The 54,944-nt window shown below is 66.8% G+C and carries 56 protein-coding genes and 1 pseudogene (1 of these 57 running past the window's edge); 20 read left to right on the forward strand and 37 right to left on the reverse strand.

Going from position 1 to position 54,944, the window contains the following annotated elements; translation table 11 throughout:
• The 3 genes from OJI97_RS02520 to sdhC form a co-directional block, all read right to left on the reverse strand.
• On the reverse strand, positions 1-698 hold a 698-nt coding region (locus OJI97_RS02520; RefSeq protein ID WP_297660841.1), incomplete at its 3' end, for an FAD-binding protein.
• Between the two features lies 1 nt (position 699).
• Positions 700-1,107, reverse strand: coding sequence for a succinate dehydrogenase, hydrophobic membrane anchor protein (sdhD, locus tag OJI97_RS02525; protein WP_297660843.1), 408 nt, complete (start codon positions 1,105-1,107; stop codon positions 700-702).
• Positions 1,100-1,549 carry a succinate dehydrogenase, cytochrome b556 subunit gene (sdhC, locus tag OJI97_RS02530; RefSeq protein WP_297660845.1) on the reverse strand — a complete coding sequence of 150 codons (450 nt, stop codon included), beginning with the start codon at positions 1,547-1,549 and terminating at the stop codon, positions 1,100-1,102. Before sdhC ends, sdhD begins: the two co-directional genes overlap by 8 nt.
• Before the next feature lie 306 nt (positions 1,550-1,855).
• Between sdhC and OJI97_RS02535 the strand changes: the two genes are divergently transcribed.
• On the forward strand, positions 1,856-2,062 hold the full coding sequence (locus tag OJI97_RS02535; protein ID WP_297660847.1) for a ParD-like family protein: 207 nt from the start codon (positions 1,856-1,858) through the stop codon (positions 2,060-2,062).
• A 1-nt stretch (position 2,063) separates the two neighbouring features.
• Complete coding sequence (gene map, locus OJI97_RS02540; RefSeq protein WP_297660849.1) at positions 2,064-2,837, forward strand: type I methionyl aminopeptidase; 774 nt, start codon at positions 2,064-2,066, stop codon at positions 2,835-2,837.
• Positions 2,838-2,876: 39 nt separating this feature from the next.
• Here map and OJI97_RS02545 read toward each other — a convergent pair whose 3' ends face one another.
• The 3 genes from OJI97_RS02545 to ald all read right to left on the reverse strand — a co-directional run bounded on the left by OJI97_RS02545 (position 2,877) and on the right by ald (position 5,621).
• The gene (locus OJI97_RS02545; RefSeq protein WP_297660850.1) at positions 2,877-4,046 is read right to left on the reverse strand and encodes a hypothetical protein; all 1,170 of its coding nucleotides are present in this window, start codon (positions 4,044-4,046) and stop codon (positions 2,877-2,879) included.
• Between the two features lie 209 nt (positions 4,047-4,255).
• Positions 4,256-4,486, reverse strand: coding sequence for a hypothetical protein (locus OJI97_RS02550; protein ID WP_297660853.1), 231 nt, complete (start codon positions 4,484-4,486; stop codon positions 4,256-4,258).
• Between the two features lie 19 nt (positions 4,487-4,505).
• Complete coding sequence (gene ald / locus OJI97_RS02555; RefSeq protein ID WP_297660855.1) at positions 4,506-5,621, reverse strand: alanine dehydrogenase; 1,116 nt, start codon at positions 5,619-5,621, stop codon at positions 4,506-4,508.
• A 292-nt stretch (positions 5,622-5,913) separates the two neighbouring features.
• Between ald and OJI97_RS02560 the strand changes: the two genes are divergently transcribed.
• From OJI97_RS02560 to OJI97_RS02575, 4 genes are all read left to right on the forward strand, one after another.
• On the forward strand, positions 5,914-7,266 hold the full coding sequence (locus OJI97_RS02560) for a methyl-accepting chemotaxis protein (RefSeq protein ID WP_297660857.1): 1,353 nt from the start codon (positions 5,914-5,916) through the stop codon (positions 7,264-7,266).
• A 38-nt stretch (positions 7,267-7,304) separates the two neighbouring features.
• The gene (bla, locus tag OJI97_RS02565; RefSeq protein ID WP_297660858.1) at positions 7,305-8,225 is read left to right on the forward strand and encodes a subclass B3 metallo-beta-lactamase; all 921 of its coding nucleotides are present in this window, start codon (positions 7,305-7,307) and stop codon (positions 8,223-8,225) included.
• On the forward strand, positions 8,222-9,193 hold the full coding sequence (locus tag OJI97_RS02570; protein ID WP_297660860.1) for a 50S ribosomal protein L11 methyltransferase: 972 nt from the start codon (positions 8,222-8,224) through the stop codon (positions 9,191-9,193). The genes bla and OJI97_RS02570 overlap by 4 nt, the downstream gene beginning before the upstream one ends.
• Positions 9,194-9,256: 63 nt before the next feature.
• Positions 9,257-10,135, forward strand: a complete 879-nt coding sequence (locus OJI97_RS02575; RefSeq protein ID WP_297660861.1) for a hypothetical protein — start codon at positions 9,257-9,259, stop codon at positions 10,133-10,135.
• Between the two features lie 3 nt (positions 10,136-10,138).
• On the opposite strand, the gene phhA is transcribed toward OJI97_RS02575, so the two are convergent.
• Entirely contained in the window at positions 10,139-11,011 is an 873-nt protein-coding gene (gene phhA / locus OJI97_RS02580; protein WP_297660863.1) for a phenylalanine 4-monooxygenase, read from the reverse strand.
• Between the two features lie 211 nt (positions 11,012-11,222).
• Positions 11,223-11,855, reverse strand: a complete 633-nt coding sequence (locus tag OJI97_RS02585; RefSeq protein ID WP_297660864.1) for a Crp/Fnr family transcriptional regulator — start codon at positions 11,853-11,855, stop codon at positions 11,223-11,225.
• Positions 11,856-11,924: 69 nt separating this feature from the next.
• Here OJI97_RS02585 and OJI97_RS02590 point away from each other — a divergent pair, with 69 nt between their 5' ends.
• Positions 11,925-12,806: a sterol desaturase family protein gene (locus OJI97_RS02590; RefSeq protein ID WP_297660865.1), complete on the forward strand. Its 882-nt coding sequence runs from the start codon at positions 11,925-11,927 to the stop codon at positions 12,804-12,806.
• Positions 12,807-12,819: 13 nt separating this feature from the next.
• Here the strand turns inward: OJI97_RS02590 and OJI97_RS02595 are convergent, their stop codons facing one another.
• From OJI97_RS02595 to OJI97_RS02635, 9 genes are all read right to left on the reverse strand, one after another.
• Complete coding sequence (locus OJI97_RS02595) at positions 12,820-14,811, reverse strand: TonB-dependent receptor (RefSeq protein WP_297660866.1); 1,992 nt, start codon at positions 14,809-14,811, stop codon at positions 12,820-12,822.
• A gap of 70 nt (positions 14,812-14,881) precedes the next feature.
• Complete coding sequence (locus tag OJI97_RS02600) at positions 14,882-15,271, reverse strand: hypothetical protein (RefSeq protein ID WP_297660867.1); 390 nt, start codon at positions 15,269-15,271, stop codon at positions 14,882-14,884.
• 79 nt (positions 15,272-15,350) lie between these two features.
• Entirely contained in the window at positions 15,351-16,520 is a 1,170-nt protein-coding gene (locus tag OJI97_RS02605; protein WP_297660869.1) for a sterol desaturase family protein, read from the reverse strand.
• Positions 16,521-16,651: 131 nt separating this feature from the next.
• Positions 16,652-18,826: an NAD-dependent DNA ligase LigA gene (gene ligA, locus OJI97_RS02610; RefSeq protein WP_297660871.1), complete on the reverse strand. Its 2,175-nt coding sequence runs from the start codon at positions 18,824-18,826 to the stop codon at positions 16,652-16,654.
• A 39-nt stretch (positions 18,827-18,865) separates the two neighbouring features.
• Positions 18,866-19,552: a GNAT family N-acetyltransferase gene (locus OJI97_RS02615; RefSeq protein ID WP_297660872.1), complete on the reverse strand. Its 687-nt coding sequence runs from the start codon at positions 19,550-19,552 to the stop codon at positions 18,866-18,868.
• Positions 19,549-20,019 carry an endonuclease domain-containing protein gene (locus OJI97_RS02620; protein WP_297660874.1) on the reverse strand — a complete coding sequence of 157 codons (471 nt, stop codon included), beginning with the start codon at positions 20,017-20,019 and terminating at the stop codon, positions 19,549-19,551. The genes OJI97_RS02615 and OJI97_RS02620 overlap by 4 nt, the downstream gene beginning before the upstream one ends.
• A 79-nt stretch (positions 20,020-20,098) precedes the next feature.
• Positions 20,099-21,766 carry a DNA repair protein RecN gene (recN, locus tag OJI97_RS02625; protein WP_297660876.1) on the reverse strand — a complete coding sequence of 556 codons (1,668 nt, stop codon included), beginning with the start codon at positions 21,764-21,766 and terminating at the stop codon, positions 20,099-20,101.
• A 359-nt stretch (positions 21,767-22,125) separates the two neighbouring features.
• Positions 22,126-22,920 carry an outer membrane protein assembly factor BamD gene (locus tag OJI97_RS02630; protein ID WP_297660878.1) on the reverse strand — a complete coding sequence of 265 codons (795 nt, stop codon included), beginning with the start codon at positions 22,918-22,920 and terminating at the stop codon, positions 22,126-22,128.
• A gap of 84 nt (positions 22,921-23,004) precedes the next feature.
• On the reverse strand, positions 23,005-23,703 hold the full coding sequence (locus OJI97_RS02635) for a peptidylprolyl isomerase (protein WP_297660880.1): 699 nt from the start codon (positions 23,701-23,703) through the stop codon (positions 23,005-23,007).
• 171 nt (positions 23,704-23,874) lie between these two features.
• On the opposite strand from OJI97_RS02635, the gene OJI97_RS02640 reads away from it, so the two are divergent.
• Positions 23,875-24,327, forward strand: a complete 453-nt coding sequence (locus OJI97_RS02640; protein ID WP_297660882.1) for a hypothetical protein — start codon at positions 23,875-23,877, stop codon at positions 24,325-24,327.
• A 315-nt stretch (positions 24,328-24,642) separates the two neighbouring features.
• Here the strand turns inward: OJI97_RS02640 and pnp are convergent, their stop codons facing one another.
• The 7 genes and pseudogenes from pnp to OJI97_RS02675 form a co-directional block, all read right to left on the reverse strand.
• Positions 24,643-26,928 carry a polyribonucleotide nucleotidyltransferase gene (gene pnp, locus OJI97_RS02645; RefSeq protein ID WP_297660884.1) on the reverse strand — a complete coding sequence of 762 codons (2,286 nt, stop codon included), beginning with the start codon at positions 26,926-26,928 and terminating at the stop codon, positions 24,643-24,645.
• A 255-nt stretch (positions 26,929-27,183) separates the two neighbouring features.
• Complete coding sequence (gene rpsO / locus OJI97_RS02650; protein ID WP_297660886.1) at positions 27,184-27,453, reverse strand: 30S ribosomal protein S15; 270 nt, start codon at positions 27,451-27,453, stop codon at positions 27,184-27,186.
• A gap of 25 nt (positions 27,454-27,478) precedes the next feature.
• Positions 27,479-28,350, reverse strand: a pseudogene (gene truB / locus OJI97_RS02655) (tRNA pseudouridine(55) synthase TruB).
• A gap of 31 nt (positions 28,351-28,381) precedes the next feature.
• Positions 28,382-28,795, reverse strand: a complete 414-nt coding sequence (locus OJI97_RS02660; RefSeq protein WP_297660888.1) for a DUF6491 family protein — start codon at positions 28,793-28,795, stop codon at positions 28,382-28,384.
• A 73-nt stretch (positions 28,796-28,868) separates the two neighbouring features.
• Complete coding sequence (locus OJI97_RS02665) at positions 28,869-29,405, reverse strand: GNAT family protein (RefSeq protein WP_297660889.1); 537 nt, start codon at positions 29,403-29,405, stop codon at positions 28,869-28,871.
• Positions 29,398-30,000 carry a thymidine kinase gene (locus OJI97_RS02670; protein WP_297660891.1) on the reverse strand — a complete coding sequence of 201 codons (603 nt, stop codon included), beginning with the start codon at positions 29,998-30,000 and terminating at the stop codon, positions 29,398-29,400. Before OJI97_RS02670 ends, OJI97_RS02665 begins: the two co-directional genes overlap by 8 nt.
• Positions 30,001-30,055: 55 nt before the next feature.
• Positions 30,056-30,487 (reverse strand): Rrf2 family transcriptional regulator, encoded by a 432-nt coding sequence (locus OJI97_RS02675; RefSeq protein ID WP_297660892.1) that lies wholly within the window; start codon positions 30,485-30,487, stop codon positions 30,056-30,058.
• Positions 30,488-30,569: 82 nt separating this feature from the next.
• On the opposite strand from OJI97_RS02675, the gene OJI97_RS02680 reads away from it, so the two are divergent.
• The 4 genes from OJI97_RS02680 (at position 30,570) to OJI97_RS02695 (ending at position 33,427) form a co-directional block, all read left to right on the forward strand.
• Positions 30,570-31,049, forward strand: coding sequence for a group III truncated hemoglobin (locus OJI97_RS02680; protein ID WP_297660894.1), 480 nt, complete (start codon positions 30,570-30,572; stop codon positions 31,047-31,049).
• Positions 31,042-31,455: a hypothetical protein gene (locus OJI97_RS02685; RefSeq protein ID WP_297660896.1), complete on the forward strand. Its 414-nt coding sequence runs from the start codon at positions 31,042-31,044 to the stop codon at positions 31,453-31,455. Before OJI97_RS02680 ends, OJI97_RS02685 begins: the two co-directional genes overlap by 8 nt.
• Positions 31,456-31,458: 3 nt before the next feature.
• The gene (locus tag OJI97_RS02690; RefSeq protein ID WP_297660898.1) at positions 31,459-31,761 is read left to right on the forward strand and encodes a DUF1971 domain-containing protein; all 303 of its coding nucleotides are present in this window, start codon (positions 31,459-31,461) and stop codon (positions 31,759-31,761) included.
• Between the two features lie 241 nt (positions 31,762-32,002).
• Positions 32,003-33,427 carry a wax ester/triacylglycerol synthase family O-acyltransferase gene (locus OJI97_RS02695; protein ID WP_297660900.1) on the forward strand — a complete coding sequence of 475 codons (1,425 nt, stop codon included), beginning with the start codon at positions 32,003-32,005 and terminating at the stop codon, positions 33,425-33,427.
• A 12-nt stretch (positions 33,428-33,439) separates the two neighbouring features.
• On the opposite strand, the gene OJI97_RS02700 is transcribed toward OJI97_RS02695, so the two are convergent.
• The 8 genes from OJI97_RS02700 to rimP form a co-directional block, all read right to left on the reverse strand.
• Complete coding sequence (locus OJI97_RS02700) at positions 33,440-34,213, reverse strand: hypothetical protein (protein ID WP_297660902.1); 774 nt, start codon at positions 34,211-34,213, stop codon at positions 33,440-33,442.
• A complete protein-coding gene (rbfA, locus tag OJI97_RS02705) occupies positions 34,200-34,601 on the reverse strand; it encodes a 30S ribosome-binding factor RbfA (protein WP_297660904.1) in 402 nt (133 codons plus the stop codon). The genes OJI97_RS02700 and rbfA overlap by 14 nt, the downstream gene beginning before the upstream one ends.
• A 1-nt stretch (position 34,602) precedes the next feature.
• Positions 34,603-34,977: a helix-turn-helix transcriptional regulator gene (locus OJI97_RS02710; RefSeq protein ID WP_297660906.1), complete on the reverse strand. Its 375-nt coding sequence runs from the start codon at positions 34,975-34,977 to the stop codon at positions 34,603-34,605.
• A gap of 11 nt (positions 34,978-34,988) precedes the next feature.
• Positions 34,989-35,228, reverse strand: a complete 240-nt coding sequence (locus tag OJI97_RS02715) for a type II toxin-antitoxin system RelE/ParE family toxin (protein ID WP_297660908.1) — start codon at positions 35,226-35,228, stop codon at positions 34,989-34,991.
• A gap of 69 nt (positions 35,229-35,297) precedes the next feature.
• Positions 35,298-37,841 (reverse strand): translation initiation factor IF-2, encoded by a 2,544-nt coding sequence (infB, locus tag OJI97_RS02720; RefSeq protein ID WP_297660910.1) that lies wholly within the window; start codon positions 37,839-37,841, stop codon positions 35,298-35,300.
• Positions 37,842-37,858: 17 nt separating this feature from the next.
• Positions 37,859-38,629 carry a DUF448 domain-containing protein gene (locus tag OJI97_RS02725; RefSeq protein WP_297660912.1) on the reverse strand — a complete coding sequence of 257 codons (771 nt, stop codon included), beginning with the start codon at positions 38,627-38,629 and terminating at the stop codon, positions 37,859-37,861.
• Entirely contained in the window at positions 38,610-40,259 is a 1,650-nt protein-coding gene (gene nusA, locus OJI97_RS02730) for a transcription termination factor NusA (RefSeq protein ID WP_297660914.1), read from the reverse strand. Before nusA ends, OJI97_RS02725 begins: the two co-directional genes overlap by 20 nt.
• Positions 40,259-40,804: a ribosome maturation protein RimP gene (rimP, locus tag OJI97_RS02735; RefSeq protein ID WP_297660916.1), complete on the reverse strand. Its 546-nt coding sequence runs from the start codon at positions 40,802-40,804 to the stop codon at positions 40,259-40,261. The genes nusA and rimP overlap by 1 nt, the downstream gene beginning before the upstream one ends.
• Positions 40,805-41,373: 569 nt before the next feature.
• Here rimP and OJI97_RS02740 point away from each other — a divergent pair.
• The 5 genes from OJI97_RS02740 to OJI97_RS02760 all read left to right on the forward strand — a co-directional run bounded on the left by OJI97_RS02740 (position 41,374) and on the right by OJI97_RS02760 (position 45,113).
• Complete coding sequence (locus OJI97_RS02740) at positions 41,374-42,168, forward strand: ABC transporter ATP-binding protein (RefSeq protein WP_297660918.1); 795 nt, start codon at positions 41,374-41,376, stop codon at positions 42,166-42,168.
• Between the two features lie 42 nt (positions 42,169-42,210).
• Positions 42,211-42,486, forward strand: coding sequence for a metal/formaldehyde-sensitive transcriptional repressor (locus OJI97_RS02745; protein ID WP_297660920.1), 276 nt, complete (start codon positions 42,211-42,213; stop codon positions 42,484-42,486).
• 11 nt (positions 42,487-42,497) lie between these two features.
• The gene (gene dmeF, locus OJI97_RS02750; RefSeq protein WP_297660922.1) at positions 42,498-43,430 is read left to right on the forward strand and encodes a CDF family Co(II)/Ni(II) efflux transporter DmeF; all 933 of its coding nucleotides are present in this window, start codon (positions 42,498-42,500) and stop codon (positions 43,428-43,430) included.
• A 121-nt stretch (positions 43,431-43,551) separates the two neighbouring features.
• Positions 43,552-44,682 carry a cell wall hydrolase gene (locus tag OJI97_RS02755; RefSeq protein WP_297660925.1) on the forward strand — a complete coding sequence of 377 codons (1,131 nt, stop codon included), beginning with the start codon at positions 43,552-43,554 and terminating at the stop codon, positions 44,680-44,682.
• Positions 44,683-44,726: 44 nt separating this feature from the next.
• Positions 44,727-45,113, forward strand: a complete 387-nt coding sequence (locus tag OJI97_RS02760) for a VOC family protein (protein WP_297660927.1) — start codon at positions 44,727-44,729, stop codon at positions 45,111-45,113.
• A gap of 123 nt (positions 45,114-45,236) precedes the next feature.
• Here OJI97_RS02760 and OJI97_RS02765 read toward each other — a convergent pair whose 3' ends face one another.
• From OJI97_RS02765 to OJI97_RS02785, 5 genes are all read right to left on the reverse strand, one after another.
• Positions 45,237-46,949: a DUF87 domain-containing protein gene (locus tag OJI97_RS02765; protein ID WP_297660929.1), complete on the reverse strand. Its 1,713-nt coding sequence runs from the start codon at positions 46,947-46,949 to the stop codon at positions 45,237-45,239.
• Positions 46,950-47,036: 87 nt separating this feature from the next.
• A complete protein-coding gene (locus OJI97_RS02770; protein ID WP_297660931.1) occupies positions 47,037-47,807 on the reverse strand; it encodes a TIGR02186 family protein in 771 nt (256 codons plus the stop codon).
• Positions 47,804-48,712, reverse strand: a complete 909-nt coding sequence (locus OJI97_RS02775; protein WP_297660933.1) for a sulfite exporter TauE/SafE family protein — start codon at positions 48,710-48,712, stop codon at positions 47,804-47,806. The genes OJI97_RS02770 and OJI97_RS02775 overlap by 4 nt, the downstream gene beginning before the upstream one ends.
• Positions 48,713-48,818: 106 nt before the next feature.
• Entirely contained in the window at positions 48,819-49,952 is a 1,134-nt protein-coding gene (locus tag OJI97_RS02780; RefSeq protein ID WP_297660934.1) for a hypothetical protein, read from the reverse strand.
• Positions 49,949-51,412 carry a glycosyl transferase family protein gene (locus OJI97_RS02785; RefSeq protein WP_297660937.1) on the reverse strand — a complete coding sequence of 488 codons (1,464 nt, stop codon included), beginning with the start codon at positions 51,410-51,412 and terminating at the stop codon, positions 49,949-49,951. The genes OJI97_RS02780 and OJI97_RS02785 overlap by 4 nt, the downstream gene beginning before the upstream one ends.
• Before the next feature lie 100 nt (positions 51,413-51,512).
• Between OJI97_RS02785 and nhaA the strand changes: the two genes are divergently transcribed.
• The 3 genes from nhaA to OJI97_RS02800 all read left to right on the forward strand — a co-directional run.
• On the forward strand, positions 51,513-52,787 hold the full coding sequence (gene nhaA, locus OJI97_RS02790) for a Na+/H+ antiporter NhaA (protein WP_297660939.1): 1,275 nt from the start codon (positions 51,513-51,515) through the stop codon (positions 52,785-52,787).
• Positions 52,784-54,127, forward strand: a complete 1,344-nt coding sequence (locus OJI97_RS02795; protein WP_297660941.1) for a hypothetical protein — start codon at positions 52,784-52,786, stop codon at positions 54,125-54,127. Before nhaA ends, OJI97_RS02795 begins: the two co-directional genes overlap by 4 nt.
• 151 nt (positions 54,128-54,278) lie before the next feature.
• Positions 54,279-54,944 carry the 5' portion of a tryptophan 2,3-dioxygenase family protein gene (locus tag OJI97_RS02800; RefSeq protein ID WP_297660943.1) on the forward strand. The gene runs 102 nt beyond the window's last position, so 666 of the gene's 768 nt are visible here — the first part of the coding sequence; its start codon is at positions 54,279-54,281; the stop codon falls past the right edge of the window.

The following is a 54,944-nucleotide window of genomic DNA, read 5'->3' on the forward strand; positions in this document are numbered from 1 at the left end:
GCGCGCAGCACCATGCCGCCGCCGTCGCCGGTGCAGGTATGCGCCGAGGTGGCGGTGAAATAGCAGCGGCCATAGCCGCCGGTCGCCAGCACGACCGCCTGCGAACGGAAGCGGTGGATGCTGCCGTCCTCCAGGCACAGCGCGATCACGCCGCGGCACGCGCCATTTTCCATGATCAGGTCGAGCGCGAAATATTCGACGAAGAAGTCCGCGTCATATTTCAGCGACTGCTGATAGAGCGCATGGAGCATCGCGTGGCCGGTGCGGTCGGCCGCGGCGCAGGTGCGCTGCACCGGCGGACCGGCGCCCATATTCTGCATATGGCCGCCGAACGGACGCTGGTAGATGGTGCCGTTGGCGTTGCGGCTGAACGGCACGCCCGCATGTTCGAGCTCGTAGACCGCCGCGGGCGCCTCGCGCACCATATATTCGATCGCGTCCTGGTCGCCGAGCCAGTCGGACCCCTTGACGGTGTCGTACATATGCCATTGCCAATGGTCGGGTGTATTGTTGCCGAGGCTGGCGGCGATGCCGCCCTGCGCCGCGACGGTGTGGCTGCGCGTCGGGAACACCTTGGTGATGCAGGCGGTCTTGAGCCCCGCCTCGGCGCTGCCCATGGTGGCGCGGAGACCCGAGCCGCCGGCACCGACGACGACGGTGTCATAGATATGGTCGATGATCTTATAGGCTTCGGTCATGTCACATGCCCCCCGGAGCAAGCCCGGCGGCGGGCGCAAGCACGATGCGGACAATGGCGAAGATACCGAAAGCGGCGCCGCCAATCGCGTAGAAATTCAGGATGACGAGCGACAGCAGCTTGGTCGCTTCGCCGTGGACATAATCCTCGATCATCACCTGCAGGCCGAGGCGGAAATGCCAGAAGACGCTGATGACGAGCAGGATCAGCGCGAGCGCGACGGTGGGGTTCGACGCCCAGCGATGGACCGCGCCATGATCGCCGAGCGGCAGGCGGATCAGCGAGACGAAGAACCAGGTGACGAGCAGGACATTGCCGAGCGCGGTCAGGCGCTGCTGAAGCCAGTGGCCGGTGCCGTGATGCGACGGGCCGAGCCCGCGCACGCGGCCGAGGCGCGTTCCGTTACCCATGGAGCGCCTCCTGCGCGATAGTGAGCCAGACGGCGGCGGTCGCGAGGATCGCGCCGGCGAAAACGAGGATCGACCAGAGCCGGTTGGTCCTAAGCTCATAACCCGCGCCGGTGTCGAGCACGAAGTGGCGGAGGCCCGAGAAGAGATGCTGGAAAAAGGCCCAGGTCAGGCCGACCAGCACCACCTTGCCGAGGATGTTGGTCACCTGATGCAGCGCGCTGATTTCGGGGCTCGGATCTTTCCAGACGCAGGCGACGAAGGCCGCATAGGCCTCCGGCCCCGCGGCGATCGCGCCGAGCCACCAGAGGAACATCAGGGCGCCGACGATCGCGAGGCCGTCGCCCGTGATGCGGTGGAAAATCGACACCGCCATCGAGGGCGCCCATTTATACACCTGCAGATGCGGTGAAAGCGGTCGCCCGCTCGTTTCCTTGCCAGCCATATCAGCCCCGTTTCCTGACTCTGTCGGTCGATGGCCGCCGGTTAAGCCTTCCTGCCGCGATATGCAATTGCTTAGCGCATGATGATGTCGGTTTAGGCCGCTGCAGGCGGCGGAACGTCTGCGAGCAGGTAGTGAGCCTGCCCTCTTTCGTCACCCCGGACTTGATCCGGGGTCCCGCTGAGCAACGGTGAAAAGCGGGACCCCGGATCAAGTCCGGGGTGACGAGGAAGGGCTATAACAGCGATTGACGCCCCGATATACGAATCATATATGATCCATATATCATCTATCTACCAAGGACCGATCATGGGCATCGTGAAAATCGACGACGAACTGCACGAGGAAGCGCGCCGCGCCAGCACCGTGATGTGCCGGTCGATCAATGCGCAGGCCGAATATTGGATGAAGATCGGCATGATGGCCGAGGCCAATCCGGCGCTGTCGTTCAACGAAATCGTCCGGATGCAGCTCGCCGCCGCGAACGTCCGCCTCGCCGGCCGGGCGGCGGCCTGAGATGGTCAAGACCCCCGGCGAAATCGCCCTGATGCGCCAGTCGGGCCGCCTCCTGGCGTCGGTGTTCGAGATGCTCGACGGGCTCGATCTTGCCGGCCGCTCGACGATGGAGGTCAACGATCTGGTCGAGCGCTTCATCACCGTCGACCTGGCCGCGCGGCCGGCGAGCAAGGGGCAGTACGGCTTTAAATATGTCCTCAACTGCTCGATCAATCATGTCGTCTGCCACGGCGTCCCCGACGCGGGCGAGATCATCCAGGGCGGCGACATCATCAACCTCGACATCACGCTCGAAAAGAACGGCTTCATCGCCGATTCGAGCAAGACCTATCTCGTCGGCGCGGTCGCGCCCGCCGCGCGGCGGCTCGTCAAGGTGACCGAGGAGGCGATGTGGCAGGGAATCGCGCAGGTGCGCCCCGGCGCGCAGCTCGGCGACATCGGCTTCGCGATCGAGCGCCACGCGAAGCGGAACGGCTATTCGGTCGTGCGCGACTATTGCGGGCACGGCATCGGCCGCGAGATGCACGAGGAGCCGTCGGTGCTCCATTTCGGGCGCCGCGGGACCGGGATGCGGCTGCGCGAGGGGATGGTCTTCACAATCGAGCCGATGATCAATCAGGGCAGCCGCAAGGTTTCGACCGAAGAGGACGGGTGGACGGTGGTGACCGACGACCGCAAACTATCGGCCCAGTTCGAGCATACGGTCGCGGTGACCGGCACCGGCGTCGAAGTCCTGACCCTGCGTCGCGACGAGAGGAATCGCATCGCGGCGTGACGTCCAGCGCATGCCATGACGGCGACGCCGAACGAGCATTCAGCGCCTTCGAGGCTTTTTCGCGATTTTGCGAAGCTCGACAATATTCTGCTGGATGCCGCTGCTGTAGAGGTCGGTTCCGGTGCCGGTCCGGGTCAGGATTTCATCGATCAGCCAACTTCCGCCGCTGCGCTGGAAGCGGAGGGTCTGGCTCCACCCCCAATATTCACGGTCGGCAGGCGGGACAACGATTTCCACCTCGATCGTATCGGCGCCGATGCGCCGCAGCAGAGGGCGCGATTTCGGAATGAAGGGCGCGGGATCGCCGCCGACGGGTTCGAGCAGGAACGGGGCGCCGACGCACCCCTGATCCCCCAGCACCGTATAGGCCCCTTCGCCTTCATTGGCGCGGGGATCGGCATTGTCCTGCGCAGCCCCGCATTGCGCGAGCAGGCTCTCGATCCGCGGGCTGAACAGGATGCGCCACTCGTCGAGGAATTCGACCCTGCGCCCATCGCGCCAGCCGTAGATGCTGCCGACAAGGGCGCGCACCGCCTCCTCGTCCGACGCTCCCGGTGCCTGCGGGACTCTCGCACTCGCCATTTGCGGCTGCTCGGCGCGGACAGCGCCCTGCATCTTCAGCGAAAGCTGCCCAAATGAGCATTTCATATAAGAGCTCTGCCCGAAGGAGCCCATGCTGAGGTGCGTAAACCGGCCCGGGCCCGTCGCTTTCAGCGCCAGCGAGGGAATGCCCTTTCGCTCACCCGCCGCATCCCAGACCAGCGTGAAACCGCGCGACGCCCTGGCAAGATCGGCGGCGAGCGGCTTGCGCGCGGGGCCGACGCGCGAAATGCTGACAGCGGCATTCGTCCAATGACCGAACTCATCCGAACCGATTTCGCCGGTATGGGCGCCGTCATAAAAGAACAGGTCCGTGGCGCCCTTGCAGGCGCTTGCCGCATCGGGGCTGTCGTCTGCGGTGAAATAGATGCCGTCCGGCGTCCGATAGCCGGAGATGTAGAGTCCCTGTTCGATGGGCAAGACTGTCGGCGACGCGGCAACGGCTTGCGCCGAAGCGAGGACGGGCGTCGCCGCGCCGTTCGCCGGTGCCGCCGCGGCGACGCTGTCGCTGGCGGCGGTCGATTGCGAGCCGCATCCGGCAAGCAACGCTGCCATGGCAAGCAAGGATGCGCGGCGGCGGCTCCCGCACTGGCCCGTATCATGATGCATGCTTCTCTCCCCCTTTTCCTGTTCGACCGATGATCGCGATCGATAGGCCGGGGGCGCAGCCCAAGTCCTGATGCCGTTCTCAAGATTTTCTAAAGTCGCAAGACAGCGGATGCTTTCCCAACGCTTGCCCCGAAACAGGAAAGGGCGGCTCAAGGCCGCCCCGAGTCCCGCATTTTCAACCCGCGCGGCCTTGCCGCGCGGGCTATGCCTCACTTGATCTTGTCGCGGTTCGCGTAGAGCAAGGCCGCGATCACCGCGGCCGATCCGATGCCGAGGCTTGCGGCGGCCGCGGTCTTCCAGCCGGGACGCTTGGCCTTTCCGGCCTCCTTGTCGGCCGCTTCGGTCGCTTCGGCGGCTTCCTTCTGCGCCTGAAGCTCGCGCGCGGCGCGCAGCACTTCATTCTCTTCCTCTTCTTGCGGCGTCGGGTCCTGGTCGGTCATCGTCTCTCTTCTTCGTTCCTCAGGCAAGCGCCTGCTCGACAGGCACATAGTCGGTTCCGGTCGCTTCGGCTACGGCCTCGAACGTCACCTTACCATTCCAAACGTTCAAACCCTGCGCAAGATGCACGTCGCGTCGCAAAGCCTCTTTCCAGCCCAGATCGGCGATGCGCAGCGCGTGCGGCAGGGTGACGTTGTTGAGCGCATAGGTGCTGGTGCGCGCGACCGCGCCCGGCATGTTGGCGACCGCATAATGGACGATGCCGTCGACCACATAGGTCGGATCGGCGTGGGTCGTCGCATGGCTGGTCTCGAAACAGCCGCCCTGGTCGATCGCGACGTCGACGAGCACCGAGCCGGGACGCATCGTCCCCAGCATGGCGCGCGTCACCAGCTTCGGTGCTTCGGCGCCGGGGATCAGCACCGCGCCGATGACGAGATCGGCCTCGGCCACGCATTCGGCAAGGTTGGCACGGTTCGAGAAGCGCGTCTTCGCCCGCGCCTCGAAGAAGGTGCCGACGCGCTCCAGCACTTCGGGATCGCGGTCGAGGATGGTGACGTCGGCGCCGAGCCCCGCCGCCATCTGCGCCGCGTTGAAGCCGACGACGCCGCCGCCGATGATGCAGATCTTGCCCGGCGCCACTCCCGGCACCCCGCCGAGCAGCACCCCGCGGCCGCCGTGCGCCTTTTCGAGCGCGGTCGCGCCGGCCTGGATCGACATGCGCCCCGCGACCTGGCTCATCGGCTTCAGCAGCGGCAGGCCGCCGTGCGGGCTGGTGACGGTCTCATAGGCGATGCACACCGCGCCCGATTTCATCAGGCTCAGCGTCTGCTCGGGATCGGGCGCGAGATGGAGATAGGTGTAGAGGATCTGGCCGGGGCGCAGCATCGCGCGTTCGGCCGGCTGCGGTTCCTTGACCTTCACCACCATCTCGCAGGTCGCGAAGATGTCCGCGGGCGTCCCGACGATCTCGGCCCCCGCCTGCTCATAGAAGCGGTCATGCGCCCCGATCCCCTCGCCCGCGCCGGTCTCGACGAGGACGCGGTGCCCGTGCGCGACGAGCTCGCGCGCGCTTTCGGGGGTCAGGCCGACGCGATATTCGTGATTTTTGATTTCCCGGGGGGTGCCGATGATCATGGTCGCTCTCCATATCGGGCGCGCGGAGACGCGGACTCGCCTGTGCGTTCCAGCTTTCTTTGTGTCGCCCTGCGATTGTTTTGTTTTCGCACAAAGACACGAAGCCACAAAGAAGAGAGTTTCGGACGACGACCCGGTTCAGGTCCGCGCCTTTCCGGCAAAATCGGCGCGGCTGGTTAACGGCGCTTTTACCAATTTTCTTCCATATCTGGCCCGCACGTTTCCAGAGCACGGGCGGGGCGGACCCGCCTGCTTGGAAAGGCGCGGTTTTTGGGGATCGGGGAAACGGATCATGGTGAAGGAAAATCCCATTCATAAGCAGCAGATCGATCCCGTTCTGATGGCGGATCGCTTTCCCTATTACGATCTCGACGGGCAGCTTGCCGCGCACTCGGCCGAAATCCAGGCGATGATCGCCGGGCACGAGGAGGAAATTGCGCGCGCCTATTGGGACGCCTTCAACGCGCTTCCCTCGGTCGACCGCCCGGTCGAGGGCGAGCTTTACGAATCCTATGTCCGCGGCAGCGCGCGGCACACCGCGCTCAAATATAGCGACCCCGCGGGACAGGAGGTCGCGACGATCGCCTGCAAGAACACGCATATGGCGCGCCGCGTCAAGCTGCCGCTCGCGTCGGTGATGTCGTGCATGGCCGAAAGCCAGCGGCTGACGATCGAATATGTCGTCGCGGCGTGCGGGGACGATGCGAACCGCATCGTCCGGCTGACCGGCGCGATCAACCGGCTCGGGCTGCTCGAGTTCGACATCATGCAGCGCTATGCCGAAAAGCTGGACCGCGCGGTGATCTCGGGCGAGCGGCAGACGCTGGCGGGCGATTTCGACCGCTCGATCGCGTCGCTGGTGCAGGACACCGACACCGCGCGCCAGCAGCTCGCGAAACAGGCGGCCTCGGCCGACCAGGCGGCGAAGGGCATGATCGCCAAGACCAGCGAAGTCGCCGCCGCGTCCGAGCAATCGGCGATGGCGATGCGCGAGGCGGCATCGACCGCCGCCGGGCTGATCCGCGCGATCGAGGATGCGCGCAGCGAGGTCGAAGCCTCGGCGAGCGTCGCGACCCGCGCCTCCGAACAGGCGGGCGAAGCGGTCGCCATGTCCGAGGCGCTGTCGCGCCATGCCGAATCGATCGAGTCCATATTGGGGCTGATCCGCGAGATCGCGGGGCAGACCAACCTGCTCGCGCTCAACGCCACGATCGAGGCGGCGCGCGCGGGCGAATCGGGCCGCGGTTTCGCCGTGGTCGCGCAGGAGGTGAAGAGCCTCGCCAACGAAACCGCGCGCGCGACTGACGATATCGCGGGCAAGATCACCGCGATCCAGCAGGCGACGCGCGGATCGGTGTCGGCGAACCAGTCGATTCAGGCGACGATCGTCGAGGTCCAGACCTCGGCCCAGCGCATCCGCGACGCGATGGACGCGCAGGCGCAGACGGTCACCTCGATCACCGCCGCGGTCGACGAGACCGCGCTCGCCGCCGACTCGATGTCGTCGACGATCGCCAGCATCCGGGGCGATTCGGGGCTCGTCGCGGGCGAGATCAGCACGCTGAGCAGCGAGTTCGCGAAGATGGGCGACCGGCTCCAGTCGCTCGAAAAGGCCGCCAGCGAGTTCAGCCGCCGGGTGGCGTGAGCTTGGCAAGCGGCCGTCCCCTGCCTTAAGGCAGGGGGATGATATCCCTTCCCTCGATCGCCCGCTCGGCACGCCGCGTGACCGCCCCCGCCGCGCTGACGCTCGCCGCCTGCGCGCCGCAAACCTCGATTCCCGCAACCGCCGTCCCACCGACCGGCAAGGCGCTGGCAGCGGCTTGCGACGGGCGCACGGGGTGGAGCGACCCGGCACCGCCCGCAAAGATTTTCGGCAACAGCTATTATGTCGGCACCTGCGGAATCACCGTGATACTGATCGATGCGCCCGGCGGACTGGTGCTGATCGACGGCGCGACCGGGGAAGCAGTACCATCGATCCTCGCGAACATTCGCGCGCTCGGCTTCGATCCGAAAAATATCCGCACCCTGCTCGCGACCCACGAGCATTATGATCATGTCGGCGGGCTGAAGGCGCTGCAGGACGCGACCGGGGCCAAGGTCTTTGCGCGCCGCGAGGCGGTCGCGCCGCTGCGCAGCGGCGAGGCCGACGCGATCGATCCGCAGCGCGGCGCGATTCCGCCGTTCAAAGGCGTGACCGTGTCGGGCGAGTTGCACGACGGCGAGGCGTTGCCCATCGCCGACATCGACCTGACGCCCCACGCGACCCCGGGCCATACGCCGGGCAGCACGAGCTGGACGTGGAAAAGCTGCGAAGGCGCGGTTTGCCGCACCATCGCCTATGTGGACAGCCTGAGCGCGGTATCGGCGGACGACTATCGGTTCAGCGATCATCCCGACTATGTCGCCATGATGCGTGCGACCTTCACCAAGGTGGCGGCCTTGCCCTGCGACATATTGGTCACGCCGCACCCGTCCGCGAGCGACCTGTTCGCCCGGCTTGCGGACAGGCCGGAGGTCACGGTGAGCCAATGCCGGGAGTATGCCTTTGGCGCGGCGCGGCGTCTCGACGAGCGGCTGGCAAAGGAAAAGGCGGCGAAATGAGCTGGATCGTCTCCCTCCCCTGCACGCGCGCCGAGGCGGAAGCCCTATCGGGCGAAATTCCCGAGCTCGACGCGCTGGCCGACGCGCCCGTCGTCGTCACGCGCGAGATCGAGGAGGATAGCGGGCGCTGGCAGCTCGACGCCTATGTCGACACGCGGCCGGGGCCGGCGCTCCTCAAGCTGTTGCAAGACCTGATTCCGAGCGCCAGAGGCGCAAAGCCCCAGGTCGAGCTATTGCCCGAAGAGGATTGGGTCACGCTGTCGCAGCAGGGGCTCGAGCCCGTGCAGGCGGGCCGCTTCTTCGTCCATACCAGCAGCTATGCCGACCGGGTGCCGGCGGGCAGCACTCCCTTTCTGATCGACGCGAGCCAGGCGTTCGGCACCGGCGGGCACGACACGACCGCGGGCTGCCTCGCGATGCTCGACCGGCTGGCGCGCGCCGGGGCGAGCCCGCGCAACATCGCCGACATCGGCACCGGCACCGGCCTCCTCGCTTTCGCCGCGATGGCGCTTTGGCCGCGCGCGCGGGTGATCGCGTCCGACATCGACCCCGCGAGCATTTTCGTGACCAGAGACAATGCCGCGATCAATGGCGTGCCGCTCGGCCGCGGCGGCGGGCGGCTCGCGCTCGCGGTCGCGCCGGGGACCGATCATCCGGCGATCCGGCACCGGGCGCCTTATGATCTGGTCGTCGCGAATATTCTTGCGGGACCGCTGATCACCCTCGCCCCCGATATCGCCAGCATCACGGCGCCGGGCGGCCATGCGATCCTCGCGGGGCTGATCGCGCGGCAGATGGAGCCGGTGCTCGCCGCCTATCGCGCCCAGGGCTTTCGCCTTGCCGCGCGCGGCGGCAGCGCCGAATGGCCATGCCTGCTGCTGGTCAAGCGGCGGCGCTATGGCTGGCGCCGCAAGGAACGGGCGCTGCACCGCGCGAGCCCATCGGATGCGACCTTCGGGAGCTGGTAGCCAAATAGTTGAATTTTCACTGGTGACTGGCTAGCTTTTGGCCCGTCACCGGGAGGATCGGCCATGAGCCTGTTTGTCGCCCTCACCCTGCTCGCCGCAGCCCCGCCCCCCGGCGAAGATGCAGATTCGATCATCGTGACCGCCACCCCCGGCACCGAGCGGGAAAAGCGAAAGCGCGCCGTCGAATTCGTGCGCCGCGCGGGCGTCGCCGAATTGCGGCCGATCGCGCGCTGGATCGACCCCGTCTGTCCGCGTGCGATGGAGGTCGACGACGCGGTTGCCGGGATCGTCGAGGAGCGGGTACGCGCGGTCGCCGCCGCGGCGGGCGCGCGCGTCGCTGCGCCCGGCTGTACGACCAACATCGTGATCGTCTTTGCCGCCAACGGCGAGGGTCTGGCCCGTACGATGCTCGAGAAGTCGCCGCAGCGTTTTTCCGAATTGTCGCCCGCCGCGCGCGAGCGGGCGGTGGACGGCGACGATGCGATCCGCTGGTGGTACAGCACCCGGCTGCAGAGCCGCGATGCCGTGTCGGCAAGCACCGCGCCGATGCCGTGGATCGGCGGCCACAGCGAAGGCGGGGGCTCGCCATTGCGCAGCACTGGAGCGCCAATGCTCTCGCATACCGGGTCGAGCCTCGTTGGAACGCAGGCCGTGCGCGCGCTGAGCGCCGCCACCGTCATTATCGACGTGGAAAAGGCTCACGGCTATCCGCTCGACGCGGTCGCCGCCTTTGCCGCGATGGTGGCTATGGCCGAAATGGACAGCGACCCGCCGCCACCCGACGATTCGATCCTCGGCCTGTTCGATGGCGAGCCCGGTTTGCGCGAGCTCTCGAAGCAGGACACCGCGCTGCTGCGCGCGATTTACAGCGTGCCGCCCGACCGCGAAGCGCATCAGCATCGCCGCCAGCTCATATCGGCGGTACGCAAGGAAGGTGAGTAAAACTCAGCCGCTCTTGGCGAGCGCATAATCCTGCGTGCCGCGGGTGATCACCGCATCGCCTTCCAATATGTCGGCGATCGGGATCGGCGGCAGCGCGGCGTTGGCGGCGTAGAGCGGGGCGAAATCGGTGTTCACCGTCACGTCGAGCAATTGCCCCAGGCTGTCGATGACGAAATAATTCTGCTGGAAATCGTCGATCCGGTAATCGGTGCGCATCACGCGCGCGAGGTCGAAGCCGATGCGGTTCGGGCTGTCCGAATCGAGCGCGAAGACGCTTTCGGCAAAGGAAGAAACGATTCCCGCGCCATAGATGCGAAGCTCGCCCGCCTCGCGGATCAGGCCGAATTCGACCGTATACCAATAGAGGCGCGCAAGCTGCTTCAGCGCATCGAACTTGAGGCTGCGAAGCCCTCCCTCGCCATAGGCTACCATATAATCGGCGAACACCGGATCGGCGAGCATCGGGACGTGGCCGAAGACGTCGTGGAAGACGTCGGGTTCCTCGAGGTAGTCGAGCTGTTCGGGGGTGCGGATGAAATTGCCCGCGGGAAAGCGCCGGTTCGCGAGATGATCGAAAAAGACGTCGTCGGGCACCAGCCCCGGCACCGCGACCACCCGCCACCCGGTCGCAGCCATCAGCCGCGCGTTGAGTTCGCGATAGTCGGGGATACCCGGTTTTTCGAGCCGCAGCACGTCGATGCCGCGCAGAAAGGCCTCCGACGCGCGGCCGGGCAGCATGTCCGACTGGCGCGCGAACAGCCGGTCCCACATCGCATGTTCGTCGGCTGTGAAGGCATCCCAGTCCTGCGATATCGTCCAGTCGGCCGCGGCGCCCGGCGGCGGCGTGTCATGAACATGCGTATCGGGGTTCTTCATATCGTCATGCCTAGCATGAAATGGTTTCAGGTGAAACTTTATCGTCCGTTTCGGAGCACGGCGGCTATCATAGGAGCCGATTCCCCGAGCGAAGCCGAGGGGCTATGCCGAGCGAAGTCGAGGCTCGGACCATGGGTTCTCGCTCCGCTCGAACGAGCCCCTCGACTTCGCTCGGGGAATCGTGGGTGATTGAGCAATTTTCTTCATAAACCTATCCACGCAACTTGATCCGCCCATAGCCGGTTTCGACCAGCCCGCGCGCGGTCAGGTCCCGAAGCGCGGCGCCCAGCGTGACGCGCGACACGCCGAGCAGGTCGGCAAGCTGCTGCTGCGTCGCATGCACGGTCGTGCCGTCGCCGCCATCCGCCGCCATCATGCGGAGTAGCCGCAGCAGCCGGTCGGCGCTGCCGAGCCGCCGCTCGGCATCGATGATGTCGAGCGCGCCGGCAAGCTGGCGGCCGAGGCTGCGCAGCAGCAGCTCGGCCCAGCCGATGTCAGTCGCCATCAAGCGGCGGAGCAGCGGCCGGTCGATCGCGACGAGCCGCGCCGGCCCGCGCGCGATCACGTCGGCCTGCCGCGGCACGCCGGTAAAGAAGGCCAGTTCGCCGAACAGATCGCCCGGCCCGAGCACGGCAAAGGCGGTGAAGCCGCCATCCTCGGCAAAGCGGCCGCCGAGGACATGCCCCTCGACCACCGCCCAGAAGGCGTCGCCGGGATCGCCCTGCTGCTGCACGAACTGGCCGTCGGCGAACCGCCGCGCCGGGGCCATCGCCGTCAGCCGGTCGCGTTCGGCGGGCGACAGCCGCGTCCGCTCGGCCAGGTCGAAATGATAAGATCTTTGCATTTCTATCCGCCGATGTGTGGCAAGACTGCGCGAAAGGCAAGGCCGCGAAGGCCAATCGGGAGAATCGGGATGCAACTCACCTCCGCGCAATCGAGCCTGCTCGTCGCGCTCATCTTTCTGGGCTTCTGTCTGCTCGAACTCGCGCGCACCCGGCTTTTCGCCAAGAGCGAGCAGACGCGGCACGACGGCATTGTCGAGGTCGTCAGCTTCTTCACGCTGACCATCATCACCCAACCCGCGATCCTGCTTGCGACCGGGGCGATCGGGCACCGTTTCTTTCCCGAATATGCGGGCGCGCTCGCGAATATCCCGCTGCTTGCGGCGCTCGCACTGTTCCTCGTCTTCGAGGATATGTCACAATATTGGTGGCACCGCGCGTCGCACAGCACTGCCTGGCTCTACAACCTCCACCGCGCGCACCATAATGCCCGTTATATGAGCGTGCGGCTCGTCTACCGGAACAACCTCCTCTATTATGCGATGATGCCGAACATCTGGCTGGCGGGGGCGCTCGTCTATCTCGGGCTCGGCTGGTTCTATGCCGCCTATCTGGTCGTGAAGATGCTGGTGATCATCGGCGCGCACAGCGATGTCGCGTGGGACGCGCCGCTCTATCGCATCAAGGCGCTCGCCCCCGTCATGTGGGTGGTCGAACGGACGATCAGCACCCCGGCGACGCATCATGCTCATCATGGCCGCCACGCCGACGACCCGGCGGTCCATTACAAGGGCAATTTCGGCAATCTCCTGTTCTTCTGGGACGTGCTGTTCGGCACCGCGAAAATCACGCGCCATTTTCCGCAAAGCTATGGCGTCGAGAATCTGCCGCCCGCGACGCTGGGGCAGCAATTGCTCTGGCCGATCCTGCCCGAGAACAAGGATATGGACGCGGTGATCCCCGGCGCGACCCCCGCGCGCGCCGAGGCGCAGGCGGCGGTCGCGGCCGGGTGAGGTCTCGCGCGGATCAGAAGCGCGCGCGCAGCCCCATCGACACCGCGCGGCGCTCGGCCGGATAATAGATCGCCGAGCCGTCGGTGACGTCGATCGCGGCGCTGATGTCGCCGATCGCCTTCTTGCCGGTGATGTTGCGGACATCGACGAAGGCGTCGATGCCTTCGGCAATGCGCGCGCCGCCGGTGACGCCGATCAGCGCATAGCCGGGGGTGCGGACGCGGCTGCGGTAATCGGCGAACGGCCCCTGCGGCACCCATTCGAGGTTCGGCGCGACGTGCAGCGCGTCGGTGCCGATGCGCGCCTCGGCGCGATAGACGTGGCGCGGCACGACCGGCAGGCGATTGTCGCCGAACTGGACATCATCGCGGAACCGGAAATTGCTGTAGGTGTATACCTGCCGCAGCCGGAGCCAGTTCGCCGGCGCGATCTCCAGCGCCGCCTCGATCCCCTCATGCCGCGTCCTGCCTGCGTTGAAGGTCGACGCGGGAATGTCCGCGGTCACACTATATTGCAGCAACTCGCCCTTGATGTCGGCGCGATAGAGCGAGAGGTCCCAACTCAGCATCCCCGTCCGGCCGCGCGTGCCGACCTCGGCCGTCCACGCGCGCTGTGCATCGAGCGGAACGAAGGCCGACACCTGCGCCAGTTCGATGAAGCCCGGAAACTCGACCGAACGGCTGTAGTTGCCATAGAATTGCACGCCCGGCGCGGGCTCGAACAGCAGGCCGAATTTGGGCGAGAAGGCGTCGAAATCGGCACGGCCAAAATTGTCGACCGGGCCGTTGTTGAACGCCTCGTGCTGGCGCCGCATCCCGTCGGCGTAAATGCCGCCCGCGATCAGCGAGAGGCTTTCGACCGGCTTCAACCGCACCTCGCCATAAAGCGTCGCGGTGCGCGCGTCCTGCTGCGCGTCGAAGGTCTTCGCGCCGCGCCGCCCCGCCACATTGACGAAGCGCCGCGAATGGACGTCGCCGACGCGCAGCTCGCCGCCGAGCGTCGCCTCGACCGCTCCGGCGGCATAGTCGAGGCGGAAGAAGGTGCCGCGATCGACGCTCTTCTGATCGATGAGCTGATAGATGGGATGGTGCAGCGTCTTGGCGTTGACGAAGACGCCGAGGTCGAGCGTCGCGGCGCCGAGATCGATGCTCGTGCGGTTCTGGAGCCGCAGCGATTCGATGTCGCGCGCCTGATCGCCCGCGACGGCTCCCGCATTGGCGACGCGCGGCGTCGTGAGCGCCTCGGCGCGGGTCAGCGCGCCCGGCAGCTCCTGATCGATATGGTTGTAGCTCGCATAAAGACGCGTCGTGATGTTGCCGGTCAGCGCCAGCCCCACATTGCCGTGGAAGCGCAGGCTGCGCCGCTTCGCATGCTTGCGGTCGCCGTCCGACGTATCGGCGCTGACCGCGCCCCACGCATCGACGCGCTCGCCCGCGACGCCCGCCGACGCGAGGCCGCGCAGCATATCGAAGCTGCCCGCGTCGCCGCGCAGGTAAAGCCCCTCGGCGGTGCGCCCGGTCGGCGTCACGCCGTTGATCGCGCCGCCGAGCGTGCCCGAGCCGAAACGTAGCGCATTGGCGCCGCGATAGACCTCCAGATGGTCGAAGAAGATCGGCTCCAGTTCCTGGAAATCGCCATTATCGTCGGCGAGGTTGATCGGCACCCCGTCCTGCAGCAGCGTCAGCCCGCGCATATGATAGCCGCGCGACAGACCCGAACCGCGGATCGAAATCCGCACCTCCTGCCCGAAACGCGGCTGGAGATAGACGCCGGGCGAGAAAGCGAGCGTGTCGCGCAGCGAGACGACGCTCTTGTCGGCATAATCGCGATAGGAGACCACGTCGGCGCCGCCGGGCGTGCGCGCGGCGCGGTCCTCGGCGGCGTCGGTCGCGGCCGGCGCGGTGACGATGATGGTCGAATCGGCCTCGTCGGCATGGGCAGGCAACGCGGCAAGACAGATAGCGAGCGCCAGTAAGGGCGCCGCGCGATAGGCAATAGTGGTCATCGGAAAATCTTCCCCGGATACAGGCGTGGGGCCACACCGCGCTTGGGCGCGGGCGGCGGTTCAGGCTGGATCAGGCGAAGGCAGGAGGTCCGGTGCTCGGCGGGAGCGGCGAGGCAATGCCCGGCGCGAAACCGAGCGAAGGGGTCGCGACGGGCGCGGGTTCGGCCGAGGCGAGCTTTGCAGGCAGCGCCGGAGCGGCGGGCGTGATCGGCGCGACGGCGAGCGCGCCCCACGGGCAATGCTGCTGGCCCTCACCGGCTTTATGATCGCCGGTCTTTTCGAGCGCGATGGTCATCGTGCCGCCGGGATTGGCGGGGTCCGAACAGACGCGCACGGTGATCGTGCCGCCCGCGCTGTCGATCATCCAGCCCGGCGCGACGAGCACCCGCGCGGCAAGCGCGAGCAGCAGCGGCAGAAGCAGCAGGATGCCCGGACGGCGAAAGGCGGCGAGGATGCCCACGGCGGCGGCCTTATGGCGGGGAGAGCGGCGGGGCAAGCGGACAGTTTGTCCAATGGGCTCCGCTCGCAATGACGAAACATTATTCCGCCGCCGCCTCGTCGGTCTTCTTGCCGGTGCGCGTCCAGGGATAAAGGAATTGGTTCCAATAGGCCTTCGGCACCTCCTCGGGGATGCCGTAATTTTCGGGCCAGCGATCCTTCGGCAGGTGGAAGGTGCCGAACAATTTGTCGATCCACGGGAAATGGATCGCGAAATTGACGTCGAACGCCTCGCGCTCCAGCCCGTGATGCCAGTGATGGAAGCGCGGGGTCGCGATCCAGTGGCCGAGCCGGTTGAAATCGCCGCCGACATTGGCGTGGAGCAAGGACGACCAGACATAGATGAAGCCGATATAGGCCTGCATCACCGACGGACTGAAGCCGAGCGTGAACAGCGGCAACGAGGTCACCGACCGCAGCAGGACGACCTCGACCAGATGCATCCGCGACCCCGCCAGCCAGTCCATCGATGCCGCGCTGTGGTGGACCGCGTGAAAGCCCCACAGGAACGGCACTTTGTGAAATAGCCGGTGATACCAATATTGCGCGACGTCCGACGCGACCAGGACGATCAGGAACTGCACGATCCACGGCAGCGAAGCAACGCCCGCCCGGAAGGCGTCCCAGTTGTTCGTATGCGCGTTGACGAACTGCTGCGGCGCGAGCGCGAGAAAGCTCAATATCTGCACGAACATCGTGCTGACGAGAAAATAGAAGAGGTCCTCGCGCCATTCGGTGCGGAACAGCCGCTGCGCGCGGCGATGCGGGAAGGCGCGCTCCAGCGGTGCGAACATGAAGCCGGTGACGAGCAGGTTCACCGCGAAGAAATCGAGCCCGAAAAAGACGCCCCAGTCGCGCGTTTCCTGCGGCTGGACGTTCGCGCCGCCGAGCAGCGCCGCGGCGAGCCCGACCATCAGCGCGGTCAGCCCCAGCACCTTGCGCGGGCGCAGCAGCAGGCTGAGCAGCGACAGGCCATAGCCCGCGAGCAGGACCAGATGGACCGCGCCGCGAAAGCCGGCCCAATTCTTGACGATCGCCAGTTCGGGGGTCGCGAACCAGTCGGGAAAGCGCAGCGCGATCACCATGAAGAAACCGCTGATCGCGAAGAGCAGCCCGAAGAAGCCCGACAGCCAGCCGCTGCCGAAACGCCGCACCTCGGTATGCGATTCGAGATCGCGCATGAGGGTGTCCAGATAATCGCGTTTGGCCATGTCGCCCCACTCACCTCTTATATTCGTCATGCTGGACTTGATTCAGCATCCATTCGGCCCGTCGTCAGTGACAGCGAGCACTGAATGGACCCCGGATCAAGTCCGGGGTGACGAAGAAAGGAATGAATCCTTTACCCCGCCGCCGCGACGATCGCCGCCCATTCGGCTTCGTCGATCACGCGGATGCCGAGCGCGCTCGCCTGTTTGAGCTTCGATCCTGCGCCCGGCCCCGCGACGACGAGGTCGGTCTTGGCGCTCACGCTGCCCGCCGCCTTGGCGCCGAGCGCTTCGGCCTGCGCCTTCGCCTCGTCGCGGCTCATCGTCTCCAGCTTGCCGGTGAAGACGACGGTCATCCCCGACACCTCGCTGTCGCGCGTTTCGACCACATAGGGCGGCGGCGCGACCTCGGAGAGAAGGTCGTCCCACAATGCGCGATTGTGCGGTTCGTGGAAGAAATCGCCGAGCGCCTCCCCCACCGCGGCGCCGATGCCGTCGGCGCGCACCTCGAGGATCGCTTTGATCGCCTCGACCTTGCGCGTCATATATTTGCCGGCCGACTCTTCCTCGCCCTGCGGGTGCTCGTCGAGATAGGCATGGATTTCGGCCGCCTTGCCGGGGAGCCGCGCCATGTCGCCGAGCCCCTTGAGCAAATCGCGCGCGGTGACTGCGCCGACGTGGCGGATGCCGAGCCCGAACAGCAGCCGCGCCGCGTCAGGCGTGCGCTTGGCCTCGATCGCCGCGAACAGCTTGTCGACTGACGTCTCCTTCCACCCCTCGCGCCCGAGCAGGTCGTCGCGGTGGCCTTTCAGGCGGAAGATGTCGGCGGGCCCTTTGTCGAGCCAACCGAGCTCCAGAAACTCCGCGATGCTCTTTTCGCCGAGCCCCTCGATGTCGAGCGCGCCGCGGCTGACGAAATGGCGCAGGCGCTCGAACTTCTGGGCGTTGCAGATGAGACCGCCGGTGCAGCGCACGTCGACCTCGCCCTCCTCGGCGACCGCCTCGCTGCCGCACACCGGGCAATGGCCGGGGAAGGCATAAGCGGGGCGGTCTTCGTCGCGGGTCAGATTATCGACGACCTGCGGGATGACGTCGCCCGCGCGCTGGACGACGACGCGGTCGCCGGGGCGCACGCCGAGGCGGCCGATCTCGTCGCGGTTGTGGAGCGTAACGTTCGAGACGACGACGCCGCCGACCGTGACGGGGGTCAGGCGCCCGACCGGGGTCAGCTTGCCGGTGCGGCCGACCTGGATGTCGATGGCTTCGAGGGTCGTCTGCGCGCGCTCGGCGGGGAATTTATGCGCGATGGCCCAGCGCGGCGCCTTGGCGACGAAGCCGAGCCGCGCCTGCCAGTCGAGCCGGTCGACCTTGTAGACGACGCCGTCGATGTCATAGGGCATGTCGGCGCGGCGGCGCTCGATCTCGGCATAATGGACAAGCAGGTCGGCAACGCTGTCGCAGCGCGCGAGCAGCGGCGACACCGGAACGCCCCAGCCCGCGAGCGCCTGCATCACGCCGAACTGGGTATCGGCGGGAAGCGCGCTCACCTCGCCCCAGCCGTGCGCGAGGAAGCGCAGCGGGCGCGACGCGGTGACGCTCGCGTCCTTCTGGCGCAGCGATCCGGCGGCGGCGTTGCGCGGGTTGGCGAACTGGCGGACGGCGGCGGGATCGAACGCCTGTTCGCGCTGTTCGGCGAGCGCCCGCCCCTCCTCCATCAACCGTTCGTTGAGCGCCGAAAAATCGGATTTCGACATATAGACTTCGCCGCGGATCTCGAAGACGTCGGGGGCGTCCCCCGGCAATTCCTGGGGGATATCCGCGATATGCCGCACATTGGCGGTGACATCCTCGCCCACCGTGCCATCGCCGCGCGTCGCGGCCTGCACCAGCCTGCCCTTTTCGTAGCGCAGCGAGCAGGACAGGCCGTCGATCTTGTCCTCGGCGGTCATCGCGACCACGGCATCGCCCGGCAGGTTGAGGAAGCGCCGCACGCGCGCGGCAAACTCCTCGACATCCTCGGCCGCGAAGGCGTTGTCGAGGCTCATCATCCGCACCGCATGGGCGACCTTGGCGAGCGGCGACGCCTCGACCGCCGCGCCGACCAGCCGGTTCGGGCTGTCGGCGCGGATCAGGTTCGGAAAGGCCGCCTCGATCGCATTGTTGCGGCGGACGAGCGCGTCGTAATCCGCGTCCGAAATCTCGGGCGCATCCTCGGCATGGTAGCGCTTGTTGTGGTGGGCGATCTGCTTGGCGAGCCGCATCAGTTCGTTGGCGGCCTCGGCTTCGGAAAGCGATTCAATCTCAGTCATGCGCGCGCTTGTGCCACCGGCGGGCGCCCGGCGCGAGCCTCAATTCGCCGCGATCGCCAGCACATGCACCTCGCGCCGAATGCGAAAGCCAAGCGATTCATAGAGCGCGATCGCTCCCGCGTTGTCGGCATAGCTGTGGAGAAAGGGCGTTTCGCCGCGCGCGGCCATCGCGCGCATGACATGGCCGATCAGCGCGCGCGCCAGCCCGCGGCCGCGGCAATCTGCCCACGTCGCGACGCCGCTGACTTCGGCCATGCCCGGCATCAGCATTCTCTGCCCCGCCATCGCGAGCAGGCGGCCGTCCTCGCGAATCCCGAAGAAGGGACCGTAACGATGCGTCGTGCTGCTCCAGGGGCCGGGCCGGGCATGACCGGCAAGCGCCGCCATTTCGCCCGCGTCGGCCTCGCCGAGCGCGACGATCGCGGGCTCGCCCGGCCGCGCCTCGGGCGGCGAATCTTCAGCGACCATCTGCGCGAGCACCGCGCGCTTCACCTCGCGCATGCCGGGCGGCACGGGCCAGCGCTCGCCCTCGATGATCCACAATTCACCATCGGCCGGAACCAGCGCGGCGAGCGCCGCCTGCGCCGCATCGCTCCGGTCGGCGGCGGCGCCGAACGGCCCATAGCCGCGATCGATCCGCACCGCGCGCGCGTCGCCCTCGGCCAGATGCGCCTGCCGCCCGGTGAGCATCGACCAGACGGGGCGGTCGAGGGGGTGATCACTCAAAGCCCCTCCCCTTCAGGGGAGGGGTTGGGGTGGGGCCATCGGTCGGACATGCGGTGCGCGATATGGTCGATGTGCTGCAAAACGCCGTCCATATTGCCGAGTACATCCGCGTTGGTCACGCGGAGGGTTCGATAGCCATATTGCGCCGCTATCCGGCGATCTCGCGCCTCATCCCGTTCACGGTCGTGCGTGTTGCCGTCGATTTCGACGATGAGGCCCTTTGCCGGACAGAAGAAATCGGCAATCCGGTTGCCGATCACCGCCTGCCGCCGGAATTTCAATCCGCCCAGTTTTGCGCCGGACAGGTGGCGCCACAATCGCTTTTCCGCTTCGGTTGGTTCCCGTCGCATTTGGGCGGCGCGTTCGAGCATGATGCGACGGCCGACCATTATAAGCCCCTCCTCTTCAGAGGAGGGGTTGGGGTGGTGGACGCCGGTTTTGAGCGGCGTGCCGATACGGAACACCACCCCGCTGCGACTAAGGCGCAAGCGCCTAAGTCTCGCTGCCCCTCCTCTGAAGAGGAGGGGATTGCGTCCGTGACCGACTTCACACCATCTCCAACAGCCGCAGCGCCTGCGCCCGTGCCTCCTCGGTCACCTCCGCCCCCGACAACATGCGCGCGATTTCTTCGCGGCGGCCGGCGGGGTCGAGGGCGCGGACGCCGGTGCGGGTCACGGTTCCTTCGCTCGATTTGGCGATGACGAAATGCGACGCGCCCTTGGCGGCGACCTGCGGGCTGTGCGTCACCGCGAGCAATTGCTTTCCCGCGCCCGCCAGCCTTGCCAACCGTTCGCCGATCGCGCTCGCGACGGCGCCGCCGACGCCGCGGTCGATCTCGTCGAAGATGATCGTGTCGGCGCCGCCTTCCTCGGCCAGCGCGACCTTGAGCGCGAGGATGAAGCGCGACAGTTCGCCGCCCGACGCGATCTTCGCCAGCGGCGCGAACGGCGCGCCGGGATTGGTGGCGATGAGAAACTCGACGCGGTCCATCCCGTCGGCGCCCCAGCGTTCGGCAGGGAGGCGGTCGATGCGGGTCTGGAAGCGCGCCGCGTCGAGTTTCAGCGGCACCAATTCACCCGCGACCGCCGCGTCGAGCCGCGCTGCGGCCTTGGCACGCCGGTCGGAGAGCGCGGTCGCGGCGTGGGTATAGGCGGCCGCAGTTTCGGCAACCGCGGCTTCGAGCTTCGCCAGCCCCGCGCTGCCGCCCTCGATCGCGTCGAGCCGCGCCGCGAGTTCGCCCGCCAACTCGGCGAGTTCGTCGGGCTGGACCCCGTGCTTGCGCGCCATCGCGCGGAGTTCGAACAATCGCGTCTCGGCGGCTTCGAGGCGGTCGGGATCATATTCGAGCGCGCGCGCCGCTTCGTGCAATTTCGTCTCGGCCTCGTCGGCATCGATGATCGCGCGGTCGAGGCTGGCGAGCGCCTCGGCGAGCAAAGGATGATCGCCCGCAAGCCGGTCGAGCCGCCGCGCCGCGCCGCGCAGCAGCGCCGGGCCGCCCGCGCTGCCGTCGAACGCCTCGAGGATCGTGCCGAGATCGCCGGCGATCCGCTCCCCCTTCTGCATCGTCGCGCGCGCCTCGGCGAGTTCGGCATCCTCGCCCGGCCGCGGATCGAGCGCGCGCAGTTCGGCGACGCAATGTTCGAGCCATTCGCGGTCGCGCTCGGCCTCCGAAATCGCCGCCTTCGCCCCTTCCAGCCGCGCCTCTGCCGCGCGCCATGCGGCGTGAGCGGCCGCGACCCCCGCCGTGTCGGCGCGCGCATAGGCATCGAGCAGCGCGCGATGCCCAGCGGGCGCGAGCAGGCCGCGGTCGTCGTGCTGGCCGTGGATTTCGACCAGATAGCCGCCGACCTCGCGCAGCAGCGCCGCCGAGCAGGGCTGATCGTTCAGGAAAGCGCGGCTGCCGCCATCGGCCTTGAGCGCGCGGCGGATCAGCAAAGGCTCGCCCGGCTCCAGCGCGATCTCGTTGGCGGCGAGCAGCGCGGCGAGCGGCGTATCGGACGCAGGCGGCGTGAAGCTGGCGGTCACCTGCGCCTTGTCGGTGCCTTGCCGGACCAGCGCGCTGTCGGCGCGCATTCCGAGCACCAGCCCCAGCGCGTCGAGCAGGATCGACTTGCCCGCCCCCGTCTCGCCGGTGAGCACGCCGAGCCCGGCCTCGAAATCGAGGTCGAGCCGTTCGATCAGAACGATGTTCGCGATGGACAGCGCCGTCAGCATGGGCTGCTCTTAACGCAGAACAAAATGCGAATCTATTCGGGAGTGAGGCCGGTGCGAGCAGGAAGAAAGGAGATTCGCGCAGAGGCGCACAGATCGCAGGGGCTTTGGTTCACGCGGAGACGCGGAGAATCCGGCCGATAGGCCTCTCGATTTTTCCAGCTTCGATTGCATCGCAAAGGCGGATGGAGAACAGCCGCTTCGCGGCCAGGCACTTTCTCTCCGCGGCTCCGCGTCTCCGCGTGAACCCATCCAAGAACAACCATCGCCACCGCGCAGGCGGAGCGGCCGCCGGCATACGCCGCGATGAACAATAAGACCCATAGCGGCCCCCGCCTGCGCGGGGGCGACGAGCATAGGCCTCACGCGCTCGGCGCGTGCTTCTGCATCAGCTTGTAGGCGCGGTCATACCATTTGCTGCCGGGATAGTTGGCGCCGAGCACCGCGGCCGATTTCTTCGCTTCCTCGGGAATGCCGAGCGCCAGATAGCATTCGGTCAGGCGATAAAGCGCCTCGGGCGTGTGGCTCGTGGTCTGGAACTTCCGGGTCACTTCGCGGAAGCGGATCGACGCCGCGAGCCAGTTCGAGCTGCGTTCGTAGAAGCGGCCGATTTCCATCTCCTTGCCCGCGAGATGGTCCTGCACCAGATCGACCTTGAGCCGCGCGTCGGCGGCGTAGCGGCTGTCGGGATAGCGGCGGATCACCTCGCCGAGCGCGTTCTGCGCCTGCTGGGTGATCTTCTGGTCGCGGGTGACGTCGCTGATCTGCTCATAATAGCTGAGCGCGATCAGATAATAGGCATAGGGCGCGTCCTTGTTCCCCGGATGGATCGAGAGGAAGCGCTGCGCCGCCTCGATCGCGGGGGTATATTCGCGGTCCATATAATAGGAAAAGCTGCTCATCAGCTGCGCGCGGCGCGCCCAGGGCGAATAGGGATGCTGGCGCTCGACCTCGTCGAACAGCGCGGCGGCGAGCTTGTACTGCTTGCGGTCGAGGCGGTCCTGCGCGGCGCGATAGAGGGTGTTCACGTCGCGCGCGACGTAGCGCGTGTCCTTCTTGACGCCCGAGCCCCCGGCGCAGGCCGCCAGCAGCGGCGAAATCACGAGGGCGGCGGCGGCGAGGCGCGCGGCGGCGCGAAGGGAGATGCGCTGAGTCATGGGCGCGGTATAGCCACAGCGCGGATGAACGCAAAATAAATGATCATGCGCTTCGTCGGCTTCGGGCAACGGTCGGGAAGGCCGTTACGCGCCCTTCACCACGCAGCCCTTTGGCGCGTCGGCGGGCGCGGGGATGCGGCGCGCCGAGACGATCTTATACTCCGGATCGAGCATCTGGCCGACCATCACCCCCTCGCCCTTGGTCGGCGAGACCGGCGCGGCGTAGATTTTCTCGGCGACGTCGAAACCCGAAACCAGCTCGCCGAACACCGCGAAGCCGGCATTGTCGCCGCTCGCCGCGGGATCGGCGTCGAAGCCCGGGATGTCGGAGAGGAGGATGAAGAAATCGCTCGTCGCATCCCCCGGCGCGAGGCGCGCCATCGCGAGCGCCCCCTTGCAGTGCGTAAGGCCGGTGACGGTCGTCGGCTCGTGCGCGATCGGCGGATAGTTCAGCCGCGCGTCGCCGCGATTACCGCCCTGAACCAGCGCATTCCCCTCCCCCCAGCTTCGCGTCGTGCGATAGAATTTGAAGGTCGTCGCCATCCGCTTGCTGTCGACATAGCGCAGGAAGTTCGCGGTCGTGATCGGGGCGCGCCTGGTTTCGAGCCGCACCACCATCTTTCCCGCGTCGGTGACGAGTTCGACATAGGGCCGCGTGTCGACCTCGACCGGCGCGGTGACGGGCGCGGGCACCGCGGGCGGCGGCGGCGGCAATTGCGTCGCCTGCGGCGGAACGGCCTGCGCCGCGACGGCGAGGGACAGGAACAGGGTCTCGAACATCATGGGCTTCCTCTGGGCGGTCTGTGGTCGCGGTAAGGCTAGCCGCTGTCGGCGGCCGCGCCAAGCCGCCGCTTGCGAAGGGCACGCCATGCGCCCGGCCTGATGTCGGAAATCTACAATGCCGCGCCGCCGGGCGGTGGCAGGGCAGGCCTTTCTTCAGGGGAGTTTGATAGGATGGTTCGGACTGGAAATACGGCCTTGCGGGCGGCGATGCTGCTGATGCTGGCGGGGGCGGCGATGCCGGCGGCGGCCGCCGACAAGGCCGCGGGCTGGCACAATTGGGCCGACCGCGGCGAGCGGATCGTCGCGGCGATCGGCGCCGTGAACCCCGCGCAATTGGGCAGCGCGTGCGACGGGGTGACGGGAACGGTGGTCAGCCAGGGCTTTCAATTCCCCTATTGGGGGCAGCAGCTGATCGGCGTGTGCCACGTTTATCGCAGCCTGTTCAGCCACCTTAAGGATAACAGCACGACCCGCAGTGCCAAGAAAAGCGAGTGCAAGGAACTAAAGCAGATCGGCGGCCATCTGGCGAAGGCGACCGATATCGCCGAAGAACCCCGCGCGCTGTTCATCGCGCAGCAGCTCGTCGTGCATATCGACGCCATGCGCGAGGTCTACTGCAGCTGACCCGCGCAGGCGGTTTTGATACGGATTCGCACAGAGATCGCAGAGGTGAAGCGCGTTCTCCTCTGCGCCTCTGCACGAATCTGTGGAATGACGGGTTTCGACCGGCTGTTGACGTTTCTCTTTTCGTCACCCCGGACTTGATCCGGGGTCCCGCTTGAGATCGAAGGCCGCTCATTCGCAGGAAAAAGCGGGATCCCGGGTCAAGCCCGGGATGACGAACGGTGGGTAAGCCACCGTCCGCTCTCCACCCCAAAGCCGCCATAAAAAAGGGGCCGCCTTACGGCAGCCCCTTTCTTTTTCGATCGGTGAAGACGCTTAGTCCTTCAGGAAATCGGGCACATGGCCCTGATCTTCGGGACCGTCGTTGCGCTCGCGGCGCGGACCGCGATCGCCACCGTCGCGGCGGGGACCACGGTCGCGGCCGCCGCGGCCACGGTCGCCGCCATCGCGGCGCGGACCACGGTCACCGCGCGGCTCGCGCGGCGGGCGGGTGTCTTCGAGTTCGGCGCCGGTTTCTTGATCGACGACGCGCATCGACAGGCGAACCTTGCCGCGCGGGTCGATCTCGAGCACCTTGACCTTGACGTCCTGGCCTTCGCTCAGGACGTCGGACACTTTTTCGACGCGCTCGTTGGCGATTTCGCTGACGTGGACGAGGCCGTCCTTGCCGCCCATGAAATTCACGAACGCCCCGAAATCGACGAGATTGACGACCTTGCCGTCATAGATCTTGCCGACTTCGGCTTCCTCGACGATCCCGGCGATCCACTTGCGCGCGGCCTCGATCTGGTCGAGATCGGACGAGCTGATCTTGATCAGGCCTTCGTCGTCGATGTCGACCTTGGCGCCGGTGGTCGCGACGATCTCGCGGATCACCTTGCCGCCGGTGCCGATGACGTCGCGGATCTTCGCCTTGTCGATCTGCATCGTCTCGATGCGCGGCGCGTGCGCCGACAATTCGCTGCGGGTTTCGCCGAGCGCCTTGGCCATTTCGCCGAGGATGTGCGCGCGGCCTTCCTTGGCCTGGGTCAGCGCGGCCTCGAAGATTTCCTTCGTGATGCCCGCGATCTTGATGTCCATCTGCATCGTGGTGATGCCTTCGGACGTCCCCGCGACCTTGAAGTCCATGTCGCCGAGGTGATCCTCGTCGCCCAGGATGTCGGACAGGATCGCATAATCCTTGCCTTCGAGGATCAGGCCCATCGCGATGCCCGAGACGGGGCGCTTGATCGGCACGCCCGCGTCCATCATCGACAGCGAACCGCCGCACACCGACGCCATCGACGACGAGCCGTTCGACTCGGTGATGTCGCTGGTCAGGCGGATCGTGTAGGGGAACTCGTCCTTGGTCGGCAGCACGGGGTGCAGCGCGCGCCACGCGAGCTTGCCGTGGCCGACTTCGCGGCGGCCCGGCGCGCCGAAGCGGCCGACTTCACCGACCGAATAGGGCGGGAAGTTATAGTGGAGCATGAAATTCTGATACGACAGGCCGTTGAGCCCGTCGATCATCTGCTCGCTTTCCTTGGTGCCGAGCGTGCAGGTCGCGATCGTCTGCGTCTCGCCGCGGGTGAACAGCGCCGAGCCGTGCGCGCGCGGCAGGAAGTGCGTTTCGGCGACGATCGGACGAATCTGCGTCGTCGTGCGGCCGTCGATGCGCTTGCCGTCCTTGAGGATGGCGGTGCGGACGATTTCGGCCTCCAGCTTCTTGACCAGCTTGATACCGGCCATGACGCTCTGCGGGTCGAGGCCGTCGGCGACGAACTGTTCCTTCGCCTTCGCGCGCGCTTCGTTCAAAGCGTTCGAGCGGGCCGACTTGTCGGTCAGCTTGTAGGCGGCGGCGATGTCCTTGCCGATCAGCTTCTTGAGCTTGTCCTTGATGGCGGCATTGTCGTCCGACGCGGCCATTTCCCAGGGGTCCTTGGCGGCCTGTTCGGCGAGCTTGACGATCGCCTTGACGATTTCCTTGCACGCATCGTGCGCGAACAGCACGGCGCCGAGCATGACCTCTTCCGACAGCTCGTTCGCTTCGGATTCGACCATCATCACCGCGTCGTAGGTGGCGGCGACGACCAGGTCGAGGTCGCCCTCGGCAACCTGCTCATCGGTCGGGTTGAGGATATATTCGCCGTTCAGATAGCCGACGCGCGCGGCGCCGATCGGGCCCATGAAGGGCACGCCCGAAATGGTGAGCGCGGCCGACGCCGCGACCATCGCGAGGATGTCGGGCTCGTTGTGGCCGTCATAGCTCAGCACCTGAGCGATGGCGTTGATCTCGTTGTAGAAGCCCTCGGGGAAGAGCGGGCGGATCGGGCGGTCGATCAGGCGGGAAACCAGCGTTTCCTTCTCGGTCGCGCCGCGTTCGCGCTTGAAGAAGCCGCCCGGGATGCGCCCGGCGGCCGAATATTTTTCCTGATAATGGACGGTGAGCGGGAAGAAGTCCTGCCCGTCCTTCACCGACTTGGCGGCGGTCACGGCGCACAGGACGACCGTTTCGCCCAGCGTCGCGATGACGGCGCCATCGGCCTGGCGGGCAACCTTGCCCGTTTCGAGAGTGAGCGTCTCACCGCCCCACTCGATCGATACTTTTTTCACGTCAAACATGGATTTTCCTTCGCCCGCCGGGCCCTATGCCGGGCGGGGCCTCTGATGTCCGGGCAGTCCGGCCCGGGGCGGTGCGGGGCGCTTTGATGCCCCCATGGCGGTCCCGCCGGATGCGGGAGCGGCCTTTTTTCATGTGTCCCCGCGAAGGCGGGGACCCAGTTCTGCCAGTTCGGTTTAACCCGACCTGGATCCCCGCCTTCGCGGGGATGACGCAATACGTAAACGGCCCCCGTTACCGGGGGCCGAACGATTGCGTCACTTACGCAGACCCAGCTTCGCGATGAGAGCCTGATAGCGGCCTTCGTCCTTCTTGCGGAGATAGTCGAGCAGGCTGCGGCGCTTGTTGACCATCATCAGCAGCCCGCGGCGGCTGTGATTGTCCTTGTGGTGCGCCTTGAAGTGGCTCGTCAGCGTGTTGATGCGGTCGGTCAGGATCGCGACCTGGACTTCCGGCGAGCCGGTGTCGCCCTTGGCACGGGCATTGTCGTTGATGACTTCGGCTTTGCGCTCGGCGGTAATCGACATAGTTTCATTCCTCGAACATCATGGCTTAAAGATTGAAGCCCCGCACGACTTTCAGCGTTCCCGCCAAAGCCTCGATCAGGGCAACGGGCCGATTTTCGGCATCGCGTCCCCAATAGAGCCCGTCGTGCGTGCTTACCCCGGTCCAGACACGACCCTGACGGATCGCCCCTGCCGCTTCCGGGGAAAGGTTCAGAGCCGGGATGTCGACCAGCCCTGCCTCGAGCGGCAGAATGACATCTGATTGCGCGGCCCCTTGGCCGAAAGCGTTCAATTTGTCCAGCGAAATCGCTTGGGACAGGTCGAACGGCCCCGCCTTGGTGCGGCGGAGCATGGTGACATGCCCGACGGTGCCGGCCGCGCGGGCGATGTCGCGCGCGAGGCTGCGGATATAGGTGCCCTTCGAGACGTGCGCGGTGAGGGTGATTTCACAAAGCCCCTCGCCTTCTACCTCGTCACCCCCCGCGCCTTCATCTCCACATCTTCGCCCGCGCGCGCGCGGTCATAGGCGCGCTGTCCATCGATCTTGATCGCCGAATAGGCGGGCGGCACCTGCTCGATCGGGCCGGTGAAGCGCGGCAGCACCGCCTCCACCTCCGCCAGCGTCGGCCGCACGTCGCTGGTGGCGACGACGTCGCCCTCGGCATCCAGCCCGGCGGTTTCCACCCCGAACGCCACGGTGAAATCATAGGTCTTGCTCGCGTCGAGCATTCGCCCGCAGAGCTTGGTCGCCTCCCCCAGCGCGATCGGCAGCACCCCCGACGCGAGCGGGTCGAGCGTTCCGCCATGACCGACCTTGACCTTGCCGAGCCCCGCCTCGCGGCAGACGCGCTTCACCGCGCCGACCGCCTGGGTCGAACCGAGCCCCACGGGCTTGTCGAGGATGATCCAGCCGTTCATCCCGCGCCCCTGCGGACGCACGGCACGCTTGTCAATTCGACTTGGCGGCCTTCGCGGCTTGCTCGGCTGCCTTCTTCTCTTTCCTGGTCGGCGGCGGGGCCGACGTCACGAAGGAGGACAGCGCGCAGCGATCGCCGCGCACGAGGAGCGTCGCATATTTGTCCAGCCGCGACGAACCCCGCGTATCGACGCCGATCGCCTGCGCGAAATCGATGTTGCGGCACGGGCCGAAGAATTCGGCGTAATACCAGTTGCGGCGGCTGTCCTGTATCCAGACGCCGTCTTCATCATCGGCCTGAAAGGTGCGGATCGTCGCGTCGCTCGGGAAGCTGATCCCGGTTTCGACGCCGAGCGGGCGCGGCGCGGCGGCGGGCTCGTCGGCCGCCGCAATTGCCGAAAGGGAAAGCAAGGCGGCGGCCAGGGAGAGCGCGAGTTTCTGTTTCATGTCGAGTCCTTCGGACAAGATGTCCCCGACCTGATGCGGGCGATAGCAGATCGAGTCTGAACCCGCGCTGACCCTATCCTCCCCATTCCCCCGCAAGCAGCGACCAGAGCCCGGTATCGCGCACGAAGCCCGTCCAGGTGATCCGTTCCGAGCGCAGCACGCCCTCCTTGACGCAGCCGAGCTTCGCCACCGCCGCCTGGCTGCGCTTGTTGCGCTCATCGATGCGGAACTCGATGCGGCGGATGCCGGCGGCAAAGGCGTGGCCGATCATCAGCCGCTTCAGGCGCCCGTTGAGCCCGGTGCCGCGCACGTCGGGATGGATATAGCTGCTGCCGATCTCGACCGTTTGCGCCGACCAGTCGGGACGGAGCCAGGCGGTCATGCCGACGAGCCGCTCGCCCGCGAACACGGCGTAGGGCATACGCACCGGATTGCCGAGCAGCGCATCGAAGGCGGCGTCGAAATGCTCGGGATCGAAGCTCGACGAATAGATCGGCCAGACGTCGGCATCGGCCGCGCACGCCGCGCCCAGCGCCTCGCGATGCGCCTCGGCGAGCTTGACGAGCCGGAGGTCGCCGTCCGCAAGTTCGACATAGAGCGCGTCACGCATCGGCTAGTGCCTCCGCTGCCAAGCGCCGCTTTTCCATGAAATGGCGCCGGCACATCGCGACATAGCGGTCGTTGCCGCCGATCTCGGTCTGCGCGCCCTCGACCACCGCGCGACCGCGCGCGTCGACGCGCAGGTTCATCGTCGCCTTGCGCCCGCACTCGCACACCGCTTTCAATTCGACGAGCGCATCGGCAAGGCCGAGCAGCGCCGCCGAACCGGGAAACAGGTTCGCGGCGAAATCGGTGCGCAGACCATAGCAGAGCACCGGAATATTCGCCTCGTCGGCGAGCCGCGCGAGGGCGAGCACCTGATCGCGCGACAGGAATTGCGCTTCGTCGATGAGGACGCAGGCGAGCGGGCGCCCGGCATTCTCGGCCCGCACCGCCGCCCACAGGTCGCTGTCGGGGTCGAATTTATGCGCTTCGGCGAGCAGGCCGATGCGGCTGGTGATCTGCCCCGCGCCATAGCGGTCGTCGAGCGCCGCGGTCCACAGCATCGTCTCCATGCCGCGCTCGCGATAGTTGAAATCCGCCTGCAACAGCGTCGTCGACTTGCCCGCGTTCATGCTGGCATAGTAGAAATAGAGCTTGGCCATGGCGGCAGCGATACCGCTTCGGCCGCACCGCGCGCAATTGGAATTTAGGCGGAAATCAGGGAACCCCGAGCAGTTCGCGAAATCGCCCCGGCTGCGGCACCAGATCGGTGAGCCGATAGCCGTCGAGATGTGCCAGAAAGGCCGCGAGCGCGCCGCCGAGCGCGCCCTGCAAGCCGCAGCCGCCGCACACCGGGCAAGTCGAGGTCGCGGGGTCCATGCACTCGACCAGCCCCTCCAGATTCTCGAACTCGCGCACCACCGTGCCGACGATCACCGTATCGGGTTCGCGCGCCAGCGTCAGCCCGCCGCCGCGCCCCCGCTGCGCGCTGACATAGCCGAGCGCCTGAAGCCGCTGCGCGACCTTGGCGAGATGGTTGCGCGAAATGCCATATTGGCCCGCGATCTCGTCGACCGACATCTGCCGGCCGGTCGCGGACAGCGCCATCAGGATGCGCAGGGCATAATCGCTATGGAGACTGAGCCGCATAAAAGTGGTATATTAGATATTGCTTTTTGCGGCAACCCGCTTAAAGAGGTATTTCAGATACTCAATATAGAGTCGGAACGATATGACGACGAAAACGGTCCAGGCCCATCCCCACGCCATCGCCGCCCGCGAGGAGCGGCGCGCCGAAGCGCGCGCGATGGGCATCGACGAAGCCTTCATCGCCGAACTGGTCGACCGCTTCTATGCCTCGGTGCGCGAGGATGCGATGCTCGGCCCGATCTTCGACGCGCGCATCGACGACTGGCCCAGGCACCTCGGCCAGATGAACCGCTTCTGGCAGTCGATCCTGCTCAGCGCCGGCAATTTCACCGGCAATCCGATGATGAAGCATCTGGCGATCCCGACGATCGGGCAGGAGCATTTCCAGCAATGGCTGCGGCTCTTCTACCAGACGCTGCACGCCATCGCGCCGACCCCCGAGGCCGTCCCTCATGTCGGCGCCAAGGCGCGGATGATCGCCGAGAGCCTGCTCACCGGCATCTGGGTTCACCGCGACCAGGGCGATCCCCTCGCGAAGAAAGTGGAGTTGCCCGATGTCTGACCTGCCTGCCGTTCCGCCGCCCCCCTATCGCTCCAACGACCCTTATGAAACGAGCGGGGTCCAGGCGGGCTTTCAATTGCCGCGCTCGATCTGGCACGCGATGTTCGCCTGCTATGCGATCTTCTTCCTCGGCATCTTCATCGCCACCGGGCGCGATGCGGCGACGGTGATGATGCTCGTCATCTCGGGCCTCTATATGCTGATGTTCTTCGGCACGACGAAGCTACTCAATGCACAGAAGGGCCGCGAGCATGATTCGCCGCTCGACCGCACGGACGGCGTGCTCGACACCTGGACTGGGCCGATGGACCGCCACACCGTCGCGGCGCAGATTCTGGCGGTACCCGCGGGCTTCGCCTTCCTCGGCGTCACCTTCGTCATCGTCCGGGCGACGGCGGGCTTTTAGACCATGAGCGCGCCGATCGCCGAGCGCGGGCCGCCGCTTCCCTCCGGCGCCCGCGCTTACCGGCGGATCGGACCGTTCGGCGCCGACGCCATCCCCGCCGGGCTGCTGCGCCGGCACGACCTCAAGGACGGCGCCTGGGGCCTGCTGTCGGTCCTCGCCGGATCGATCCACTTCCATTGGGACGATGAAGAAGGCGGCGTTCGCCTGCTGAAATCGGGCGACACGATGCTGATTCCGCCGCAAGTTCCGCATCATCTGGAGCGGCAGGGATCGGTAACGATCGAGATTGCCTTCTATGCGGTGTGAGCTGGCGTTGTTTGAAAAGTGCAACCACCCTTGCCTTCTCGTCACCCCGGACTTGATCCGGGGTCCCGCTCAGCAGCGCCGGAAAAAGCGGGACCCCGGATCAAGTCCGGGGTGACGAAGAAGATGGATCCGGTCTCCAGGCAAACGACGCGCCCAACCCGCACCGACCATCGCTTGACACGCTCGCCGCCGCTGTCATGCTGCGCAGCAAAGGTCGCAACATAAGTGGGGAGAGCGGCGGATGCGGCTGATGCCGGTGAGCGATGCGATGTTCCTCTGGGGCGAGAGCCGCGAGATGCCGATGCATATCGGCGGTATCAACCTCTACACGCTGCCCGACGATGTCGACGAAACCGAATGGCTGAACGAACAACTTGCCCTGCTCCGCCAGCCGGAAGGCCTGAGGCGGCCATTCAGCGAAATATTGAAACTCACCCCGCTCGGCCAATACGGCCCGATCCGGCTCGAGCCCGACCGCGACATCGACATGCATTACCATGTCCGCGCCGCCGCGCTGCCGAAGCCGGGGCGTTACCGCGAGATGTTCGAACTCGCCTCGCGGCTCCATTCGGGGCTGCTCGACCGCACCCGGCCCCTGTGGGAGATCACCTTGATCTCGGGCCTGCCGAACCGGCAGATCGCGACCTTCAAAAAGGTCCACCACGCGCTGATGGACGGCGCGGCGAGCATCCATTTCTACAATTCGATGCTGACGCCCGACCCCAAGGAACGGCGCGCCTATTCGCCGCTGTCGGTCGAAGCCTATGAGGCGTACAAGCGCAAGTTCCCGACCCCGAAGAAGCCGTCGCTCCCGAACCTCACCGACATCAAGGCGATCGGCGATTTCCTGAAGGAGCAATGGGGCAACAGCGTCGGGGTGACGAAGGCGCTCAACCAGTATCTCGCGGCGATGTTCGGGGTCGGCGGCGACGGACTCGTCACCCCCTTCGCCGGAGTGCCGCGCACCAGCTTCAATCGCAACATCACCGGCGCGCGCCGCTTCGTCGCGCAAAGCTGGTCGCTCGACCGCGTCCGCGCCCTGGGCAAGGCCTATGACGGGACGATCAACGACGCGGTGCTCGGCATGTGCGCGGGCGCGATGCGCAAATATCTGCAGTCGCTGAACGAACTGCCCGACAAGCCCCTCAAAGCCATGGCGCCGGTGTCGATCCGGCCCAAGGACGACATCGATTCGGGCAATTCGGTCGCCTCGGTCACCGCCAATCTCGCGACGCACATCGACGACCCGGCCGAGCGGATGGCGGCGATCCAGGAATCGATGAACTCGGCCAAGGCGCAGCTTCGCGCGATGACCGCGTCGCAGATCCAGCTTTACACCGCGATCACCAGCTTCCCGATGATGCTGACCGCGCTCACCCGCACCGCCGACAAATTCCCCGCCTATTCGGCGACGATCTCGAACGTCCCCGGCCCGCGCGAGCAGATGTACTGGAACGGCGCGCGGCTCGACGGCATGTATCCCGCGAGCATTCCGGTCGACGGCATGGCGATGAACATCACCCAGGTGTCGAACTTCAAGAATATCGACTTCGGCATCACCGCCTGCCGCCGCAGCGTCCCCCATGCACAGCGGATGATCGACTATCTGGAAGAAGCGCTGGTCGAGCTCGAGGTGGCGGCGGGGATCAAGAAGGGGAAGAAATAGCCGTCGCCCCGATCAGAAATCCCGGTACGGGCCATCGACAGGGAAAGACCACTTCCCGCCATCCGGCAATATGCGTATCGAACCATCAATAATTTCGCCCGTCGTCACGTCTGAAATCATCAGGAACGGCCGCCATTGATCCTCGGCCGGGATGTCGCGGTAAATATCGGCTTCATCCCTGAGGCACGTATCGGGTCGTGTGTAGAATCGCCATGCAAGGCGGCGCCCGTCCTTTGACCAGCGCAGACCATCGCCGGTGACCCACAGCCGCCGCTTTGGCGCAGGCAGACAAGGAGAAATTTCGCGAGCCTTGTTCTCGCCCGTTCTCAAAAAGCCCATGTGCTCGACAACCCGGTCGCCGGTTATCTGGAACACGCGCGGAAGCTGCAGGCCCGACCCTTGCCAATGATTGGCCATGAACCAGCCGCTGCGCGGCGACCAGTAAAGGACGAACGGCATATGGTCGTTTAGGCCGGGCACACGGCCGACGCGTTTGCCATTCGGCGTCTCGATGAAGACATCGTACGTTTCGTCAGCGCCTACAGGCGGGGTCTGCACTAGCCGCCAGCGACCGTCGGGCGACATCGAAGCCTGCGGACAAATGGCAATAAACTGGATGCCGCCGTCGGGATTGACGCCGCTGTTCGCGCAATCTCCATCGAGCGCGCCCCGAGCTACGTGCCATTCTGTTCCAAGATCCTCGCCACCGGACATCGAGACGCCCAGCGCCGTGGCAATCGCCGCCAAAGTCGCCACGACGACGGCGAGATATTCAGGCCTCTTCACCGCTCTCCAAATCCCGCGCCACCTTCGGATCGCGCAGCAATTTGTCGATATGGCTCGCCTCGTCGAAGCTTTCGTCCGGCAGGAATTTCAGCTTCGCGGCATATTTCATGCGGATGCGGTGCGCGACCTCGCGCTGGAGGTAGGCGGTGTTGGTGCGCAGCGCCTTGATCACCGCGTCCTCGTCGCGGCCGAGCAGCGGCTTCACGAAAACCGTCGCGTGGCGCAGGTCGGGCGACATGCGCACCTCGGTCACGCTGACCGGATGACTCGCGAGCACATCGTCGTGAACGTCGCCGCGCGCGAGGATTTCGCTCAGCACATGGCGCACCTGCTCGCCGACGCGCAGGACGCGGACCGAGGGGCCTTCGGAGTGTTCCTTGTGGCGCATGTCAGTCGAGGGGCATGATATCATCGACGTCGACGGACAAGGCATCGGCAAGCGCGCGCCAGTTTTTGACGCTGGTTTCCCTTTCGCCTTTCTCGATGCGCGAGACCGTCAAATTGCTGACTCCGGCCCTTGTCCCCAATTCCACCTGCGTCAAGCCGCGATATTGGCGCCAGGCACGCAGCGGATTTTCTCCGGCCATGATGCGATCCAGCAGTTCAGCCGGGACATAGTCTTCCCCTGCCTGACGACGCTCGTCCGCCCGGACGGCGGCCTGAACATCGGCCCGGTCCTCGGCGATTTCCAAAAGCCGTTCATAATCGGCAACCGGCAGCATAGCCATTTTCTGACCGGCGATTTCGATGATCTGTGCCGTCATCATCTTGATCCTTAATATACCGAACCGCGGGGTGCGACGTCGTCGATCCACAATGTTCCATCATCGATCCGGAAGATGACTCGCCAGTCCTGGACACGAAGGCGATATTCCGGGCGACCCTGCAAGCGTTTAACATTAGCGCTCTGCGACAACGGATCATTTGCCAGATCGGCAATTTTCTGCCGGATCAGTTCCCTTTTGCCCGAGCGCAAAAGCGCGCGCATTGCCGGCTTGGAAAAACGGATTTCCATGCCGAAATATAGCTAGTCCCTGTGTTTTGAACAAGAGGGAATGTCCAATTTGGATATTCCCTCTTGTCTTCACAGCGTCCGTTCGCGCAGTTCGACTTCGAAGACTTCGAGGTGGTCGCCCGCCTTGATGTCGTTGGTGTCCGCCAGCACGACACCGCATTCGAGGCCGGCGCGCACTTCGGCGACATCGTCCTTGAAGCGGCGCAGCGACGCGATCGTCGTCGCCGAGACGATGACGTCGTCGCGGGTGAGACGCGCGTGGAGCCCCTTGCGGATCGACCCTTCGAGTACCAGCAGGCCCGCGGCCTTGTCGCGCTTGCCGGCCGGGAAGACTTCCTTGACCTCGGCGCGGCCGACGACGGTTTCGACGCGTTCCGGCCCAAGCTCACCCGCCATCTCCTTCGCGATGGCGTCGGTCAGATGATAGATGACGTCATAGTAAAGGAAGCGGACCTTCTCGCGATTCGCGATCTCGCGCGCCTTCGCGTTCGGGCGGACGTTGAAGCCGATGATCGGTGCCCGCGAGGCCGCCGCCAGCGTCACGTCGCTTTCGGTGATCGCACCGGCGCCCGACTGAAGCACGCGGACGCGGATCTCGTCGGTCGACAGGTGGTTCAAGGCGTTGACGATCGCTTCGACCGAGCCCTGGACGTCGGCCTTGATAACCACCGGATATTCGATGACCTTGGCCTTGTCGGCGAGCGCCGAGAACATGCCCTCGAGGCTGACCGGCGCCTGCGCCGTCCGCTTCTTGAGCGCCTGTTCCTGACGATAGGCCGCGACCTCGCGGGCGCGCGCCTCATTCTCGACGACCGTCAGCGTGTCGCCCGCCATCGGCACCCCGCCGAGGCCGAGGACCTCGACCGGCATCGACGGACCAGCTTGCTTGATCTGCTTGCCCTGATCGTCGACCAGCGCGCGGACGCGGCCGCTTTCGGCGCCGCAGACGAAGATGTCGCCGACCTTGAGCGTGCCGCGGCGGACGAGGATCGTCGCCACCGGCCCGCGGCCCTTGTCGAGCTTCGCCTCGACCACCGTGCCTTCGGCGGCGCGGTCGGGGTTGGCCTTCAGCTCCATGATCTCGGCCTGCACCGCGATCGCTTCGAGCAGCTTGTCGAGGCCGGTCTTTTTCAGCGCCGACACCTCGACATTCTGGACGTCGCCGCCCATTTCCTCGACCACCAGCTCATGTTCGAGCAGGCGTTCGCGGACGCGCTGCGGATTGGCGCCTTCCTTGTCGACCTTGTTGATCGCGACGATGATCGGCACCCCGGCCGCCTTCGCGTGGTTGATCGCCTCGATCGACTGCGGCTTCAGGCCGTCGTCGGCCGCCACCACCAGAATGACGATGTCGGTGACGTTCGCCCCGCGCTGCCGCATCTCGGTAAAGGCCTCGTGGCCCGGCGTATCGAGGAAGGTGACTAGGCTGCCGTCGGGGGTCTTCACCTGATAGGCGCCGATATGCTGGGTGATGCCGCCCGCCTCGCCCGCCTGCACATTCGCGCCGCGCAGCGCATCGAGCAGGCTGGTCTTGCCGTGATCGACATGCCCCATGATCGTGACCACCGGCGCGCGCGGCTTCAGATGCGCGGCGTCGTCGACATCCTCGTCGTGGCGGATGTCGATGTCGGCTTCGCTGACGCGCTTGATCTCGTGCCCGAATTCGGTGACGAGCAGTTCGGCGGTGTCCTGGTCGATCGTCTGGTTGACGGTGACGGGCATCCCCATCTTGAACAGCGCCTTCACCAGGTCGGCGCCCTTTTCGGCCATGCGGTTGGCGAGTTCCTGCACCGTGATCGTGTCGGGCACGACGACTTCGCGGACCTGCTTCTCGCGCGGGCCGCTCGACACCATGTGCGAGCGCTTTTCCTTCTCGCGGGCGCGCTTCAGCGCGGCGAGGCTGCGCGCGCGCGCGCCCTCGTCGTCGTTGAGCGCGCGGGTGACGGTCAGCTTGCCCGACTGGCGGCGATTGTCGGCGCCGCGGTTGGCCTTGGGCTCGGGGCGCTTCGGTTCGGGACGCTTCGGCGCCTCGACCGGGGTGAAGCGGCGCGGCGCGGGCGCGGCGCTGGTCGTCGCGGGCCGCGGCGCGGCTTCTCCGCTCGCTTCCTTGGCCGCGGGCGCTTCGGCCGCGACAGGTGCTTCCGGCTCGACCGCAACGGGCGCGGCCGGGGCAGGCGCCGGGGCGGCTTCGGCCGCTTTCGCCTTTTCCTCGGCGCGCGCCTTCTCTTCCTCGGCGGCGCGGGCACGCGCGGCCTCTTCGCGGCGGCGATTGTCCTCGAGCGCGGCCATGCGCGCTTCCTCGGCCTCACGCAACAACTGCGCCTGGCGCTCCTGCCGCGACATCAGGCTGTCGACGGGGGGCTTGGGCGCAGCGGGCTTCGGGGCCGGAGCGGGCGCCGGGGCCGGAGCGGCAGGCGCGGCCGCGACTTCTTCGGGCTCGGGGGCCGGGGCGGTTTCGCCCGGACGGCCAAGGACGCGGCGACGCTTCACCTCGACCACCACCGTATTGCGGCGCCCGTGGCTGAATTGCTGCTGCACCTGCCCGGCCTCGACCGTCCGCTTCAGCCCCAAGGGCTTGCGGGTAAGGGTCGGTTTGTCCTGTTCGTCACTCATCGAAAGCCATCATTCCTTCAAAACGCGTCCGAAGCGGCGGAGCCATCTGGCGCCGCCCCAATTTTTTCCTCGCCAGAGGCTGGCGCGGCAAGCGGGTCGGAATCGCGGTTGGCCGCGTCCCTACTCCATCCTGTGAAAAACTGCCAGCGGCTCAAATGCGCCAGCACCCGATCCGCGGCGCGGGCATCGGTCAGCGCCAGATGCACCGCATTCTCGCGGCCCAATGCCATAGATAGGGTGCCGCGGTCCACCGGCAAGACCTGCCCCTCGCGGCCCGACCCTTCGTCGTCCTCGCCGACGCGCCACGCCTGCGCGAGTTTTTTGCGCCCATCCTCGCCCGCGTCGCGCGCGTGAAGGAGCAGGCGAACCTGTCCGCGCCGCGCCGCCTGCTCGATCTTGTCGCTCCCCGAAATCAGCGTCCCCGATCGCGCTTCGAGCCCGAGCCGGTCGAGCGTCGCGCGCATCAGTTGCGCCTCGATCCGTTCGCCGAGATCGTCGGGAATGACGATATGGCCTTCGTGAAGCGCGCGCGCGAGCCCGCCCTTCAACTTGCCTTTGGCGCGGGCGGCCTCGAGGTCGGCGCGATTGACGCCGATCCACGCGCCGCGCCCCGGCGCCCGGCCATGGACGTCGGGGGCAATGCTGTTATCGGGGCCGAGCGCCAGACGCACGAGCTGCTCGGCCGGCGAAACCTCGCCGGTGATGACGCAGCGCCGCTCGGGCACATGCTGGCCGCGCCCCTTTGCGCGGTCGGTTTCGGTCAGCTGATCATTGCGCGGGGTCCGCATCGGCGGCCTCCCCGTTTTGCGGCTCTACCGCTTCGGCAGGCGCAGCCGCTTCGGGTTCGTCGTCGAACCAGTGCGCACGCGCCGCCATGATGATCTCGTTGCCCTGCTCTTCGCTGAGGCCATATTCGCCGAGCACGCCCCCCTTGTCCTCGGCGCGCTCGCTGCGTTCGCGCGACGGGCCGCGGCGGTTGTCCTGACGCTTCTTGGCGATCAGTTCGTCGGTGGCGAGATCGGCGAGATCGTCGAGCGTCTTGATCCCGGCCTTGCCGAGCGTGACGAGCATCGCCTCGGTCAGGTGTGGCAGTTCGGCGAGATCGTCCTCGACGCCCAGGCCGCGGCGCTCCTGCCGCGCGGCTTCCTCGCGGCGGTCGAGCGCTTCGGTCGCGCGGCTTTGCAGCTCCTGCGCCAGTTCCTCGTCGAAACCCTCGATGCCCGCGAGTTCGTCGAGCGGCACATAGGCCACTTCCTCGAGCTCGCCGAAGCCTTCGGCGACCAGAAGCTGCGCAAGCGTCTCGTCGACGTCGAGCTCTTCCTGGAACATTGTCGAGCGTTCGACGAATTCGCGCTGGCGCTTCTCGCTCGCGTCGGCCTCGGTCATGATGTCGATCTGGCTGCCGGTAAGCTGGCTCGCGAGACGGACGTTCTGGCCGCGGCGGCCGATGGCGAGCGAAAGCTGGTCGTCGGGAACGACGACTTCGATGCGGCCGTCATCCTCGTCGATGACGACGCGCTGCACCGTCGCGGGCTGGAGCGCGTTGACGACGAAGGTCGCGGTATCCTCGGACCAGGGGATGATGTCGATCTTTTCGCCCTGCATTTCCTGAACGACCGCCTGGACGCGGCTGCCCTTCATGCCGACGCAGGCGCCGACGGGGTCGATCGACCCGTCATAGCTGATCACGCCGATCTTCGCGCGCGAACCCGGGTCGCGCGCGGCGGCCTTGATCTCGATGATGCCGTCATAGATTTCGGGCACTTCCTGCGCGAACAGCTTCTTCATGAAGTCGGGGTGCGCGCGGCTAAGGAAAATCTGCGGGCCGCGGTTCTCGCGGCGCACCGACAGAATGATCGCGCGGACGCGATCGCCGACACGCATCAGTTCGCGCGGAATCTGCTGGTCGCGGCGGATCACGCCTTCGGCGCGGCCAAGGTTGACGACGATATGGCCGAACTCGACCGATTTCACGACGCCAGTGATGATCTCGCTCGCGCGATCCTTGAACTCTTCATACTGGCGCTCGCGGTCGGCTTCGCGGACCTTCTGGAAGATGACCTGCTTCGCCGACTGCGCGTCGATGCGGCCGAGGTCGACCGCGGGCAGCGGGTCGACGATGAAATCGCCGAGCTTGGCGTCCTTCTGGAGCTTCTGGCCGGCGGCAAGGTCGACCTGCTTGAAATAATCCTCGACCTGCTCGACCACCTCGACGACGCGCCACAGGCGAAGGTCGCCGGTCTGCGGGTCGAGCTTGGCGCGAATGTCGTTCTCGGCGCCGTAGCGCGCGCGCGCGGCGCGCTGGATCGCTTCCTCGATGGCCTCGATGACGATGCCCTTGTCGATCATCTTCTCGCTGGCGACGCTGTTGGCGATCGCGAGCAACTCGGCCTTGTTGGCAGAAATGGCTGTAGCCATCAGTCCTGTCCTTCTTCTTCCATGTCGTCGGCGCCCTCGGTCGAGAGCGGGACGGTTGCGGCAATCAATTTGTCGGTGAGGACCAGCTTCGCCGTGTCGATCGCGTCGAACGGCAGATGATGCTCCACCCCTTCCTTATCCGAAATCGTGACGGTGTCGCCGTCGATGCCGACGAGCTCACCGTTGAAGCGCTGGCGCCCGTCGCGCTTCTCTTTCAGCGCGATCTTCGCCTCGTGCCCCGCCCAGTCGGCGAAGTCGGCGCGGCGCGTCAGCGGCCGGTCGATGCCGGGCGACGAGACTTCGAGCCGGTAAGCGCCGTCGATCGGATCCTTCCCCGTCTCTTCCAGCGCGTCGAGCCGTTCGGAGATGCGGCGCGACAGATCGGCGCAGTCGTCGATGGTAAGCTGGCGCGTGTCGGGCCGCTCGGCCATCACCTGCAAGGTCGGATCGCTGTCGCCGCCGAAGAAGGCGACGCGCACGAGCGCAAGGCCCATCGCCTCGGCTTCGGGCGCGATGATCGCGTTGAGGGCGTCAAAATCGACCAAATGAAGTTCCCAAACCGGATGACCGGAAAGTCATGCGGGAATAGCCGCCGCGGCCCGCGGCCCCGACGTCCCAACTGGCTCACCATGTCAAGAAGTAGGGCGCATATAGGCGTGTTGCGGGGAGTCGGCAAGGGGAGAATGAGCGGGCGGATTTCGACCGAAGATGGCGCCCGGCATCTCCAAACTTTGCCATCCCCGCGAAACGAGCGGGAGGCGGACATACCTCACATCGTCATCCCGGACTTGATCCGGGATCCATTCTCTCAGCGCCGGATGAATGGATCCCGGATCAAGTCCGGGATGACGAAAGAAAAAATGGCAGCTTCCCACCCCAAAGCCGCCGCCTGCACAAAAACTCCTGTCCTACATTATCCCGCCGCCTTAGCATCGACGCGATGACTTTCATCCGGCCACATTCGATCCGTGATCGCGCCGCCGCGCCCCAAGCCCCTTTTGCCCGACAGGTATCATTATACCGGGACGTAATGACAAGTTTGACAACTTCCGGCTTTTCCCGTCCGCCAATTCCCCCTTGCCCTGTCGCACCGCGCCATGCTCAACGCGCCGCCATGACCGACGACTCTCCTCTGCTCGCCCTCGCCGACGTCCGCGTCATGGCCGACGAGACCTGCATCCTCGACCTGCCCGCGCTCACCATTGCCGACGGCGAAAGCACCGCGATCCTCGGCGCCAACGGGTCGGGCAAGTCGACGCTGGTCAAGCTGATAGCGCGCCAGCTTTATCCGGCCTATGGCGCCGACGTCCGTATTTTCGGGCAGGATAGCTGGAACGTGTTCGAGCTCCGCAAACTGCTCGGCATCGTCTCGACGACGATGCAGCTCGATTTCGACGCCGAGCCGCCGCTCGAGACGCTCGACTGCGTCGTCTCGGGCTTCTTCGCCTCGCGCGGCCTCTGGGCGCATCAGCATTACACGCAGGAGATGATCGACGCTTCGCGCGCCGCGCTCGAAGAGGTCGGCGCCACCCATCTGATCGGGCGCAGCATGGCGAGCCTGTCGACCGGCGAGGCGCGCCGCGTGCTGATCGCCCGCGCGCTCGCGCACCGGCCGCGCGCGCTGCTGCTCGACGAGCCGTGCGCGGGGCTCGACCCCGCGGCGCGGCACCATTTCCTCGACATGCTGCGCGGCGTCGCGCGCGGCGGCACCACGCTGATCCTCGTCACGCATCACATCGAGGAGATATTGCCCGAGATCGGCCGCATCGTGATGCTGCAGGACGGGCGCGTGCTGCACGACGGCGCCAAGGCCGACCTGCTCACCGGCGACGCGCTGACCGGCCTCTTCGGCCTGCCGATCGCGGTCACGCCGCGCGGCGACTGGTACGACGCCGCGATCGTCCACTGATCGCTTGCCGGATCGCTACAATATAGGATAGGGGGGTATCCTATGTCGCATACGCACGCCAACAAGGATCAGCTCCTCGCCCGCACCCGGCGCATCGCGGGGCAGATCGCCGCGATCGAGCGCGCGATCGCCGGCGAGGCGGGCTGCGCGGCGATCCTGCATCAGGTCGCGGGGGTGCGCGGCGCCGTCGCGGGGCTGATGGACGAACTCGTTGCCGACCATCTGCAATCGCATGTCGCCGCGCCCGGCCTGTCGGACGCCGAGCGCGCGCAAGGCGGCGACGATCTGCTCGCGGCGATCCGCCGCTATACGAAATAGGGGGGAGCCGCATGTCCCTGGACGACGACATCGACGCGTTGACGCACAGCCATGTCTATCTCGGCACGCGGCACGATGAAAATGCGCGCCGCACCCTCTGGGTCGTGCTGCTGACCGCGGCGATGATGGTCGGCGAGATCGCCGCCGGGCTTGCCTTCAACTCGATGGCCTTGCTCGCCGACGGCTTTCACATGGCGACCCACGCCGGCGCGCTCGGCGTCGCGGCGCTCGCCTATCGCTACGCGCGGCGTCACGCGACGAGCGGGCGCTACAGCTTCGGCACCGGCAAGGTCGGCGACCTCGCGGGCTTCGCCTCGGCGCTGGTGCTCGGCATCGTCGCGATCGGCATCGCGTGGGAATCGGCGATCCGCCTCGTCGACCCCAGCCCCGTCGCCTTTGGCGAGGCGGCGGTCATCGCCGTGATCGGCCTCGGCGTGAATATCGTCAGCGCGCTGCTGCTCGGCCACGGTCACGGTCATGGGCACGATCATGGGCACGGCCATCATCACGACCACGCGCATGATCATCACCACGGGCACGAGACCGATAACAACATGCGCTCGGCCTATCTGCACGTCCTCGCCGATGCGCTGACCTCGGTGCTCGCGATCGCGGCGCTGCTCGGCGGGCGCTATTTCGGCTGGGTGTGGCTCGACCCCGCAATGGGCGTCGTCGGCGCGATCGTCATCGCCATCTGGTCCTGGTCGCTGATGCGCGACACCGCCGCGGTGCTGCTCGACGCGACCGACACCGAACTGGAAGCTGAAATCCGCGCGCTGGTCGAGGGGCCGGGCGACGCGCGAATCCGCGACCTCCACGTCTGGCGCGTCGGCCCCGCCGCGCACGCCGCGATCGTCAGCGTCACCGGCGCGACGCGCGCGACAATCTGCGAGCGGCTGCGCCCGGTCCATGAAATCGAGCATCTGACGGTCGAGATCGGCTGACGCATCACCTGTCCCCCTGCGGCACAGGACATCGGCGGCGAAACACTTTATTGGCGTTTCGGGGCATAAGGCAGGATGAGAGCGGCTGCGCGAATCGGCCGCGGAGATTGTAACGCGACGCATGAAGCCCGAACTCCATCTTGCCGCCCGCTCGACGTGGCGCGACCCGGCGCCGGAAAAACCGGCGGGTCCGGGGCGCGAATATTGGGGGATGCTGGCCGCGATCACCATCGTCGCCTGCCTCGCGCTCATGCTGTCGACGGGGCAATATCGGCCGCGCGGCTTCGGTCCCTACAGCGTCAGCGTGCCGCTGACCTTCAAACCTTATGATCCGGCGCGCTGGGCGGTGATGAATTCGGACAGCTATGAGGATGCGCTCAAGATCGATCCGACGCTGCCCGACCCCGCCAGCGTCGGCTACGCCGATGCGACCGCGCTGCCCCCCGCGTCGCCGGCCGAGCTGCAGCAGGAGGCGTTCGTCGGCCCGCCCGCCAAACCCTATGCCTTTCGCGGCCTGACCGCGCTCGACCGCGAGCGCGCGCATTATTGCCTGACCTCGGCCCTCTATTACGAGGCGGCGTCCGAAAGCGACGACGGGATGCGCGGCGTCGCGCAGGTGATCGTCAACCGCGCCCGCCACCCGAGCTTTCCCAACACCATCTGCGGCGTCGTCTTTCAGGGGTCCGAGCGCGCCGGGGTGTGCCAGTTCACCTTCGCCTGCGACGGCGCGATGGCGCGCGCGCCCGAAAAACGTAACTGGCTGCGCGCGAGCCGCATCGCGTCGGCAGCGCTGAACGGCTATGTTTTCCCGGGCGTCGGCCTCGCGACCCATTATCACACCACCGCGATCTGGCCGCGCTGGGGCAAGAGCCTGGTGATGACCAACATCGTCGGCGCGCATATCTTTCACCGCTGGCGCGGTCGCTGGGGGATGCCCGACGCGTTTCGCGCTCCCTATATGGGGCGCGAGCCGGTGCCCGGCCCCTATCTGCCGCTCGCGCAGCAGCTTGCGATCCTCAAGGGCAAGGGGCTGCCGCCCGGCGCCGGGCCGGTGCCGGGACTGACCGGTCCGGCGGCGCCGCTGCCCGACGTCGCGCCCGCGCCGCTGCCCGGCACGATGGGCGCCGCGCCGTCCGCCGCAGCCGCGCCCGCCCCGACCGCAGCGCCCGCGCCGGCCTATACCGATCCGCGGCTCAATCAGTCGGGGCAGATCAAGGAAGAGTTCAGCAAGAGCGGGGAGTGGATTCGCTGACCGAAGCCGCCTAGTCTCGCCCCCTCGGCATCAGGGAGGCGGGCATGGGACATGTAAAGGGCATCGGCGGACTCTTCTTCCGCGCCCGCGATCCGGAGGCGCTGTCGGCCTGGTATCGCGACCGGCTCGGCGTCGGCGGCGGGATCAGCGCCGACGGGAGTGAGCCGGTCAATCAATGGGTGTGGACGGTCACCGGCGGGCCGCTCGTCTTTTCGCCCTTCAAGGCCGACACCGACTACTTCCCCGCCGACCGGCAGTTCATGATCAACCTGCGCGTCGACGACCTCGACGCCGTCCTCGCGCCGTTCCGCGAAGCGGGCGACGCGGTGATCACCAAGACGGAATGGGACGACCCGAGCGTCGGCCGCTTCGCGCGGGTCCACGACCCCGAGGGCAACCCGATCGAGCTTTGGGAGCCGCCGGCGAAATAAAGCCGTCGTCATTGCGAGCGCAGCGAAGCAATCCAGAGCGGTTTACGCACACTCTGGATTGCTTCGCGTAGTTTATCCTGAGCGCCTGCAAGGCAGTCGAAGGGCTCGCAATGACGAGGCTTGTTACCGCCCCTGGCTCCGCCAGCGTTTGACGACGCGCTCCAATATCTCGGCCTCGCCGCCGGTCTCGCGCCACAGCTTCGAGAACAGGGGATCGCTCGACGCGGGCCTTTTATCCTCGTCGAGCGTGTCGAGATAGACGCGGATCGGGATCGACACGCCCTCGCCGCAGACGATGCATTCGCGGTTGCGAAGCGCCGGGATCGAATCGATGAAGCCGCGCGCGCCTTCGGGCATCGCGGCCTTGACGAAATGCTGGTCGCGCTCGTTGTTGAGGCGCATCGAGATGATCGTGCCGCACTGGGAGAGCACGCCCTCGGCGAGGTCCGACGGGCGCTGGGTGATCAGGCCCAGCGACACGCCATATTTGCGACCTTCCTTGGCGATCCGCTCGAGAATCTTGCGCACCGCCTGACCCTGGCCGATGTCCTTCGACGGGATATAGCGGTGCGCTTCCTCGCAGACGAGCAGGATCGGGCGCTGCGGCTCGCCGCGCGACCAGATCGCATAGTCGAAGGTCAGGCGCGACAGCACCGCGACGACGACGCTGGTAATATCGCTCGGAACCCCCGACACGTCGATGATCGAGATCGGCCGGCCGTCCGACGGCAGGCGAAAGATCTTGCCGATGAAATTCGCCATAGTGTCGGCGACGAGCATCCCCGAGAACATGAAATTATAGCGCGGGTCGGCGCGCATTTCCTCGATCTTGCCCTTGATCCGCATGAAGGGTGCCGACGAGGTCGCCTTGTCGAGCTTGCCCATCTCATTCTGCAGGATGTTGAGCAGGTCGGAGAGCAGATAGGGGATCGGCGAATCGACCGTGAGCTTGGTCATCCCTTCGGCCATGCGGTTCTTCTGCCGCGCCTGGAGCAGGCATTTGGCGAGCACGTCGCAATCGCTCTGGCGGTCGCGGCCCTCGCTGGTGACGAAGACCTCGCAATGCTCCTCGAAGTTCATCAGCCAATAAGGCATGGCGAGATTGTCGACGTCGAACAGCGCGCCGGTGCCCTTGAAGGCGGCCGAATATTCGCCGTGCGGGTCGATCATCACGATATGGCCCTGCGGCGAAAGCTCGCAGATCTTGTGGAGGATCAGCGCCGCGCTGGTCGATTTGCCGGTGCCGGTCGATCCGAGCAGCGCGAAATGCTTTCCGAGCATCGCATCGACATAAAGCGAGCCGCGAATATCACGCGTCGGATAGATGGTCCCGATCTCGACATGCGCACGGTCGTCGGCGGCGTAGATCTGCTTGAGGTCGTGGCTGGTCGCCGCATAGACCTGCCCGCCCGGAATCGGATAGCGCGTCACGCCGCGGCGGAAATTGTGGATGCGGCCGGTGATCTTTTCCTCTTCGCCTTCGCCGAGGAAATCGATCGTCGCGACGATCAGCCCCTCGCCGCGCTCGTGCATCTGCTGGTCGCGGATGCTGGCGACGAGCCAGACATTGCCGACGCGAATCTTGACCTGCGCGCCGACCTGCCCCGCCATCGCGACCGCCGCGTCGCTCGACGCCGCCAATTGGCCGAGCGTCGCGGCATCGAGCAGAATCCGCGAATCCGACCCCGAGATATCGATCACTTCGCCGATCAGCAGGTCGTCGCGATGATGGGGGGTGACCGGCGCCACGGCCGCGGCGGTCCCGCCGCCCGCGAGCCGGACATGCTGCGCCGCCGTCACATCCCCGGCGCCGAACCCGCCACCCTGCATATCCATATCAAGCCCCCGCCTTATATCGTTCCGCCGCCGCTTATCGCAGCTGAGGGTAAATAAAGCGCTTATGCTGAATCGGCGGAAAACGGCTCAGCGGCGGCGGAAAAGCGCCGATGCGCCATAGCCGAGGACCAGCGAGAGCATGACCGCGGTCAGTCCGTAGAGAAAGCCGTGCCGCTCGGCGGCGAGCGCGACGAACCGCTCGAACCCCGCCTTGCGGATCTGGACATCGCGCGAGGCGACCGCGATCACGCGGCCGCGGCTGATCAGATAGGTTTCGGCGCGATAGGTGCCGACGGGAACGCGCGCCGGGACCGGGATGCGCGCGCGATAAAGCACGCCCTCACTGATCTCGACCGCCCGCGGATTCTCGTAGAACAGCCCGATACGGCGATACAGATCGATCAACCCCGCCTCGAAGCGCGCGAGCTTCTTAGCTTCGGAAAAGCCCGCGGGCGACATCGACAGATTGTCGAGGCCAAGCTCGAAGATCGCGGCGGTGCGCTCGTCGACCAGCTTGTCGATCGGCCGCGACGATCCGATCGCATAAAAGCCGGGCGAGGTGCGCAGCCGTATGCTGCTGGCGTTGACCCAGATTCCCGCCACGCGCTGTTTCTCGCGCAGAATGATCGGCCGCACCGGCCCTTTCAGCACGACGACGATGTCGGTGCGGTCGTCGGGAAGCCGCTGGCCCGGATAGAGGATCGCGCCGAACAGCAGCAATTCCTCGCCGGTGAAGCTGTACTGAATCTCGATCGCGCGGCTCGACACGTCGGGCACGAGGCGCGGATCGTCGGCGCGCGCCGCGCCCGCGGTCAGCAGCAGCGCCGATGCGCAGGCGAGAGCGCCGAGCCGCCTCATTGCACGGTGTAAATCTCTTCGGGGCGGATGAAGAGATCGACCGCCATGCGCAGCGCGACGATCAGCACGATCACCGCCAGCGCCATCCGCAGATATTCGGGCTTCACGCTCTGCGCGAACCGCGCCCCGATCTGCGCGCCGATGACGCTGCCGACCAGCAGCAAAGCCGCGAGCACGAGGTCGACCGCGCCGGTCGTCATCGCGTGGACCATCGTCGTCGCGATCGTCACGAACAGAATCTGAAACAGCGAGGTGCCCACGACCACCTGCGTCCCCATGCCGAGGAGGTAGATCATCGCGGGCACCATGATGAAGCCGCCGCCGACGCCGAGCAGCATCGTCAGCACGCCGACCATCATGCCGAGCAGCAGCGGCGCGAGCGGCGAGATATAGAGGCCCGAGCGATAGAAGCGCCAGCGCAGCGGCAGGTTGGCGACCATCGGATGGTGCCGCCGCTTGCGCGCCGCCGCGGGAAGCCCCGCGCGCAGCCGCCGCAGCGCCCCCCACGCCTCGCGCGCCATGATCCCGCCGACCGAGCCGAGCAGCACGACATAAAGGATGTTAATCGTCGTATCGATCTGGCCCCACGCGGTCAGCAATTCGAACAATCCCGCGCCGATCAGCGAGCCGAACAGGCCGCCGACGATCAGCACCCCGCCCATCCGCACGTCGACGCCGTCGCGTTCGAAATGCGCGAGCGCGCCCGAAACGCTCGCTCCCGTCACCTGCGTGGCCGCCGACGCCGCGGCGACCGTCGGCGGAATCCCGTAGAAGATGAGGAGCGGCGTCGTCAGAAAGCCGCCGCCGACCCCGAACATCCCCGACAGGAAGCCGACGCCGCCACCGAGCAGGATGATGACCAGCGCGTTGACCGACAGATTGGCGACGGGAAGGTAAAGATCCATGGGCCCCGAATAACGTTCACGGCACAGGAAATGCGCCGAGTCCGGCGACCCTAGAGCATTTTTCGGAGCCGGGGAATCGGCTGCGGCACCTAAATTTCGCCGCCGCTTAGAAGTCGCTGGCAAGGGTCAGCGCGAGACCGCTCTCGGGACGTGCATTGCCCGCCACCCGCTGTCGCCAGTCGAGCGCGATACGGCTTCCCCGGCCGACATCGGGAAGCCGCAGGGTGAGCCGGGGACCGACATCGATCCGCGACACGCCCGGCTGGACCGCACCGGCGGCAAGCGCGCCGAGCCGCAGCGGCGAGCGCTCATCGTCGCCGAGCCGCCGATCGACGACCAGCGCGCCGTCGGCGAAACCGTCGCGCCGCCGCGCACCGACGATTCCCGCCTGCACATAGGCATCGAGCCGGAACCCGGCGGGAAGGGGGACGCCGCTGACGCCGCCGGTCGCCATCATCGCAAGCGCGGTGCGCCCCTCGCGGCCGATCGCGACGCGCTGCTCGACGGCGACATCGACCGGAAGGCGCGGCACGGGCGCGAACGCCGCGCCAAAGGCCAGCTCGCGTTGCGCGGATCGGCGCACCGCCATCGTCGCGCGACCATAGGCGCGCAGCCGCCCGTCGTCGCCGAAGCCGTAGGCGAGGCGAAGGCCCGCTTGCGAACCCCCTAGCTGACCGCCGGCGGTGATGGCATCCGACGCGCCGGCCGATCCCTCGCGCAGATAGAGCCAGCCGCCGAGCGACCAGCGGGCCAGCGGACGCTGCATCCAGAAGGGCTCGCCGCGGCCCGGATTGGCAGCGGGGCGGGGCAGCGCAGCGCGCCACGGCAGCGATTCGCCTCGCAGCGCGCCGCCCGCCGGCACTTCGGGCAGGAACCGTGCGATCAGTGCGAGCCGCAAGGCATGGCGATCGTTACCGCCGCCGACCCCCTCGTCCCCGGCTGTGCCCCGGATCGAAGGAGCGTTCGCGGGCGGATAGCGAACGGCAGGGATCGCAGCAACGCGTTCGGCACGAAGCGGCGCCATCGCCGGGAGGGCCGCATCCGCCCGGTCGCGGGGAGCCGGCAGGATGAACGGAGAAGGAATATTCCACAAGGGCCGCACGCCGGCGGGCGGCGCCGGCATCGCCGGGTTCCACAGCATCGCCGCGCGGAGCAGAACCCAGCCGCCGAGGCAGAGCGCCAGAAAGCGCAGCGACGCGGCATCGCGCCCCGGCCGGGGGCCGGCCGCGGAGATCATCATGAGCGGATCTCCCGGCGCCGGGGTATCGCCTCCCCGTCCTGATGCTCGGTCTTTTCCCAAAGCACCTGCCCCGACCGCAGCATCCGCCAGTAAAGAACAACCGCCCGGCGTGCCGCCAGTATCGCGATGACATTGGCGACGAAGGCGCGCGGCATCGCCAGCAGCGCCTGGCCCGTGCCATACCAGCGCGCGGTGAAATGAACCCGCATCGCGAGACGCCAAAGGACCAGCGCCGCGTTGAGCGCGAACAGCAATCGCATTTCCGGCCTGAGCGGTCTGCTTTCCCAGCCCAGCAACGCTTCCCCCGCGAGCGCCAGGCCGGTGACGATCAGACCCAGATAGGCGGCGAGCAAGATCAGCGCGGCAAGCGGCGACCGCCGGTCGCGCCACAACATCCAGCGCGCCAGCCAGACCTGGCCGGACGACGCCCCGCCGCCCGAGAAACGCGCGCCGAGCCAGCCGAGATGATCCCAGCCCGCGAGCGCGATGCCCGCGATCCAGCGCGATTTCTGCCGCACCGCATGTTCGACCGTTCCCGGAAAACCGCCGCGCGAGACGATGCGATCGCCCGCCGCGCTCAGGCTGTCGACGAAACAGGAGCGCAGGCCATAAGCGCCGATCAGCATTCCGACCTCATAATCCTCGGTCAGGCTGTCGGCGCGAAAGGGCTGCCCGCCGCGCTCGATCGCGAGCAGGGCCAGGGCGCTCCGCGTCAGGGCGCAGCCGACCCCCGCCGAGGGGATCGGAACCCCGAGGCGCGAGCGCAGCGCCAGTTCCTTGCCATGCGCTTCCGCAAACTCGTCGCCATAATGGCCGCCGATCCACCGCGACCCGCCGGTCACCATCGGCACGACGGGTATCTGGACAATCGCATGATCGCCCAGATGGCGGCGATACAGCGCGAGTTCGTCGGCGTGGACATGATCTTCCGCATCGTGAAGCACGACCGCCGCGAAGCGCCGTCCCTCCATCCGCTCATCCTCGCCGAGCGCGGCCCACATGCGATTGAGATTGTCGCCCTTGGTCGTCGGTCCGTCGGTCTCCCCGACGACGAGACGCAGCTGCGGATGGCGCGCGACGAGCGTCGAGACCGAAAAGAGTGTCGCGACGTCGTTGGGATAGCAGCCGACATAGAGGCGGACATCTTCGCCCGCCCAGGCCGCGAGCATCCGGCCGAGCGTCGCCGGCAGCACCTGCGCCTCGTCCCATGCCGGAATGAGGACGGCGATCCGCCCGCCGAGCGGCCTGCTTTCCGCACCCGGCGGCAGCGGCGCCTTGCGCGGCATCGCGAGCCACAGCAGGTCGAACAGCAGATCGTCGATTCCGATCAGCAGAATCCCGACCGATGCGAACAGCATCAGTTCGTGGCCGGCCCCCGCGACCAGCCATTGCAACCATGCGGACGACAGCTCCACCCGCTTGCCCCGCTCCCCCGCGCGGCGCTTGCCGCGATCCCGCATGGGGTAACCGGCTGTTAATTTTTGTAAAGGGTGACGCCCGGCCGACCCGGCGCTAGTAAAGCGGCTCTCTTCCAGGTCGAGCAGGGTCGCAGCATCGCAAATGTCCAGCAATTCAGCCCCTCGCTCCGTCCTGCGCGCCTTTCTCGCGAGCGAAAGCGCGGGCGGGATGCTGCTGATTTTCGCAGCCATATTGGCGATGATCGTCGCAAATTCGGCGCTGGGCGAAGCCTATCACCATCTCGTCCACGCGGAGACCGGCCCGGTGCTCAGCGACAAGCTGGGGCCGATGACGGTCCATCTGTGGATCAACGACGGGCTGATGGCGATCTTCTTCCTGCTCGTCGGGCTCGAGATCAAGCGCGAGTTCGTCGACGGCCGTCTCGCGAGCTGGGACCGGCGGCGGCTTCCCTTCATCGCCGCCGCCGCGGGGATGGCGGTGCCCGCGCTGCTCTATATGATCTTCGCCGGCGGCACGCCGGGCCTCGCGCAGGGCTGGGCGATTCCCGCCGCGACCGACATCGCCTTTGCCATGGGGGTGCTGGCGCTGCTCGGCCGGCGCGCGCCGACCTCGCTCAAGCTGTTCCTCGTCACCGTCGCGATCGTCGATGACATGGGCGCGGTGGCGATCATCGCGCTTTTCTATACCGCGACGATCGACCTTGCAGCGCTCGGCGCCGCAGCGGCGCTGCTCGGCGTGATGGCGGCCTGCAATCGTGGCGGAGTCCGGCATCTGTCCGTCTATCTGCTGCTCTTCGCCTGCCTCTGGTATGCGATGCTGCTGTCGGGGGTTCATGCAACAATCGCGGGCGTGCTCGCGGCGATGACGATCCCGCTCGACCGGACGCCCGGCGCGCCCGACAGCGCCGCCTCGCCGCTCCACCGGCTCGAGCATGGACTCCATCCGTGGGTCGCCTTCGCGATCGTGCCCGTCTTCGGCTTCGTCAACGCCGGGGTCGACATTCGCGGCCTCGGCAGCGAGCAATTGCTGTCGCCGCTGCCGCTCGGCATCGCCGCCGGGCTGTTCCTCGGCAAGCAGATCGGCATTTTCGGCAGCGTCTGGCTGTCGGTGAAGCTGGGCATCGCGGGCCGGCTGCGCGGCGCGACCTGGCGGCAGGTCCATGCGGTCGCGGTGCTGTGCGGGATCGGCTTCACCATGAGCCTGTTCATCGGCGGCCTCGCCTTTCCGGGTGCGCCCGAGCTGATCGACGAGGCCAAGATCGGCGTGCTGGCGGGATCGCTCGCCGCCGCGCTCGTCGGCTATGCCCTGCTTCGCTTCGCGCCGCTGCACCCCGATCACGGCGTGATCGAAGCCGCGAGCGAAGGCGAGATCGTCGCCGACGGCGACGTGCGCGATACGTCGGAGACGCTCGCATGAAGCGCACTTCGGCCCTGTTGCTCGCGCTGATGCTCACCGGCTGCGCAGCCGCCGGGACCGAACGGCCCGCCGCCGGCGGCGTCGCGTCAATAGACGTCCGCCGCGCGCCGGTCTCGTCGCAGGCGATGAACGACATCGCCGCCGCTTATGTCCGGCTGAGCCTCGAAATCGGCACGCACGAGGACGGCTATATCGACGCCTATTACGGTCCGGCGGACGTCAAGGCGGCCGCCGAGGCGGCGCCGCGCGATAAGCCCGCGCTGCTCGCCGCGACGCGCGCGCTGGCGGCGCGGCTCGATCTCGCCGCGCGCCGCCTGTCGGACCCGATGGAGCGCCGCCGCGCGGCTTTCCTGCGCGCGCAGCTTCGCGCCGCCGAAACCCCTCTGCTGATGATGCAGGGAACGCGCTTCGCCTTCGCCGACGAGGCCGAGCGGCTGTTCGGCGTCCGGCCGCGCCTGCTGCCGCTCGCGAGCTACGACGGTGCGCTGGCGAAGGTCGCGGCGCTCGTTCCCGGCGACGGCGACCTCGCGACGCGCGTCGAGGCCTATCTCGACCACTTCACCATCCCGAAGCCGCGGCTGCAAAAAACCCTCGACGCCGCGATCGCGCGCTGCCGCGGACGCAGCGCCGCGCATATCGCGATGCCCAAGGGCGAGAGCTTTCGCCTGGAGTTCGTCACCGGCAAGAGCTGGAGCGGCTATAATTACTATCAGGGCGGCTATCACAGCCTGATCCAGGCGAACACCGACCTGCCGATCCCCCTGTCGCACGCGCTGATTCTCGGCTGTCACGAAGGGTATCCCGGCCACCACCTCCTCAACATGAAGCTGGAGGAGCAGTTGGTGAACGGGCGCGGCTGGGCCGAATACAGCCTTTATCCGCTGTTCAGCCCGCAAAGCCTGATCGCCGAGGGCAGCGCCAGCTACGGCGTCGACCTGGCCTTTCCCGGCGACAGCAAAGCGGGGACCGAGCGCGACATATTGATGCCGATCGCCGAGATCGCGGTGCCAGCCGACGACCGCTATTGGCAGCTCCTCAAGGCGATCGACGCGCTGTCCGGGGCGCGCCTGACGATCGCCCAGCAATATCTCGACGGCACGATCGACCGCGCGGCGGCGGTCGCGCTCACTCGGAAATATCTGCTGATGTCGCCCGGGCGCGCCGAACGGTCGGTTCGCTTCACCGAACAATATCGCAGCTATGTGATCAATTACGGACTCGGCGAAGCGATGGTTCGCGGCTATGTCGAACGCGGCAATCCGGACCGGGACGAAATGTGGCGGCGCATGGCGAAGATCATCGGTGAACCCACGCTGCCGGCGGACCTGCTCCGCCGATGAAGGCAGCGGCGCGCCTCTTGTGGCTCGGCCAGGCGGGTTCGCCCCGCCGTCCCCCGGCGGGCGTGGCACCGCGCGGCTGACCGATCCGGCGCGCACCCTTGCGCGCCGTCCGTCATTCCCGTGCCAAAGCCCAAGCCGAAAGGAGCAGATCATGCTCGACAAACAGGATATCCATCGCCGTATCGAAACGCCCGAGATGAAGGATTATGGCGTTTACCTTGCGGTCGACCGCCTGCTTTTGTGCCAGAAGCCGCTCGCCGACCTCTGCACCCCCGACGAATTGCAGTTCCAGATCGTCCATCAGGTCGAGGAATTGTGGATGAAGCTGATGGCCTTCACCCTCGCCGAAATCGACGGCCATATGGCGGCGGGCGAGACGATGCGCGTCCTCTCGCTCTTCGACCGCGTCAATCGCATCATGCGGTTGATGACCGACCAGCTTGCGCTGCTCGAGACGATGAGCCCGTTCGACTATCAGGCGATCCGCCTGTTGCTCGGCAACGGGTCGGGGCAGGAAAGCCCCGGCTTCCAGCTTCTCCTCACCCTGCCCCAGCCGCTCTGGGCGCGCTACAAGGCCGTCTATCTCGATGCCGCGGGGCGGACGGTGGCCGACGTCTACGACACCGGCTATAAACACGACGAAGCCTATATGGTCGCCGAGGCGATGGTCGAATATGACGAGCTGTTCCAGCTTTTCCGCGCCCATCATATCCAGCTCATCCACCGCTCGATCGGCATGGGATCGAAGTCGCTCAAAGGGCGGCCGGTCGAATTGCTCAATGCCGGGATGCGCCACCGCTTCTTCCCCGAACTGTGG

Origin of the sequence: Sphingopyxis sp. (assembly GCF_025869345.1) — a bacterium.
Lineage (GTDB): Bacteria > Pseudomonadota > Alphaproteobacteria > Sphingomonadales > Sphingomonadaceae > Sphingopyxis.

What these genes read in the sequence shown, in the direction of transcription:
- sdhD (WP_297660843.1), bottom strand. Translation starts at nt 1,107, where the DNA reads ATGGGTAACGGAACGCGCCTCGGCCGCGTGCGCGGGCTCGGCCCGTCG.
- sdhC (WP_297660845.1), bottom strand. Translation starts at nt 1,549, where the DNA reads ATGGCTGGCAAGGAAACGAGCGGGCGACCGCTTTCACCGCATCTGCAG.
- OJI97_RS02535 (WP_297660847.1), top strand. Translation starts at nt 1,856, where the DNA reads ATGGGCATCGTGAAAATCGACGACGAACTGCACGAGGAAGCGCGCCGC.
- map (WP_297660849.1), top strand. Translation starts at nt 2,064, where the DNA reads ATGGTCAAGACCCCCGGCGAAATCGCCCTGATGCGCCAGTCGGGCCGC.
- OJI97_RS02545 (WP_297660850.1), bottom strand. Translation starts at nt 4,046, where the DNA reads ATGCATCATGATACGGGCCAGTGCGGGAGCCGCCGCCGCGCATCCTTG.
- OJI97_RS02550 (WP_297660853.1), bottom strand. Translation starts at nt 4,486, where the DNA reads ATGACCGACCAGGACCCGACGCCGCAAGAAGAGGAAGAGAATGAAGTG.
- ald (WP_297660855.1), bottom strand. Translation starts at nt 5,621, where the DNA reads ATGATCATCGGCACCCCCCGGGAAATCAAAAATCACGAATATCGCGTC.
- OJI97_RS02560 (WP_297660857.1), top strand. Translation starts at nt 5,914, where the DNA reads ATGGTGAAGGAAAATCCCATTCATAAGCAGCAGATCGATCCCGTTCTG.
- bla (WP_297660858.1), top strand. Translation starts at nt 7,305, where the DNA reads ATGATATCCCTTCCCTCGATCGCCCGCTCGGCACGCCGCGTGACCGCC.
- OJI97_RS02570 (WP_297660860.1), top strand. Translation starts at nt 8,222, where the DNA reads ATGAGCTGGATCGTCTCCCTCCCCTGCACGCGCGCCGAGGCGGAAGCC.
- OJI97_RS02575 (WP_297660861.1), top strand. Translation starts at nt 9,257, where the DNA reads ATGAGCCTGTTTGTCGCCCTCACCCTGCTCGCCGCAGCCCCGCCCCCC.
- phhA (WP_297660863.1), bottom strand. Translation starts at nt 11,011, where the DNA reads ATGAAGAACCCCGATACGCATGTTCATGACACGCCGCCGCCGGGCGCC.
- OJI97_RS02585 (WP_297660864.1), bottom strand. Translation starts at nt 11,855, where the DNA reads ATGCAAAGATCTTATCATTTCGACCTGGCCGAGCGGACGCGGCTGTCG.
- OJI97_RS02590 (WP_297660865.1), top strand. Translation starts at nt 11,925, where the DNA reads ATGCAACTCACCTCCGCGCAATCGAGCCTGCTCGTCGCGCTCATCTTT.
- OJI97_RS02595 (WP_297660866.1), bottom strand. Translation starts at nt 14,811, where the DNA reads ATGACCACTATTGCCTATCGCGCGGCGCCCTTACTGGCGCTCGCTATC.
- OJI97_RS02605 (WP_297660869.1), bottom strand. Translation starts at nt 16,520, where the DNA reads ATGGCCAAACGCGATTATCTGGACACCCTCATGCGCGATCTCGAATCG.
- ligA (WP_297660871.1), bottom strand. Translation starts at nt 18,826, where the DNA reads ATGACTGAGATTGAATCGCTTTCCGAAGCCGAGGCCGCCAACGAACTG.
- recN (WP_297660876.1), bottom strand. Translation starts at nt 21,766, where the DNA reads ATGCTGACGGCGCTGTCCATCGCGAACATCGTTCTGATCGAACGGCTC.
- OJI97_RS02630 (WP_297660878.1), bottom strand. Translation starts at nt 22,920, where the DNA reads ATGACTCAGCGCATCTCCCTTCGCGCCGCCGCGCGCCTCGCCGCCGCC.
- OJI97_RS02635 (WP_297660880.1), bottom strand. Translation starts at nt 23,703, where the DNA reads ATGATGTTCGAGACCCTGTTCCTGTCCCTCGCCGTCGCGGCGCAGGCC.
- OJI97_RS02640 (WP_297660882.1), top strand. Translation starts at nt 23,875, where the DNA reads ATGGTTCGGACTGGAAATACGGCCTTGCGGGCGGCGATGCTGCTGATG.
- pnp (WP_297660884.1), bottom strand. Translation starts at nt 26,928, where the DNA reads ATGTTTGACGTGAAAAAAGTATCGATCGAGTGGGGCGGTGAGACGCTC.
- rpsO (WP_297660886.1), bottom strand. Translation starts at nt 27,453, where the DNA reads ATGTCGATTACCGCCGAGCGCAAAGCCGAAGTCATCAACGACAATGCC.
- OJI97_RS02660 (WP_297660888.1), bottom strand. Translation starts at nt 28,795, where the DNA reads ATGAAACAGAAACTCGCGCTCTCCCTGGCCGCCGCCTTGCTTTCCCTT.
- OJI97_RS02665 (WP_297660889.1), bottom strand. Translation starts at nt 29,405, where the DNA reads ATGCGTGACGCGCTCTATGTCGAACTTGCGGACGGCGACCTCCGGCTC.
- OJI97_RS02670 (WP_297660891.1), bottom strand. Translation starts at nt 30,000, where the DNA reads ATGGCCAAGCTCTATTTCTACTATGCCAGCATGAACGCGGGCAAGTCG.
- OJI97_RS02675 (WP_297660892.1), bottom strand. Translation starts at nt 30,487, where the DNA reads ATGCGGCTCAGTCTCCATAGCGATTATGCCCTGCGCATCCTGATGGCG.
- OJI97_RS02680 (WP_297660894.1), top strand. Translation starts at nt 30,570, where the DNA reads ATGACGACGAAAACGGTCCAGGCCCATCCCCACGCCATCGCCGCCCGC.
- OJI97_RS02685 (WP_297660896.1), top strand. Translation starts at nt 31,042, where the DNA reads ATGTCTGACCTGCCTGCCGTTCCGCCGCCCCCCTATCGCTCCAACGAC.
- OJI97_RS02690 (WP_297660898.1), top strand. Translation starts at nt 31,459, where the DNA reads ATGAGCGCGCCGATCGCCGAGCGCGGGCCGCCGCTTCCCTCCGGCGCC.
- OJI97_RS02695 (WP_297660900.1), top strand. Translation starts at nt 32,003, where the DNA reads ATGCGGCTGATGCCGGTGAGCGATGCGATGTTCCTCTGGGGCGAGAGC.
- rbfA (WP_297660904.1), bottom strand. Translation starts at nt 34,601, where the DNA reads ATGCGCCACAAGGAACACTCCGAAGGCCCCTCGGTCCGCGTCCTGCGC.
- OJI97_RS02710 (WP_297660906.1), bottom strand. Translation starts at nt 34,977, where the DNA reads ATGACGGCACAGATCATCGAAATCGCCGGTCAGAAAATGGCTATGCTG.
- OJI97_RS02715 (WP_297660908.1), bottom strand. Translation starts at nt 35,228, where the DNA reads ATGGAAATCCGTTTTTCCAAGCCGGCAATGCGCGCGCTTTTGCGCTCG.
- infB (WP_297660910.1), bottom strand. Translation starts at nt 37,841, where the DNA reads ATGAGTGACGAACAGGACAAACCGACCCTTACCCGCAAGCCCTTGGGG.
- OJI97_RS02725 (WP_297660912.1), bottom strand. Translation starts at nt 38,629, where the DNA reads ATGCGGACCCCGCGCAATGATCAGCTGACCGAAACCGACCGCGCAAAG.
- nusA (WP_297660914.1), bottom strand. Translation starts at nt 40,259, where the DNA reads ATGGCTACAGCCATTTCTGCCAACAAGGCCGAGTTGCTCGCGATCGCC.
- OJI97_RS02740 (WP_297660918.1), top strand. Translation starts at nt 41,374, where the DNA reads ATGACCGACGACTCTCCTCTGCTCGCCCTCGCCGACGTCCGCGTCATG.
- OJI97_RS02745 (WP_297660920.1), top strand. Translation starts at nt 42,211, where the DNA reads ATGTCGCATACGCACGCCAACAAGGATCAGCTCCTCGCCCGCACCCGG.
- dmeF (WP_297660922.1), top strand. Translation starts at nt 42,498, where the DNA reads ATGTCCCTGGACGACGACATCGACGCGTTGACGCACAGCCATGTCTAT.
- OJI97_RS02755 (WP_297660925.1), top strand. Translation starts at nt 43,552, where the DNA reads ATGAAGCCCGAACTCCATCTTGCCGCCCGCTCGACGTGGCGCGACCCG.
- OJI97_RS02760 (WP_297660927.1), top strand. Translation starts at nt 44,727, where the DNA reads ATGGGACATGTAAAGGGCATCGGCGGACTCTTCTTCCGCGCCCGCGAT.
- OJI97_RS02765 (WP_297660929.1), bottom strand. Translation starts at nt 46,949, where the DNA reads ATGGATATGCAGGGTGGCGGGTTCGGCGCCGGGGATGTGACGGCGGCG.
- OJI97_RS02770 (WP_297660931.1), bottom strand. Translation starts at nt 47,807, where the DNA reads ATGAGGCGGCTCGGCGCTCTCGCCTGCGCATCGGCGCTGCTGCTGACC.
- OJI97_RS02775 (WP_297660933.1), bottom strand. Translation starts at nt 48,712, where the DNA reads ATGGATCTTTACCTTCCCGTCGCCAATCTGTCGGTCAACGCGCTGGTC.
- OJI97_RS02780 (WP_297660934.1), bottom strand. Translation starts at nt 49,952, where the DNA reads ATGATGATCTCCGCGGCCGGCCCCCGGCCGGGGCGCGATGCCGCGTCG.
- OJI97_RS02785 (WP_297660937.1), bottom strand. Translation starts at nt 51,412, where the DNA reads ATGCGGGATCGCGGCAAGCGCCGCGCGGGGGAGCGGGGCAAGCGGGTG.
- nhaA (WP_297660939.1), top strand. Translation starts at nt 51,513, where the DNA reads ATGTCCAGCAATTCAGCCCCTCGCTCCGTCCTGCGCGCCTTTCTCGCG.
- OJI97_RS02795 (WP_297660941.1), top strand. Translation starts at nt 52,784, where the DNA reads ATGAAGCGCACTTCGGCCCTGTTGCTCGCGCTGATGCTCACCGGCTGC.